Genomic DNA, 40,586 nt, shown 5'->3' on the forward strand with positions numbered 1-40,586 from the left:
GGCATCAATTACGCGGGTGGCTTCAAAGAGGTGGCCGCCGAAGTGGCCGACCTGGAACGCGCCGGGCTGGACATTGTCTTTGTGCCCGAGGCGTATTCGTTCGACGCGGTGAGCGCCCTCGGCTACCTGGCGGCCAGTACGGAACGGGTTCAGCTGGCTTCGGGCATCCTGCAGCTCTACACCAGGACACCCACGCTGACCGCAATGACGGCCGCGGGTCTCGACTACGTCTCCGACGGCCGCTTCACCCTCGGCCTGGGCGCCTCCGGCCCGCAGGTCATCGAGGGATTCCACGGTGTGCCCTACGACGCACCGATCGGCCGCACCCGCGAGGTCATCGAGATCTGCCGTCAGGTGTGGCGTCGCGAGACCCTGCAACACCGGGGCAAGTACTACACGATTCCGCTGCCCGCCGAACAGGGCACTGGTCTCGGCAAACCGCTGAAGCTCATCAACCAGCCTGTCCGGGAACGTATTCCGATCCTGGTTGCGGCGCTAGGCCCCAAGAATGTCGAGCTGGCCGCCGAGATCGCCGAGGGCTGGCAGCCGATCTTCTATCTGCCCGAGAAGGCGCGCGACGTGTGGGGCGAGGCTTTGGACTCCGGGCAGGCCAAGCGTGATCCCGCATTGGGTTCGCTCGAGGTGTACGCCGGCCCGGTACTGGCCATCGGCGAAAACGTCGAGCCACTACGCGAATTCGTCAAACCGCACCTGGCGCTCTACATCGGCGGCATGGGCGCCAAAGGCAAGAACTTCTATCACACCCTGACCACCAGATACGGCTACGGCCCGCAAGCCGACCGGATCCAGGAGCTGTACCTGTCCGGCGACAAGGACGGCGCCGCCAAGGCGGTGCCCGACGAACTGGTGCGCGACGTGAACCTGATCGGCACTCCGGGTTTCGTGAAGGAGCGGGTGGCGGCGTTCCGCGAGGCAGGGGTGACGACCTTGAATGTGGCACCGATCGCCGGAACACCGGCCGAGCGGGTCAAGCTCATCGAGACGCTTCGAGGCCTGGTGGACTAGATCGCCGGTAATTCAGTGTCGACGAACCGTTTCCGGTACGGGGAAAGCCGGGCGGCGATCTCCTCGCGGTCGAGTCCCAGGTCCTCGGCGTTGTAGAGGACGCCGCCGTAGCGGCCGCGGGGGTGCTCGGCGCGAAACGCCGCCATGGCCGCTCGCACGGAGTCATCGAAAGGTTGCCCGGCCAGGTCGTAGATGCGTGCGATGGTTCCCTCCTCGTCGGCCATGAAGTCTGCGAACCGCACGTCGATCGACTGATCGGCCGGCACCAGGTCGCGGTCGCGCAGACAGCCGTTCAGCAGGTCTTCGGCCCTGGCCAGCCAGTACCGCGAGGTCTTCACCGGATCAGGGTGCGCCGTGGCCATCCGCGACGAGTAGCTGATCATGGTGGCCATCGACAATGTCACCTCGACCGGATCACGATGTGTGACAACGAAGGTCGCATCGGGGAAGGTGGCCAGCAGGGTCGGGAACTGCTCGAGGTGCTGCGGCGACTTCAGCACCCACCGGGTGCCGCCCCGCAGCCACTGCATGGCCTGCAGCATGCGCTTGAGGTAGGCATAGGACGGGCCCTGGTCGTGTGCCTTGTAGTGGGCGGCGAAACTCGGTATGTGGTAGACGCTTTCGAGCAGCATGCCCGAGATGTCGTTGGCGAACAGCTGGATCTCTTCGTGCGCGTGCTCGACGGTCATGTCGTGCATGCGCTTGAATTCCGGCATCAACGTGTTCTGCAGTTCCAGCGCGGTGGCGCACCGGTCGCGGCGGGGCTGCTCGTCATCGGCCTCGTCCGGTGACGGGAACGGTTCCAGGCTTTCCCAGTACGGCAGGTGGCGCAGCGCGGGGTCGGCGGCCAGCATGTTGAGCAGGTGGGTGGTACCCGTGCGCGGCAGTCCGCAGATGATGATCGGGCGTTCGACGGGAATGTCCTCGATCTCGGGGTGCGCGGCGATCAGCTCCTCCAACCGCAACCGGTTGACCAGGTTCTGCACCACCTGCTCGTAGGCCATCGCGACGCCGGCGTCGGAAAGCCCCGCCTCGTCACGCAACGACGTGCAGAGCACCTCGAGCCGTTCCCGGACGGCGGGGTCGCCCCAATTGTTCAGGCCGGTCCGCTGCTCGGCGGCGGCGAGCATGTCCTCGGGTTGCAGCCGCAGGGTGCTGCCGTAGCCGGCCAATCCCTCCCGGATCGGTTGCGCCTCAGCCGTATAGCTGGGATCGGCCAGGTCGGTCAGCCTGATGTCGGGCGGACGGTCGGTCACTACGAGAGTCCCGCCACGTCGGCGACATCGATGACCCGGCACTCCGGCCGCGCCGGCGTCTCGTCGGGCAGGAACCAGCGCAACCAGATCAGGCCGCGGGCGCGCCCTGCGGTGGACACCCAGTTGGGGTGTCCGGGATCCTTGTCGCTGACCACGATTCGCCACCCGCCGTCCGGCTCGTAGTCGACGTGCTCGCCGTTGATGGTGACGCGTTCGTAGGTGTAGTCGTAGGTGTGCAGGAACGGGTTCCACAGGCACAGATTCCAGAACACGCACTGCGGGGACGTGCCGTCGATCACCAGAGCCTGGTCGGGTTGCAGGTCGTAGGCGCCCATCGCGTAGGCGGCGTCGGCGGCCGACCAGCCGTAGGCGTGCTGCGGTACCGGGAAGGGCTCGGCGATCTCGTTGGGCGGCTGAACCCTGGTGGGCAGGAACGACATCTGCTCGCGCAGCCAGGTGCGCGCCGCGCGGAATCGCCGGGCCAGGTCCTCGGGGCTGTCGGACTTTCGCGCGGGCGGGTCGATCGCCTCGACCTTCCACTGGGTGCGGCGCCCGGTGGCCGGTTCGGTGAGGTAGTCGCGGGTCAGCGCATGGACGGCGTCGGCGTCGAGCTTGAGCCACGTCCCGGGTTGCGGGTCTGGGCTGAGGGTGAATTCGAAGTTGCCGTCGGCGTCGAACTCCAGGTTGCGGTCGTTGACGGTCCCGACGATCCGGTTGCTGTAGCGGCCGTCGTCGGGCCCGCCGTAGACGGTCATCGACAAATAGACGGCATCGCCACGATTTCCGGTGACCCGGTAGGTGCGGGTGGGGTCGATGGGGGCGACTTGGTAGAAGGCGTCGGAGTTGTCGCCGCCCCATTTCAGGTAGGGGCCGATGACGTCGGTCAGGATCGGATTGTCCTTATCGCCCCAGACGTAGGTGTCGACGGCGACCCGCAGCACGCTGAATGCCAGGCGGTAGCCGTCGAGGATGTCGGGCTCGTCCAGCGGCGGATCGGCGGCGAGCATCTTCTGCTCGATAGCCCGCACCTCGTCGAGCAGGCCGTTAAAGGCTTCGGATACGTCGGCTGTCATCTGTTACTCACTTTCGTTTCCCTGCTCCTCGAATGACCAACGAGCACAAGCGTTCTGCGAGGGTGTTCACGTCGCCGTGTTGCTGCACCTGCGCGGCGTAGAAGGCGGTGCCGACGAGCACCTGGTAGAGCATGTCGACGTCGACATCCGGGCGCACCAGACCCTGCTCGACCCCGGTGCGCACCAGCGACCCGAATTCGGTGAGGATGCGTTCGTCGAGCAGTTGCTGGGTGCGGATGTGCAGTTCCCGGTCGCGGTTGCGGTCGGCGAGGATGCCGAGCGCGGCGGCCTCGACCACCGGCTCCCGCCAGAACTGCAGCACGCCGCGGACGAACACCAGCAGGTCGGTTCCGAAGTCGCCGGAAGTGTCGACGAGGGCGGCGTCGGGCGGCTGGCCGAACGCGGCCTCGAACACCACGTGCGTCTTGGACGGCCAGCGCCGGTACACCGTCGGCCGGCTCACTCCTGCCTCGCGGGCGATCGCGTCGATGGTCACCTGGTCATAGCCGTCGCGGGTCAGCAGCCGACGGGTTGCCCGCATGATGTCGCGCTGCGTGCGCGGGTCGCGGGGACGACCGCGGACCGGATCAGGCGCAGACATGGCAATATCGTTACATGACGTAACGTAATGCTGTCAATGGCCGAGCAAACACAAAAGCACCTGTCGAGCGTGCGGGTGCTTTTGTGTTCCCCCGCAAGTGGGAGGTGCCCCCAGCTCGCGCTGGTTACCGGATGGGCAGGCCCGTCAGTGCGCGCGAAATGACCAGCCGCTGAATCTCACTCGTCCCCTCGAAGATGGTGAAGATCTTCGCGTCGCGGTGCATCCGCTCCACCGGGTAGTCCCGGGTGTAGCCGTTGCCGCCCAGGATCTGGATGGCTTCGTCGGTGACATAGACCGCGGTCTCGCTGGCCACCAACTTGGCCATCGAGCCCTCGGCGGAGTCGAAGCTCTGGTTGTTGCGCGCCATCCAGCCGGCCCGCCACACCAACAGACGCGCCGAGTCGATACGGCTCTTCATGTCGGCCAGCTTGAACGCCACCGCCTGGAACTCGCCGATCTTGCGACCGAATTGCTCACGCTGGCAGGCGTAGTCGAGTGCGTACTCGTACGCGGCCCGTGCCACGCCGACGGCCATCGCCCCGACGGTGGGTCGGGTGCGCTCGAAGGTTTTCATCGCGGCTTGCCCACCGGCGGAGGCGCCGGACTTGACCCGAGCGATCCGCTTTTCGAATTTCTCGCGGCCGCCGAGTATCGCGTCCTCGGGCAGGCGGACGTTGTCGAGCACCACCTCGGCGGTGTGCGACGCGCGGATCCCGTGCTTCTTGAATTTCTGGCCCTGGGCCAGCCCTTTGGTTTCCGGTCCGATGACGAACGACGCTTGGCCGCGGGTGCCGAGCTCGGGATAGACCGACGCCACCACGATGTGGATGTTGGCGATACCACCGTTGGTCGCCCATGTCTTGGTGCCGTTGAGCACCCACTCCCGGGTGGCCTCGTCGTAGCGTGCCCGGGTGCGGATGGCGCCGACGTCAGAACCCGCGTCGGGCTCCGAAGAGCAGAACGCACCGAGCTTGGGGTCCCCGGCGGTGCCGAACATCTCGGGAAGCCAGCGCCCGATCTGCTCGGGAGTTCCGTTGCCCGCCAACGCCGCCGCGGCCAGCCCGGTGCCCATGATGGACAGCGCGATACCGGCGTCGCCCCAGAACATCTCCTCGAACGCGGTGAGCATGCCCAGCCCGGTCGGCTCACCCGCCTGCTGCGCGAAGAAATCGGGGGAGTAGAGCCCCACCTTCGCGGCCTCTTGGATCACCGGCCACGGAGTCTCCTCCCGCTCGTCCCATTCGGACGCGGCGGGGCGGATCACTTCGGATGCGAACTGGTGCACCCAATCGCGCACCTCGATCACGTCGTCGCTGAGTTGCAATGAGAAAGTCACGGTTCTTGCTCCTGAAATAGGTTGGTGTTCAGAAATTTTGGGGGCTGATGGCGTATTGCGCCAGGACACTGACCGTCTGGTTGACCCAGGCCTCGAAGTAACGCTCGTCGTCGATGTTGCCGGGTGAGCGGCCGGTGAGTGCTTGCAGTGTTGCGGCATAGGACAGCGACCCGATGGCAACTGCCGCGGCCGCCTCGGGATCGGGGATGTTGGTGCGGCCCGAGCGATTGGACGCGGCCAGTTCGTCGGCGAACCGCTGATAGGCGTTGTCGGTGATGACCTGCCAGGTCTTCTCGTCGAGATCGCCGAGCACGTCGGGTTCGCGCAGCATGACCTTGAGTAGATCCTCGCTCTGTTTCAGGTTGTTCCAGATCAGCCGGCCCGCGGTGCGCACCGCCTGTTCGACGTTGCGCGGTCCCTCGGCGTCGTACTGCTCTCGCGCGGACACGATGCTGTCGATCCGGTATTCGACTGCGGCCTCTAACAATTCGCGTTTCGACGCGAAATGCTTGTACAGCGCGCCCGATCCCGGTGCCAGACCGGACTCGCGCTGGATGTCTGCCACTGACGTCGCCGGGTACCCCTTCGCCGCGAAGAGCTTGAGCGCTGCACCGAGCAGCCGGTCACGTCCCGAGGTGGGCATAGGTGAGAGAGTACTCACTCACCCCGGTGTCTACCAAATCGTGCTGGTCGGCGGGGTGCGCAGGAAACCGGCTATGGGAGGATTCCCGTCGGGAACAGGCGTGCGGATGGGTGTGGGTCCGCACTACACGGCGGGGAACGAGCGATGAACGTGACGATGCTGCTGGCGGCGGTCGCCCTCGTCGAACTCGCCGGACTGATCGCGCTCGCAGTCCTGCTCATCGTGTCGCGGGGGCAACTACGGCGGGCGAGGACCGCACTCGAACGGATCCGCACGCCCAAGGCCGTGCACCGCCGTCGGCGCCAGGGGGTCGCGCCCGTCGCGATCAGGACGGCTCGAAACACTCTGAAGACGGCCGACTCGTTGACGAAGGGCATCGGAATCACGGTCCGAAATTCGATCGAAGATCTCGCGAGTTGGGCCCGCGTCGAGCGTCCCGATCTCGCCAGGATCACCGCCGACGGTCACGTCGTGATCGCGTTCTCCGACATCGAGGCCTCCACCGCTCACAACGAGGCCCTGGGCGACCAGGCCTGGGTGAAAGTGCTGGACCGGCACAACAAGCTGGTCGACAAGCTTGTCGCCGACCACGGCGGCCACGTCGTCAAGAATCAGGGCGACGGGTTCATGATGGCCTTCGCAGATGCCGGGCAAGCAGTGCGGTGTGGTGTGGCTGTGCAGCGTGGCGTGGGTGAGAACGCTGAAGTCTGGGATGGCATCCGCGTCCGAATCGGCATCCACATGGGGACCTCGGTCAGACGCGGTGACGACCTGTTCGGGCGCAACGTCGCCATGGCGGCGCGGGTCGCCGGGCAGGCCGATGGTGGTGAGATCCTGGTCAGCGAATCGGTACGGGACGCGATCAGCGACCTCGCCGACATCGAGCTGTGCATGCCGCGTGAAGTCGAACTCAAAGGCCTGCAGGGCAGCCACCACCTCTATCCGGTCAAGGTGCCCGGCTGACCCTGACATTGCCGGGGCCAATTACGGTCTCGGCGGATTAGGCTTCAGAGCATGGCAGCCTTGAAGTTCTTCCTGGAATGGCCCGTCTTCCGTCAGCTGCGTTCGGGGGATGTGTTCGGCCGCGGGCCGGCGGTGACCTCAAAGAAAACCCGCGCCATCACCCCGCGCACGTCGACCGCCGACCGCGTCGTGCAAAGCGTGTGCCCGTACTGCGCGGTCGGCTGCGGGCAGCGGGTTTACGTCAAGGACGAGAGGGTCGTCCAGATCGAGGGTGACCCGGACTCGCCGATCTCGCGAGGTCGGCTGTGCCCCAAGGGTTCTGCCAGTGAGCAGCTGGTGAACCTGGCGCATCGGCAACTGCACGTGCTTTACCGCGCCCCGCGCGCGACCGAATGGCAGCGCCTCGATCTCGACACCGCCATCGACATGGTGACCGACCGCTTCCTGGAAGCACGCCGCAACAGCTGGCAGGACATCGACAAGAAGGGCAACCTGCTGCGCCGCACCATGGGTATCGCGGCGCTGGGCGGTGCGACGCTGGACAACGAAGAGAACTATCTGATCAAAAAGCTCTTCACCGCCGCCGGTGCGATCCAGATCGAGAACCAAGCTCGTATTTGACACAGCTCCACGGTTCCCGGTCTGGGAGCCTCCTTCGGGCGCGGCGGCGCCACCCAATCACTGCAAGACATGGCCAACGCCGATTGCATCATCATCCAGGGTTCGAACATGGCCGAGTGCCATCCGGTCGGGTTCCAGTGGGTGGAGGAGGCCAAGGCCCGCGGGGCGCGGCTGATCCACGTCGACCCGCGCTTCACCCGCACCTCGGCGGTGGCGGACAAGCACATCCCGATCAGGGCCGGCTCGGATGTGGTCTTGCTCGGCGCGCTGATCAACCACGTGCTGACCAACGATCTCTGGTTCAAGGAGTACGTCGTCGCCTACACCAATGCGGCCACTCTGATCAACGAGAACTTCAGGGACACTGAGGATCTCGGCGGCTTGTTCTCCGGCTTCGATCCCGACACCGGCCAGTACGACCTGTCGACGTGGGCGTACGCCAAACCCGACGACGACGACATCGAAGCCGGCAGCCCCGAACACGGCGCCGAGGCCTCGGCGCGCGCGGCAGGTGACGAGCTCGGCGCCAGCGGTCCGCCGCTACCGCACGGCCGGGTGATACGCGACGAAACCCTGCAGCACCCGCGGACCGTGTTCCAGATCCTCAAGCGGCATTACGCGCGCTACACCCCCGAGATGGTGAAGGACGTCTGCGGCATCAGCATCGAGGACTTCCACTATCTCGCGCGGTCGCTGGTCGAGAACTCCGGGCGCGATCGCACCACCTGCTTCGCGTATGCCGTCGGGTGGACTCAGCACACCCTCGGGGCCCAATTCATCCGCACCTCAGCAATTTTGCAACTGCTGATGGGCAACATCGGTCGCCCGGGCAGCGGCATCATGGCGCTGCGCGGCCACGCCAGCATCCAGGGCTCGACCGACATTCCGACGCTGTTCAACCTGCTCCCCGGCTATCTGCCGATGCCCAAGGCAGGCACGCACGACACCCTCGCCGACTACCTGAACGCGGTGGGGTCCAAGAAGCAGAAAGGCTACTGGGCCAACGCCGATACCTACCTGGTGAGCCTGCTCAAGGCATGGTGGGGCGACGCCGCCCGGGAGGACAACGACTGGGCCTACGACTACCTGCCGCGGCTGACCGGCCCGCACGGCACCTACCAGACCGTCACGGGAATGCTGGCCGACGAGGTGGACGGCTACTTCCTGTTGGGCCAGAACCCCGCCGTCGGATCGGCGCACGGGCGGATGCAGCGCCTCGGCATGGCGCACCTGAAGTGGCTCGTGGTCCGCGACCTCAACATGATCGAGTCGGCCACCTGGTGGAAGGACGGCCCCGAGATCGCGTCCGGCGAACTGCGCACGGAGGACATCGAGACCGAGGTGTTCTTCTTCCCCGCGGCCACGCACGTGGAGAAGGCGGGCTCGTTCACCCAGACGCAGCGGCTGCTGCAGTGGCGTCACCAGGCCGTCGAGCCGCCCGGCGACTCGCAGAGCGAATGCGCCTTCTTCTACGAGCTCGGCAAGCGGATCAGGGAGCGGTTGGCCGGTTCGACCGACGAGCGTGACCGGCCGCTGCTAGACCTGACCTGGGATTATCCGATGGACGAGCACGGCGACCTCGATGGCGAAGCCGTGCTGGCCGAGATCAACGGGTATCACCTCACCGGCCCCGACGCCGGCAAGACGCTGTCGTCGTTCACCGAAATGCGCGCCGACGGATCGACCGCAGGGGGCTGCTGGATCTACACCGGGGTGTACGCCGACGGCATCAACCAGGCGGCGCGTCGCGTGCCGCACGGCGGCCCGACACCAAGCCAGTCGCAGTGGGGCTGGGCATGGCCGGCCGACCGTCGGATTCTGTACAACCGCGCGTCGGCCGACCCGGACGGCAACCCGTGGAGCGAGCGCAAGAGACTCATCTGGTGGGACCCGGAGAAGGAGCGGTGGGTCGGAGACGACGTGCCGGACTTCCCCGCCGACCGGGCGCCGGACAGCCATCCCGACCCCGACGTCGGCGGCCCGGACGCGCTGTGCGGAGACGACGCGTTCATCATGGAGCCCGACGGCAAAGGCTGGCTTTTCGCTCCCGTCGGCGTGGTCGACGGACCGCTGCCCACGCATTACGAGCCGCAGGAGTCGCCGGTAGCCAACCCGCTGTACCCCCAGCAGCAAAACCCGGCGCGAATCATCTTCGCGCGCAAGGACAATCTGAGCGCGCCGAGCGCCGGCGACAGCGGATCCGACGTGTACCCCTATGTGTTCACGACCTACCGGCTCACCGAGCATCACACCGCCGGAGGCATGAGCCGTTGGCTGCCGTACCTGTCCGAACTGCAACCGGAGATGTTCTGTGAGGTCTCCCCGGAGCTGGCCGCCGAACGCGGCCTGCAGCCCTACGGGTGGGCAACCATCGTCTCGCCGCGGGCGGCCATCGAGGCTCGGGTGCTGGTGACCGAGCGGATGACCCCGCTCGTCATCCGCGGCCGCACGGTGCACCAAATCGGGCTGCCCTACCACTGGGGCGTCGGTAACGACGCCGTGGTCAGCGGGGACGCGGCGAACGATCTGATCGGCATCACCCTCGATCCCAACGTGCAGATCCAGGAGTCGAAGGACGGCTCCTGCGACATCCAGCCCGGCCGCCGGCCGCGTGGCGAGGAACTGCTGCGCCTGATCGCCGAGTATCAGTCACGCTCGGGCGCGACGACCGAGACCGATAACGCACGAGTCACCGATCCTGAGCACGAGATCATCTATCCGCCGCGCGGGCAGCACACAAGGGGAGCCGATGGGCCAGCTAACGGGACCGACTGACCCCGCCACCGATGCCGGCTGGGACGGCTCCAAGCCGCGCAAGGGGTTCTTCACCGACACCTCGATCTGCATCGGTTGCAAGGCCTGCGAGGTGGCCTGCAAAGAGTGGAATCGCAACCCGCGCGACGGCGACCTCACCCTGCTGGGCTCGTCCTACGACAACACCGGCGCGTTGGGCGCCAGCACCTGGCGGCATGTCGCGTTCATCGAGCAGGGCCGGGACCGCATCGAGGAGGCGCGCGAATCCGGCCGTGCCCTAATCGATTTGGGCATGCCGGCCGTCGCGGGCTCGGCGGCTCGTGCGGACAGTGCGCCGCCGGACACGCCGGAGTTCCGCTGGCTGATGTCGTCGGACGTCTGCAAGCACTGCACCCACGCCGGCTGCCTGGACGTCTGCCCGACGGGTGCGCTGTTCCGCACCGAGTTCGGCACGGTGGTGGTGCAAGACGACGTCTGCAACGGCTGCGGAACGTGCGTGGCGGGATGCCCTTTCGGTGTGGTCGAGCGGCGCAGCGACGGCACGTACACGACGCCGGCGCATCGGCCCGACCGCCCGGCGGAGAAACCGGTCAGCGGCGTCGCCCAGAAATGCACCCTCTGCTACGACCGGCTGGTCGACGACCAGATACCGGCCTGCGCCAAGACCTGCCCGACCACGTCGATCAAGTTCGGCAACCACGACGAGCTGGTGGTACGCGCCCGGGAACGGGTCGCGCAGCTGCATGCCGAGGGCCGCTCCGAGGCCCGGCTCTACGGCGCCAACCAGCACGACGGCGTCGGCGGCACCGGGTCGATCTTCTTACTGCTCGACGAACCGGAGGTCTATGGCCTGCCGCCGGATCCGCGAGTGTGCACGGCGGACCTGCCGAGCATGTTCAAACGCGCCGGCCTGGCCGCGGCCGGCATGCTGGGTGCGGCCGCGCTGGCGTTCTGGAGGAGTCGATGACGACATCCGAGTTCGACAGCCTGCGGCCGCCGGAACCAGAGGGCAAGCGTCGCAAAAGAGGAGAGGGCGGCCGGCGCCGCGACGAGTCATTGATGGTGCCCGAGGCGGAGTTCACCTCGTACTACGGACGCCCGGTGGTCAAGCCGGCGCCATGGGAACACGACGTCGCGGCCTATCTGTTCCTGGGCGGCGTCGCCGGCGGATCCGGCCTGCTTGCGGCCGGCGCCCAACTCACCGGCCGCACCAAGCTGCGCCGCAACGCACGGTTGTCTGCTCTGGTGGCGGTCGGGCTCGGTGCGGTGGCGCTGGTCAAAGACCTGGGTCGGCCGGAGCGGTTCGTCAACATGATGCGGACCATCAAGTTGACCTCCCCGATGAGCCTGGGCTCCTGGATCCTCAGCGCCTTCAGCGGCGGTATCGGGATTGCGGCGGTGTCGGAGGTGGACCGGATGACGGGCGAGCGGCTCCCGCTGGGGCCTTTACGTCCGGTGTTGCGTGCGGTGGAAGGCCCCGCCGGCTTGGAGGCGGCGGTGTTCGCGGCGCCGCTGGCGGTCTACACGGCGGTCCTGCTCTCCGACACCGCGACCCCGACCTGGAATGCGGCGCATGAAGACCTGCCGTTCGTCTTCGTCAGCTCGGCCAGCCTCGCCGCGTCGGGTCTGGCGATGATCACCACCCCGGTCGCCGAGACCGGCCCGGCCCGGCGGCTTGCCGTGCTCGGTGTGGTCGGGGACGTGGTGGCGATGAAGCTGATGGAACGCCGGATGGATCCGCTGCTCGTCGAACCGCTGCATCACGGTCGCCCCGGCGAGATGTTGAAGTGGAGCGAACGGCTGGCGGTGGCGGGTGCTTTGGGGACGCTGCTCGGTGGCCGGCATCGCGGGGTGGCGGTGGTGTCCGGTCTGGCGCTCATGACGGCGTCGGCGCTGACCCGGTTCGGCATTTTCGACGCGGGCAAGGAATCCACCCGCGATCCCCGCTACACGATCGAGCCACAGAAGCGCCGGCTGGCCGCGCGGCGGGCCGCGGGCATCACCGGCGACTCGATCACGACGGCGGGCTAGTCCGTCTGCGTGCGTTTCAGCGGATCTCGATGCCCGCCCCGGCCACGGTGTGGCCGATAACGGGATAGCCGGGTAGCTCGCCGAGCACCAGCAGCCCGCCGGAGGTCTGCGCGTCGGCGAGCAGCAGCAGGTCGTCCTCGCTGACGTCCGCCCGGAGGTGCGGCCGCACCCAGTCCAGGTTGCGTCGGGTCCCGCCGGAGACGAAGCCGTCTTTCAGCGCCTCGCGAGCGGCCTCGATCACCGGGACCGCTGAGCGTTCGATGACGGCACCGACGTTGGAGGCCCGGCACATCTTGTGCAGGTGGCCGAGCAGCCCGAAGCCCGTCACGTCGGTGGCCGCGCGCACGCCGGCCGCTAATGCTGCCGTCGCGGCGTCGCGGTTGAGCTGGGTCATGGTCTCGATCGCTTCCTCGAAGACCTCGCCGGTCTGCTTGTGCCGGTTGTTGAGCAGGCCGACGCCGAGCGGCTTGGTGAGGGTGAGCGGCAGGCCCGGCTCGGCGGCGTCATTGCGCAGCAGCCGGTCGGGGTCCGCCACACCGGTGACGGCCATGCCGTACTTCGGTTCCGGGTCGTCGATCGAATGGCCGCCGATGACCGGGCAGCCCGCCTCGCTGGCCACCGCAAGTCCGCCGCGCAGCACCTCCGTCATCAGCTCCAGGGGCAGCAGGTCGCGCGGCCAGCCGACGAGGTTGATCGCAACCACCGGACGTCCGCCCATCGCGTACACGTCCGAAAGCGCGTTGGCCGCGGCGATGCGGCCCCAGTCGTAGGCGTCGTCGACGACCGGGGTGAAGAAATCGGCCGTGGACAGCACCGCGAGATCGCCGACCAGCACCGCGGCGGCGTCGTCGCCGTCGTCGAGCCCGACCAGCACGTTCTCGCCCGACTGTCCGACCAGACCACGCACCGCCTCTTCGAGCTCGCCGGGCGGAATCTTGCAGGCACAGCCGCCGCCGTGCGCGTAGCTCGTAAGGCGAGTTTGGGGCATGGCCCGAGGTTACCCAGGGCCCAGCGTGCGGCTGGCCGCACACTCGGTGCCGAGCGTGCGGCCAGCTTCACATTCGGCGCTCAAGTACGCGCAAGCTAGGTTTACCGACGGAGGCGTTTGGGTTCCTGGTGGTCCCCCCGGTCTTCAAAACCGGTGAGATCGAGTAGCTCGGTCTGGCGGGTTCGATTCCCGTCCGTCTCCGCAAGCATTCATCGAGGAGGCACGTGACACAGGTCGACCCGCGCCGCCTGATTCCGCGCACCGATCAGCTGCTGGCGCTGCCGGCCGTGCAGCAGGCGCGGACCCGGCTGGGCGAGCAGGTCGTGCGCGCGGTGGTGCGCGACGTCCAGGAGCAGGCCCGCCGTGGTGACCTTGCTCCCGACCAGGTGCAGGACCGCGTGGTGGCCGCCCTGGCTGCGGGAACGGCCACGTCGCTGCGGCCCGTGCTCAACGCCACCGGCGTCGTCGTGCACACCAACCTGGGTCGGGCCCCGCTCGGCCCCGGCGCGGTCGAAGCGCTGGTCGAGGCGAGCGGCTACGTCGACGTCGAGCTCGACCTCGCCACCGGCACCCGGTCCAAGCGGGGAGTAGCCGTGCGTCTAGCGCTGCTCGCGGCCTGCCCGGCGGCCGAAGAAGCGCTGGTGGTCAACAACGGTGCCGCCGCCCTCGTGCTGGCGACCACCGCGCTGGCCGCCGGTAGAGAGGTCGTGGTCAGCCGTGGCGAGCTGATCGAGATCGGCGCCGGGTTCCGGCTGCCCGACCTGATCGCTTCGACCGGTGCCCGGCTACGCGAGGTGGGCACGACCAACCGCACTCATCTGAAGGACTACGCCGAGGCGATCGGGCCGCAGACCGGGTGCGTGCTGAAGGTGCACCAGAGCAACTTCCGGATAGACGGATTCACCACCGCCGTCGCCCTGTCCGACCTGCGGGCGTTGACCGCACAGCGGCAAGTGCCGTTGGTCGCCGACCTCGGCAGCGGGCTGCTGGTACCCGACCCGCTGCTGCCCGACGAACCCGACGCCGCCACCGCGCTGGCCGAGGGTGCCGACGTGGTGACCGCGAGCGGGGACAAACTGCTCGGCGGACCGCAGGCGGGCGTGGTGCTCGGCCGCGCGGAGGTGGTGACCCGGATGGCACGCCATCCGCTGGCTCGAGCGGTCCGGGCGGACAAGCTCACCCTCGCCGCACTCGAGGCGACCGTGCGCGCCGGCGTCTCGCCGGTCACGCAGGCTTTGCACGCCGACCCCGAACGCCTGCGTGCCCGCGCCGAAAGTCTTGCCGCGGCGGTCGGCGCGTCCGTCGTCGCGCACGACGGCCGGGTCGGCGGTGGCGGGGCCCCCGGCGTCCCGCTGCCCGGCTGGGCGGTTCGTCTTCCGGAGTCCGCTGCCGCCTTGCTGCGTGCCGGAGACCCGGCGGTGCTGCCGCGGGTGCACGACGGCGCCTGCCTCCTGGACCTGCGGTGCATACCGGAGTCCGACGACGATGAGCTGTTGGCCGCTGTCCAAACGGCGTTGGGTGTCGACCGCTGAGCCGGCACGTTATAGCCACCGCCGGCCACGTCGACCACGGCAAGAGCACCCTCATCCGTGCTCTCACCGGGATCGAGCCCGACCGGTGGGAGGAGGAACGTCGTCGAGGGCTGACCATCGACCTCGGCTTCGCCTGGACCACCCTGCCGTCGGGCCGCGAGATCGCCTTCGTCGACGTGCCCGGCCACCAGCGTTTCCTGGGCAACACCCTGGCCGGCCTCGGCCCGGCGTCGGTGGTCTGTTTCGTCGTCGCCGCCGACGAAGGTTGGCAGGCGCAGTCCAGCGACCATCGAGACGCGGTCGCGGCGTTGGGCATTCGACACGGCCTCATCGTGATTACCCGCGCCGACCGGGCCCCGGAGCGTGGCGCCGAGGTCCTGACGCAGGCGCGCACGGAGTTGGCCGAGACTGGTCTGCGCGATGCGCCGGGCGTCGTCGTGTCCGCGGTCGACGGCACCGGCCTGACCGAGTTGCGCGCCACCCTCGACCGCGTCCTGGCGCTGGTGCCCGCACCGGATACCACCTCGCGGCTGCGGCTGTGGGTCGATCGCTCCTTCACCATCACCGGCGCGGGCACCGTGGTGACCGGGACGCTCACCGCCGGGACGGTGGCTCGCGGTGACCAGCTGCAGCTGCTCGGCGGGGACCGCAAGCGGTCGGTGGTGATCCGCGGTCTGCAGAGCTGCGGCGAGCCCCACACCACCCTGGGACCAGTGGCCCGGGTGGCGCTCAACCTGCGCGGCGTCTCGCGCGATGCCATCCACCGCGGCGATGCACTGATCACCCCCGACGCGTGGCCGAGCACCCGCACGCTCGACGTGCGCCGCACTACCGGCGATCCATTCACCGAGGTCGCGGCGCAACTCGCCGTGCATGTGGGTAGCGCTTCCATGCCCGCCCGGCTGCGACCTTTCGACGAGAACCATGGCCGGCTCACGCTCGAGCGGCGGCTGCCGCTGGTGCTCGGCGACCGGCTGGTGTGGCGAGTGCCCGGCAGCGCGCTGGGTGGTGCTCAGGTCCTCGACGCCGAACCGCCGGCGTTGCGCCGACGCGGCGACAGCGCGCGCCGGGCCGCCGCGCTGGCCGCCATGGACGCCCGCGGCGACGTCGCGGCCGAGGTGGCCCGTCGGGGTGCGGTGCAGGAAAGCCACCTGCGCCGGTTGGGATTGCTGCCGGATACCGCGCCCCCCGAGGTGCGCGTGCTTGACGGTTGGTGGGTGCACCGCCCGGCCTTTGACGGCTGGCGGCAGCGGCTGCGAACAGCCGTAGACGAGCTACACGCTCGAGATCCGTTGGCCGATGGGCTATCCCGCGGAGCGGCGCGTGACCTGCTCGCGCTGCCCGACGAGTCGCTGCTGGCCGCTGTCGCCCGCGACGCGGGCCTGGAGCAGGAGGGCGGTCACATCCGGGTGGCCGGCGCTCGTGACGACCTGGGCGGCGCCGAGGCGGCGGTCGGTGAACTAGAGGACAGGCTGCGCGCAGAGCCGTTCCGGGCGCCGGAGGCCGACGAGCTGTCGGCACTGCGGCTCGGTGTGCGTGAACTTGCCGCAGCCGAGCGGGCCGGCCGGGTGCTGCGGCTGGGCGACGGCTCGCAGACTGGAGTCGTGCTGCTGCCGACGGCACCTGCGCTGGCGATGCGGGAGCTTGCCCGCCTCGAGCAGCCGTTCACCACCAGCCAGGCGCGCCAAGCGCTCGCTACCACTCGGCGCGTCGCGATCCCGTTGCTGGAGCATCTGGATGCGCGCGGCTGGACCCGTCGATTGGACGCCGGCCACCGTGAGGTCGTGCGCTAGGTCAGATCGTGAGTAGGTCGCCGGGTAACTCGTCGTCGAGTACGGCCTGAGCGAGCAACTCACCCAGCAGTGGTCCGAATTTCATCAGGTTGCTGCCGACGAACGCGACGACGCGACCGCGGCATCCCACCGTCCAGCCGTCTCCGCCGGAGTCGAGCCAGGGGGCGCGAACGGTCACGCAGTCGACGCGGTCCACAGGGGACAGCGACGGAAACAGCGCGCGCACGACGTCGGGGTCGGGCACCTCCTGCCCGAAGGCCCAGCGGCCCGTACTGCCAAGCGGTAACCCGTAACCCTCGGGCGCGGACAGGCACGCTGCACCGGTGGCGTCAGCACCCTCGTAGGTGAAGCGGGTGTGTGGGGCGAAATCGACGGCGAGCGGGCCGAACAGTGCCGGCGTCTGTACGCCTGCGCAGATGAGCACGCGGTCGGCCGGCACGGTGGTGCCGTCCGCGAGCCATGTCGAGCCGTCGTCGCCGACCGACACAACCTCGCCGCGCCGAACGGCCACTCGCTGCGACAAGCTGACCAGGGCGCGGCGGATGCGCAGGCTGCCGCCGAGCGGATCGAGCAGTCCGGTGTCCCAGGGGATGGACGCGAAGGGAATCCGTGCCGCGATCTGCGGCCGGTCAAGCCACGAGAACGCGGCGCCGGCAGCTGCCATCGCCGCTGCGGTGTCCTCGCGCGGACCCGCGGCGATGAAACCTTCCGAGCCGAGCAGCCGTCCCGTGCCGAATTCCGCTTCCCAGCGCCGCCAACCTCCTCGGGCACGTATCGCAAGCCTGCATAACGCCGGCCGCCGGTGTGCGACGCGGAAGATGCGAGCCAAACCCGACGACTGCTCGGCGAACGGTTCGCCGCGCTCGAACACGATCACCGGCTTTCCCCGCCGCGACAGCTCATAGGCCGCCGCGAGCCCGCATATCCCCGCGCCGACAATGACGATCACGGGCTGAGCACCTGGCAGGCCGGTCGTCTGGCTAGGTGCCGAACCACCCGACCAGTGTAAGTTTCGGCAGCGGATGGCCGACCGGGGCGCAACTTGCACTGCGCGCGGTGCGGACCCTAGCGTCGTTCGCAGATGTCAGCGAGATTCTTCTGGTTTCTGCCTACTACCGGTGACAGCCGCTCTATCGTCGGCGGGTCGCACGCCTCGTCGAACCGCGCGATACCGGCCGGATACCGCCCTCCTAGCCGCCGCTACCTGGCCGAGGTGGCTCGGGCCGCCGACCGGTTGGGCTTTGAGGGCGTGCTGACCCCGACGGGTACCTGGTGCGAAGACGCATGGCTCACCTCTGCCGCATTGTTGGCCGAGACCGAGAAGTTGAAGTTTCTGGTCGCATTCCGGCCCGGGCTCGTCCCTCCCACCCTGGCCGCGCAGCAGACCGCGACGCTGCAGCGGTTCTCCGAAGGCAGGGTGCTGCTCAACGTCGTCAGTGGGGGCGACGACGCTGAGCAACGTCGTTTCGGCGACTGGCTCAGCCACGACGAGCGCTATGCGCGCACCGCCGAATTCCTGCAGATCGTGCGATCGGTGTGGACGCAGGACTCCGTGGACTTCACCGGCAAGTACTACACGGTTGCCGACGCCCGGGTATCCGCGCCGCCGGATCCGTTGCCGGAGATCTACTTTGGCGGTTCCTCGGTGGCGGCTCTGCCGATCGCGGCCGAATTCGCCGACGTCTACCTCACCTGGGGTGAGCCCCCGCAGGCCGCAGCCGACAAGATCGACAAGGTGCGCACCGAGGCGGCCGTCCGGGGCAGACCGGTCCGATTCGGCATCCGGCTGCACACCATCAGCCGCGACACCTCGGCCGCGGCCTGGGCCGTGGCCAACGAGATGCTTGCCGGACTCACCGCGGCGGAAATCACGAAAGCTACTGCACTGCATGCTAGTTCGGAGTCCGAGGGGCAACGCAGGATGACCGCGCTGCACGGTGGCCGCGTCGACAAGCTGGAGATCTACCCGAATCTGTGGGCCGGTGTGGGCTTGGTGCGTGGTGGTGCCGGCACCGCCCTGGTAGGCAGTCACCGGGAAGTCGCGAACCTGATCTCCGAATACCATGCGCTGGGCTTCGACGAGTTCATCCTTTCGGGCTACCCGCACCTGGAAGAGGCGTACTGGTTCGCCGAAGGCGTGTTGCCACTACTGGCCGAGAAACAGGCTTTGCGATCTCCGTGATTCCAACAACGTCCGGCGCCTGGGGAGCTGCCTGGCGCTCGAGGTGATTCCAGGTCTCGGCCTGAACTGATTTGCGCTGCTAGACGTAGTAATCGCGCGGTCAGCGGTGGGGCGGGTGGCCGACACCCAATCCGGTTGGATCCGCGCACCGCGCGGCTGTCGGCTCCGGTCAACAGTGCTGTCATGGAATCGACCGGCGATCCCGCGTGTTCCAGACAGTTGGCGGCGGCGTTTGCGTTGGCGCCACGGTCCTACCGCACGGGGAGGCACACCTTCATGGCCGGTTCGTCGAGTCCTATCCACCTCGCCGTTGCACTGGATGGTGCCGGATGGCATCCGGCCGCGTGGCGGGCCGACGACGCACGATCTGGCCAACTGTTCGACGCCGGCTACTGGGCCGAGCTGGTCGCCGTGGCCGAACGCGGAGCGTTGGACTTCGTGACGATTGAGGATTCGCTGACGTTGCAGTCTGACAACCCTTTTGAGCCCGACGATCGAGTCGATCGGGTGCGGGGGCGGTTGGATGCGGTGCTCATCGCGAGCAGGGTCGCGCCGCGCACCCAGCGGATCGGGCTGGTGCCGACGGCGACGGTCACCCACACCGAGCCATTCCACATTTCGAAGTCGATCGCCACGCTTGATTACGTCAGCACCGGCCGAGCCGGGGTTCGGGTTCAGATCTCGGCACGCGCGGACGCGGCAGCCCACTTCGGGCGTCGTGAACTGCAACAGCAGATCGGCGAGTACTTTGCCGAGGCCGCGGATTACGTTGAGGTGCTCCGTCGCCTGTGGGACAGCTGGGAGGACGACGCCGAGATTCGCGATGTCGCCACCGGACGGTTTGTCGACCGAAACAAGCTGCATTACATCGACTTCCAGGGACGGTGGTTCTCTGTCAAGGGTCCTTCGATCACGCCGCGCCCGCCCCAGGGTCAGCCGATCGTCGCGGCCCTGGGGCATGGCGGCGCGTCCTACCAGCTGATCGCCGGCAGCGCCGACGTCGGGTTCGTCACCCCACGCGACTCCGCGCAGGCATCCGGCATCGTCGACGAGATCCGTGCGCTGCAACGGGCTGCCGGCCGAGGCGGGGATCCGCTACACCTTTTCGCCGACCTGGTGGTGTTCCTCGACCGCGAATCGCGGACAGCGCAGGCGCGGCGGCGCCGCTTCGACGATCTCGCCGGTATCGAATATCACAGCGACGCAAAAGTTTTCGTCGGGACGCCCGCGCAGCTGGCCGATGTGCTGCAGGAGTGGCACGGCACGGGACTGTCCGGATTCCGACTGCGGCCGGCCGAGCTTCCGCATGACCTCATTGCCATCACCGAGGGTTTAGTCCCCGAGTTGCGTCGCCGCGGACTGTTCCGCACCACCTATGAGGCCGACACGCTGCGAGGACTGCTGGGGCTGGCCCGCCCTGCCAACCGCTACCAGATCGCCTGACCGATTGAGGAACCTCGAATGAACAAGCCAATAAAGCAGATTCATCTGGCTGCGCATTTCCCGGGTGTCAATAACACCACGGTCTGGACCGACCCGGTGGCCGGCAGTCACATCGAGTTCAGCTCGTTTGCGCAATTTGCGCAAACGGCCGAGCGGGGCAAGTTCGACTTTCTGTTCCTCGCCGAAGGGTTGCGGCTGCGGGAGCAGAACGGCCAGATCTACGACCTCGACGTGGTCGGCCGTCCCGACACGTTCACCATCCTTGCCGCGCTCGCGGCGGTCACCGAGCGGCTGGGTCTGACCGGCACGATCAACTCCACCTTCAATGAGCCCTACGAGGTGGCCCGGCAGTTCGCCTCTTTGGACCATCTGTCCGGTGGCCGCGCCGCGTGGAACGTCGTGACCTCATGGGATGCGTTCACCGGCGAGAACTTCCGCCGCGGCGGATTCCTGGCGGAGAGCCGGCGCTATGAGCGGGCGAAGACATTCCTGCAGACGACGAACGAGTTGCTCGACTCCTGGCGGGGCGACGAGATCGTGGCGGACAAGGCCGGCGGCGTCTTTCTGTCCGACCCGAATGCGGGCGCATTCGCGCACCGAGATGCGCACTTCGACATTCACGGCCGGTTCAACGTTCCGCGAAGTCCCCAGGGTCGACCGGTGATTTTTCAGGCCGGCGACTCCGATGAGGGTCGTGACTTCGCCGCCGCGGCTGCCGACGCGATCTTCTCCAGACACAGCACACTGGATGCCGGACAAGCCTTTTACTCCGACGTCAAGGGCCGGCTGGCGCGTTACGGTCGTCACCGCGACGAGTTGCTCATCCTGCCGGCGGCGACTTTCGTGCTCGGCGACACCGACGCCGAAGCCGCCGAAATCGCGCATCAGGTCCGACTGGCCCAGGTGTCCCCGCAGACCGCGATCAAGTTTCTCGAACAACTCTGGAACCGGGATCTGTCCGACCACGACCCGGACGGCCCACTGCCGGTCGTCGACCCCGTCGTGGGGGAAAACACCATTTCGCGCGGCCGGGCCAGCGTCCGCATGCACCGCGACCCGATCGCGATCGCCAGCGATTGGCGGGCGAAAGCCGAGGCGCAGAACCTGACCACCCGCGAACTGATTGTCGAGGTCACCGGACGCCAATCCTTCATCGGATCACCGCAGACGGTCGCCTCGAGCATCAACGAATTGGTGCAGGCCGATGCCAGCGACGGATTCATCCTCGTCCCGCACATCACGCCTGGCGGGCTGGACCCGTTCGTCGACCATGTCGTGCCGTTGCTGCAGGACTGGGGAGTGTTCCGCGCCGACTACACCGGCACAACGCTGCGCGACCACCTGGGCCTCACCCCGCTGGCGGCACCGCGTCGACCCGCCGACCAGGACGCCCCCACCGGGGTCGCTTCGTAACGACTATGGCGACTCCGCTAGGGGTGCTGGACCTGGTACCGATCTCGTCAGGTTCGACCGCGACCCAGGCCTTGCGCAACAGCATCGATCTCGCACGGCATGCCGAGAGATTGGGCTACACGCGATACTGGTTCGCCGAACACCATCTCAATCCGGGGGTCGCGGGCACCTCACCGGCTGTGCTCCTTGCCCTGACCGCAGCCGAGACCTCGACGATCCGGCTGGGTTCGGGCGCAGTGCAAATGGGGCATCGGACCGCGTTGGCCACGGTGGAGGAGTTCGGCTTGCTGGACTCCCTGCACCCGGGGCGGTTCGATCTGGGGTTGGGGCGTTCGGGTGGTAAGCCGCCTGCACCGGCCCGCTCGGCGCCGGAGCCACCGGTCGCGCGGACGTTGACTGATGACCGCACGCCGAATGGACTGTTGATCCCGGGAAGGTTCGACCCGACGCCGCTGCTGAAATCGCCGCGGACGGCGCTGCACAAGGCGCTGCTGCAGCTGCCGGGCGCGCAGTCACAGGACTACACCGAACAGGTCGACGACATTCTCGCGCTGATCGCGGACACCTACACCGCTGACGGCCAAGAGGCTCACGTGGTGCCCGGGGGAGGCGCCGACCTTCAGATCTGGATTCTGGGTAGCAGCGGCGGCGAGAGCGCCGCGGTTGCGGGCCGCAGGGGCCTTCGCTTCGCGGCCAGCTACCACATCGCTCCGGCCACCGTCCTCGAGGCCGCGGACGGTTACCGGGCAGCGTTTCGACCATCGGCCGAGCTGGACCGGCCCCATGTCGCGGTCTCGGCCGATGTCGTCGTCGCCGAGGACCAGGCCACCGCGCGCGAACTGGCCGCGGGCTACGGGCTCTGGGTGCGCAGCATCCGTATCGCTGACGGCGCGATCCCGTTCCCTACTCCCGACGAGGCGCGCGCCCACACCTGGACCGACGCCGACCGCGAACTCGTCGCGGACCGCGTCGAAACCCAATTCGTCGGATCTGCGGGACAAGTCGCCGACCAACTCGAGCGCTTGCGCGACGCCACCGAGGCCGACGAGCTGATCATCACGACGATCACCCACGACCACCGAGACCGGGTGCGCTCTTATGAGCTGCTGGCCGACGAGTGGGGTCGCCGCTGAGCGGACGCAAAAGCAGCCAAAACTAGGTGGTTCTGGCTGCTTTTGCGTCTGCTCATCCGGACCAGCACTGCGTCCGGCGGGTCGACTTCTGGCAGGGTTGACCAGGCGGCAAGATCGAGTGTGATTTATGCCGGCCCCGTGGCTTGAAATGGTGCGCTTCGCCGTATGCCACCAATTCATAGGCAAGGGCGGAGCGCCGCCGAAGGAGGAGCGCTGACATGCAGGGGTTCGGTTTCGACACGCTGGCGCTGCTGACCGCCATTGGTTTCGCCGGCCCGCTGCTGGCGGCATTGCCGCGCTTGCGAATTCCGGTGATCCTGGGTGAGCTGATCGCGGGACTCGTCATCGGCAAGACCGGCTTTGACATCGTCAATGTCGCCAACCCAACGTTTGAGTTGCTCGCGAATACCGGCTTCGCCCTAGTGATGTTCGTGGTGGGCACCCACGTTCGGTTCCCCCGTGGTGAGATGCGCTCCGCGTTGCCGCCGGCGCTGTTACGAGTTGTGCTGTGCGGCGTCGTCGCGGTGGCTTTCGGTATCGGGTTGGCGGCGGTGTTCGGTACCGGCCGCGCCGCCCTGTACGCGGTTCTGATGACCTCATCGTCGGCAGCGCTGGCATTGCCAATCATCGAATCGCTGCGGTTACAAGGGCCCCAAGTGCTATCCGTGACAACGCAGATCGCTATTGCGGATACCGCGTGCATCGTATTGCTGCCGTTAGTGATCGACATCCGCCGGGCGCCGACGGCAGCACTGGGTGCGCTGGCGATCGCGGGCTGCTCCATGGTGCTCTTTGTGTTGCTGCGTACGGTCGACCGCAAGGGCTGGCGTCACCGAGCGCACCGCTATTCCGAGAAACACAGGCTGGCACTGGAATTGCGGGTCAGCCTGTTCGTGCTTTTCTCGCTCGCTGCGCTGGCCGTCAACACGCACGTGTCGGTCATGCTGGCGGGTTTCGCGCTGGGTTTGGTGATCGCCGCGGCCGGCGAACCGCGACGACTGGCCCGTCAGCTATTCGGAATCACCGAGGGTTTCTTCAGCCCGTTGTTCTTCATCTGGCTCGGCGCTTCGCTCCATGTGCGGGAGCTGGGTTCGCATCCGAAATTCATTCTGCTGGGTCTGGGTCTGGGTCTGGGTGCGGTGCTCGCGCATTGCGTGGGACGGCTGCTCGGTCAGCCGCTGACGCTTGGCGTGCTGTCGGCTGCGCAACTCGGGGTACCTGTGGCCGCCGCCACAATCGGCACTGAGCAACACCTCCTCGCCCCAGGTGAAGCGTCGGCGTTGATGTTCGGCGCCTTGCTGACGATCGCTGCCACGTCGGTCGCGGGGGCATTGGCGGCGCGCGCTCAGAAAGCCGAAGCGGCTAAGCCCACCCAGAGCGGGCAGTCAGGGTAGCGCCCGGCGATTGGCAGGCGAGCCGGGATAACCCGGCGGACGAACATCGGCACCCTTTGGCCCCGGAGTTGGGGACTTCTGACTCTGACTGCTGGGTGGCGCGGGGCGGACAGTGTCCGCATGGAGCATTTGACAGCGCTCGACGCTGGATTCCTCGAGGTGGAAGACTCTGATCCGCATGTGAGTCTGGCGGTCGGCGGTGTGTCGATCATGGAGGGGCCGCCGCCCAGCTACGATGAGTTCGTGTCGGCATTCGCCGAACGGGCGCCGACAATTCCGCGGTGCAGACAAGTCCTTCGGACTCATCCACTCGATCTCGGTTCACCCGGATGGGTCGATGATCCGCACTTCGATATCTCACGGCATTTGCACCGCCTTGCGCTGCCACACCCGGGCGGCGACGCCGAGCTGTTCCAGACGATCGCGACCGTGATGGAGCGGCGTCTTGACCGCGAGCGTCCGCTTTGGGAGTGCTGGATCATCGAGGGCCTCAGTGACAACCGGTGGGCCGTGCTCACCAAGATCCACCACTGCATCGCCGACGGCATCGCGACAACTCAGATGTTGGCGAAGTTCAGCGACGACGGCGGCGGCGACACCTTCGCGAGGGACATCAACGGCTCGAAGGAGTCGGCTTGGCCTGCAATGCGTCTGCCGAAATTGAGCCTGAACCCGTTGAGCTGGGTGAGCGGGATTGGGCGCAGCGCACTTGCCGCCGCGGCCACGGCCCAACATTTGGCGGTGGGTGCCGCCGAGCTGACGGCCGGCCTGCTCACCCCGGCGCCCGAATCGTCGTTGAACGGGCCGGTCACGACGATGCGCCGCTACAGTGTGGCCCGAGTCCGGCTGGCCGATCTGCAAAAGGCTTCTCAAGTATTTAATGTGACGCTGAACGACGTGGCGCTGGCGGCGATCACCCACAGCTACCGCAGGATTCTGCTGGGCCGCGGTGAACAGCCGGGCCGCAACTCGCTACGCACGCTCGTTCCGGTATCGGTCCGTACCGCGAACCATTTCAACATGACCGACAACCAGGTCTCGGCGATGCTGCCACTGCTGCCGGTTGATGAACCGGACCCGGTGCGGCAGCTCCAGCTGGTGCACAGTCGGCTCAACCGGGCCAAAGCCAGCGGTCAGAGCCAAGGAGCCAGCGCTCTGCTCTCCGCGGCCAAGAACATCCCGTTTGCGTTCTCGGCGTGGACGATTCGCTTGATCACCCGATTGCCGCAACGAGCGGTTGTTGCCTTGGCGACCAATGTTCCCGGCCCACGCAGTGAGCAGCGACTGATGGGACGGCGAGTTTTGGAAATCCTACCCGTCCCGCCGATCGCCCTTCAGTTGCGCACCGGCATCGCGATGCTCAGCTACGCCGACGGTTTCATATTCGGCATTACCGCCGACTTCGACACCGCACCCGATATCGAGGCACTCGCCGCGGGCATCGAAGACGGGGTCGCGCAACTCGTGACGGCCGGTCGCGCCCAGGCAAGCAAGGCGGGATCCGGCACCCGCGCCGGCTGATCACCGCCTGATAACCGGTTGGTGATCCAGCGCACCGAAAAGATTTGCATTCACTATGCACCCGGCTCGTCAAGTTGACCGCGTCGGGTCGCGCCAAATACCTTCGGACGTGGGAGCCGGGTGATCTCGACCGGACAACGGGGTTTGCACAGAGTGTAATCGCCTGTGCTCCAATTGGTTACAACGAAGTTACCTACCGCACACGATTGGGGCGGCTACCGCAACGTCCCCCGCTAAGACCTGACGAGGGAGCGATCGATGCAGCATGCCGAGCCACCGGGCGACCAATGCGCCGAAGAGGGCCCGGTCTCACGAATTGGCCGGTTACGCTCCGTGATCCGGCACGATCTGCCCTCGTCATTGGTGGTGTTCTTGGTCGCATTGCCGCTGTCGCTGGGAATCGCGATCGCCTCTGACGCGCCGGTGCTGGCCGGCCTCATCGCCGCGATCGTCGGGGGCGTCGTTGGTGGGGCCATCGGCGGATCGCCTTTGCAGGTCAGTGGCCCCGCGGCTGGACTGACCGTTATCGTTGCCGATCTCATTGCCCAGTTCGGTTGGGAAATCACGTCTTTTATCACCATGGTCGCGGGCGTCATGCAGATTCTGTTGGGGCTCAGTCGCGTTGCGCGAGCCGCCCTGGCGATCTCACCCGTCGTCGTGCACGCCATGCTCGCCGGCATCGGAATCACGATCGCGCTGCAACAGACCCACGTACTGCTCGGCGGCGAATCGCGAAGCACGGCTTGGGAAAACGTCACCGCCCTGCCCGCACAGATTGTCGGCGCGCACCGGCCCGGCCTCCTGCTGGGCCTGCTGGTGATCGCCATTCTGATCTTGTGGCGCTGGGTTCCACGCCGTCTGGCCGGTATTCCCGGTGCATTGGTCGCCATCGTGGTGGTGACGGCCATCTCGGTGGTGTTCCCATTCCAGGTGTCCCGCATCAGGCTGGATGGTTCGATCCTGGAGGCAGTGCGACTGCCGGCGGTGCCGCACGGAAACTGGGGAGCCATCGCCATCGGGGTCATCACCGTCACCCTCATCTGCAGCGTCCAGAGCCTGCTGACCGCGGTTTCCATCGACCGAATGCACAACGGACCGCGCACCGACTTCAACCGCGAGTTGATCGGACAGGGCGCCTCAAACCTGGTCTCGGGTGCGATCGGCGGACTTGCGATCGCCGGCGTGATTGTGCGCAGCGCGGCCAACGTCAGCGCGGGCGCGAAAACCCGGGCGTCGACAGTCATGCACGGCTTCTGGGTTCTGTTATTTGCCTTGCCCTTTGCGGGGTTGGTCGAGCGAATCCCCACCGCGGCACTCGCCGGCCTGCTCATCGTCATTGGAATGGAGCTGCTCAAGCCCGCCCATATCGAAACCGCTTTGCGCAATGGTGATCTCATCATCTACCTGGTGACCGTGGTCGCTGTCGTCTTCCTCAATCTCCTGCATGGCGTCATGATCGGACTTGCCCTGGCGATCGCGATGACCGGATGGCGGGTGGTGCGGGCAAAGATCGAAGCCGAGCAGGTCGGCCAGGAATGGCATGTGGTCGTCGAGGGGGCGTGTACCTTTCTGGCGCTGCCCCGGCTGACCCGAGTGCTGGCGTCGATACCCCAGCGCGCTACGGTCACCGTCGACCTCTCGGTCAACTACCTCGATCACGCCGCACACCAGGCGATTAGCGACTGGCAGCGACAGCATGTCGCCACGGGTGGAACGGTCCGGATTCTGGGCGGGGTAGAGATCGGCCGGCTCGCGCGGCGCGCCGTAAGCGACCTGATCGAACCCATCGAACCCGAAGTCCCCCAATCCAAGCAGGCGAAAGTCATTCGTCCCCAAGCCGGGTTATCTCTGGCCGAGCCGATTCCCGAGACAGGGTAGTGCGCTATATCCCTGCGGCGTCGGCGATTTCGACAGCCTTGCGCACGATCGCGTCGATCCGGGCGATGTCGGGCGTTCCCGCGGCGGCCTTGTTCTGTGGCTCGTCCATTGCGCGGCGCATGACGCCTTCGGCGATGATCGCGAGCTTCCACAACCCGAGTACATGCCAGTATTGCAAGGCGGCCGAATCACGGCCGGTCTCTTGCAGATAGAGACGAGTCATTTCCGCACGATCAGGGAAACCGTCCAGCGCGGTGGGCGCGAAGTCGCCGCCGTGCGTTTCACCGGGCGCGATCCAATAGGTGAGTAGACTCCCCATGTCCGCGAGCGGATCGCCGAGAGTGGACAGTTCCCAGTCCAGCGTTGCCGCCACCCGGCCGCCCTGGGGGCCGGGATCGCGCGAAGTAATCAGGTTGCGCAGATGAAAATCCCCATGCACCAGACTGATTTCGCGCTGCTCTGGCGCGGCGGCGGTGAGCCGGCGGGTGAGATTGTCCAGCTCGGGCACCTCTCGCGTCTTGGACAGTTCCCACTGGCCCGCCCACCGCTTGAGCTGGCGCTGCGCATACGGCTTGTGGCTGGCCAGATCGGCGAGTCCCACCTGCGCCAGGTCGACGGCGTGAATCTTGGCCAGGGTGCGCGGCAGGTCCAACGCGATCCGACGACGCTGCTGCGGTGTCAGCGCCTCGGCGACCTCCATGGTGTCGACGACCAGTCCGTCGACGAACTCCATCAACACCAACGGCGCCTCGAACAACTCCGAATCCGTTGTGGTACCCAGTATTTGCGGTACGGGTACGTCGGTGTCCGCCAGCGCGGCGATGATTCGGGCCTCGCGCAACACATCATGGGCCGAGGCCAGCAGATGACCCAGCGGCGGACGGCGCAGCACCCAGGCGCGGCCGGCCTCGTCGGCGACGCGGTACGTCAGGTTCGACTGCCCGAGGCCGATCCGCTGGAACCGCAATGGTGCCTCGAACGCTATGCCCAGTTGGTTAAGCCACCGCGCCACCGCGTCAGGGTCGAGGCCGACAACCTCGCGCGCCTCGGTCATGGGCGGCTCGTTTCCGGCAAGGCCCCGCCTTCACGGTAGGACATCTCAAACAAGGACATATTGAGATGTCCTACACCACCGCCTCAACGACCTCGGCACTCGGAGTGCCGACCCGCTGCAGAGCCTTGTAGAACGCCTGCGGCTCAGCCCAGTCCTCGGGCGCGAACGCGCCGGCGCGCGTGCCGCTCTCGTCGAGTGCCAGCACCATGAACGCGGCGCACGAGGTCCCGGTGATGGCGGCCATGTCGCGCATGAGGTACGACCCCTCGCCTGCGGTCGGTGTGCGCCGGACGGCGACCGCCGGCTTTCCGTCGCGAGTGCCGGCCAGTCGTACCAAAAGGCCGCCGCGGTAGGGATAGGTGCGCCGTAATGCCGCTGTCACGAGGAACTTGATCAACGTGCCCGCGCCGCTCTCCTTGCGGCGGACTTGGCCGATCATGCCGCGCAGCGCATGGCGCCAGCCGGTCACCGAGCCGAACTTGTTCTTGAGGACGCCCAGGATGAAGTCGACCGCCTCGTCGAGCGTCATCTTGCCGTCGTGTACGGCAAGACCGAGGCCGCGGGCCAGGCCGTTGAAGGGCGCGGGGTCGAGCCCGCCGATGCAGCGGATGCGCTCGGCCTCCGGATAGCGGCGCGGCAGCGTGGCGGGCTCGGGGTGCGCGGTCTCGTACATGAGGGTGTCCCCGAGGCCCCCGCCCATCGGCGCGGACCCGGTTTCGACAAAGCTCTCGTGGGTAACCGGCCCGCCGTTTCTGCCAGGTCAGGCAGTCGCCGGCGGCGATGTGCATCAGGTGCTGAAGCATTGCACGCCTCACCTCCGGCCGTTCGTCACCGACCACCCAGCACACGTCGATGTTCGCCACGGTGTCGAGCTCGCTCGCGGCGTCGGCCACCATCACGTTCGTCATGCCCGGCGACGCGCCGCATCCCACGTAGATCGGAATGCCTGCCGCCGCCGCCTTCTCGTGCAGGGAGAGGGCATGCTCGGTGCTCTCGACGTGGTCGTCGAAGTCGAGGTAAGGCACCTTGGCTTGCAGGCATGCCTCGATCACCGGAGCCGACGTGCGGATGTAGGGACCGGCGCCCAGCACGACGAGCGCGGCGCCTTCGACCACCTTGCGTAGGCCGTCGCCGAAACGACCTAATTTCAAACTCAATTCGAGATCGATTCAAGACCGGGAGATCGAGCTGACTTACCCGGACTGGGCGACCTGGGGATCTTCGCCCTACACAAGATCGCCACTTCCGAAGAGCGCCCCGTTGGCGTATGAAGGCGTATTAATAAGTGCACCCGAGTAGGAGATTCCGGTGAAAACAACAGCCGCGGTCCTGTTGGAGGCCGGCAAGCCATTCGAGCTCATGGAACTCGACCTCGACGGTCCCGGTGAGGGCGAAGTCCTGATCAACTACACCGCAGCCGGACTGTGCCATTCCGACCTGCACCTCACCGATGGTGACCTGCCGCCCCGCTTCCCGATCGTCGGCGGCCATGAGGGTGCCGGCATCATCGAGGACGTCGGCCCGGGCGTGACGAAGGTGAAGCCGGGAGACCACGTCGTGTGCAGCTTCATCCCAAGCTGCGGCTACTGTCGCTACTGCTCTACCGGGCGACAGAGTCTCTGCGACATGGGCGCCACCATCCTGGAAGGCTGCATGCCCAACGGATCGTTCCGATTCCACAGCGGTGGAGAGGATTTCGGCGCGATGTGTATGCTCGGCACCTTTGCCAAGAAGGCCACGATCTCCCAGTACTCGGTCGTCAAGATCGACGACTGGCTGCCGCTGGAGACCGCGGTCCTGGTGGGTTGCGGTGTGCCGACGGGATGGGGCAGTGCCACCTACGCCGGCAACGTCCGCGCCGGGGACATCACCGTCATCTACGGCATCGGTGGAATCGGCATCAACTCTGTGCAGGGGGCGGCACACGCCGGCGCCAAGTACGTCGTCGTCGTCGATCCCGTAGCGCTCAAGCGCGACACCGCACTGAAATTCGGTGCCACACACGCCTTCGAAACCGCGGCCGCGGCCGCGGAGAAGGTGCACGAGTTGTCGTGGGGCCAGGGTGCGGACCAAGCGATCGTCACCGTCGGCACCGTCGACGAAGAGGTGATCTCAGCGGCGTTCGACATCGTCGGCAAGGGCGGCACGGTCGTCGTCGTGGGTCTGGCCGACCCGGCGAAGGCCACCGTCCACGTATCCGGAGCCATGCTCGTCCTCGGCGAAAAGACAATCCGCGGGACGCTATTCGGCTCGGCCAACCCGCAGTACGACATCGTCCGGCTGCTGCGACTCTACGACGCGGGCCAGCTCAAGCTCGACGAACTTGTGACGGCGAAGTACCGCCTCGAGGACGTGAACCAGGGCTACCAGGATCTGCGGGACGGCAAGAACATCCGCGGCGTCATCATCCACTGATACGGGCTACTTGCCCTTGTCGCCCTTGGGTGCCGGTGCGTACGTCTGCAGATAGGCGGTGATCAGGCGCCGGGTTTCGGCAATGGTCGCGTCGTCGCCTCGCGGGGAGCGCTGGAAAGCAACATCGAAGAGACGGTCGCCCGCCTCGAAAGCAAGTTCCACGACAGCTTGCGGTGTCTTGGCGCGGAGGAGTTTCCGATCGATCAGGAACCGCCACAGCTGCTCGGCCCACGACAGGTCGAACTCGTGTGCCAGTTCGCTAAGTGCCGAGCTTCGGCCTGCGAACCACAACTGGACGAAGCCCGGGTGCTCACGAAAGTAGTTGAGCTGCAGGTCGATCGTGACGTCGACACTGTCGGCCAGGGTGCGCACTTTGGAGTTGTTCAGCGCCGCGGCGAGTTGCTCGTCGAGCATGCCGACATGGCGGCGCACCAACTGCGCGTCGACCTGGGTGCGATCGGCGAAGTAGTGATAGAGCGACGCCGTCGGAATGCCGGCTTTCTCACCGATCGCCTTCAGTGTGGCGCCCGCGTAACCCTGCTGGGCGAGCAGCGACTCCGCAGCGTCGAGGATGGCCTGCACTCGCTCAACCCCGCGGCGCTGCAAGACGGTTGGCTGCGAGGTCCCCCGTCGCGCCGGCCGAGTTTCGAACACGACTCGAGATCGTATCAGCCGTTGACAGCGGTAGGCGCTCGGGGAAACCGCTAACGGTCTGGCGCTCGTCGGCGTGCCAGTTGTCGTTCACCGTCGACGGCGTCGCGGACAAGAACAAGCAGGACTACACGGCGGGTTGTCTTTACGGCCTGAATCACCAGTCGGCCGACTGGAACCAGCGGCGGAAGTGATCCCAGGCCTGCCCGACGGTCGGGTCAGTCGCTGGCAGCCGCCAGCGCGTCGTTGAGCGTCTTGCTCGGCCGCATCACCGCGGCGGTCTTGTCGGGGTCCGGGTAGTAGTAGCCGCCGATGTCAACCTCGTCGCCCTGGGCCTCGTTGAGTTCGGCCACGATGGTGTCCTCGTTCTTGGCCAGCGCGTCGGCAAGCGGGGCGAAGTGGTCGGCCAGTTTCTTGTCCTCGGTCTGCTCGGCGAGTGCTTGCGCCCAATACAGCGCGAGGTAGAACTGGCTGCCCCGGTTGTCGAGTTCGCCGGTCTTGCGCGACGGGCCCTTGTTGTTTTCCAGCAGCTTGCCGATCGCGGCATCCAGCGTCTTGGCCAGGATTTTGGCCCGCGCGTTGTCGGTCTTGATGCCCAGGTCTTCCAGACTGGCGCCCAGCGCGAGGAACTCACCGAGCGAGTCCCAGCGGAGATGGTTCTCCTCTACCAGCTGGTGGACGTGCTTGGGCGCCGAACCGCCCGCCCCGGTTTCGTACAGGCCGCCGCCGGCCATCAGCGGCACGATCGACAACATCTTGGCGCTGGTGCCCAGCTCCAGAATCGGGAACAGGTCGGTGAGGTAGTCGCGCAGAATGTTGCCGGTGGCGGCGATGGTGTCCAGGCCGCGGATCAGGCGTTCCAGCGTGTAACGCATGGCGCGCACCTGCGACATGATCTGGATGTCCAGGCCGTTGGTGTAGTGGTCCTTCAGATATGTGTTGACCTTCTTGATCAGCTCGTTCTCGTGCGGCCGGTACGGGTCCAGCCAGAACAGCACCGGCATGCCGGAGTTGCGGGCGCGCGTGACGGCCAGCTTGACCCAGTCGCGGATCGGGGCGTCCTTGACGATGGGCATGCGCCAGATGTCGCCTGCTTCCACGTTCTGCGTCAGCAGCACTTCGCCGGTGCCGATGTCCACGATGTTGGCGACGCCGTCCTCGGGGATCTCGAACGTCTTGTCATGCGAGCCGTACTCCTCGGCCTGCTGGGCCATCAGCCCGACGTTGGGCACGGTACCCATCGTTGTCGGGTCGAAGGCGCCGTTGGTCTTACAGAAGTTGATGAGCTCCTGGTAGATGCGCGAGAAGGTGGACTCCGGCATGACGGCCTTGGTGTCCTTGGGCCGCCCGTCGGCGCCGTACATCTTGCCGCCGGCACGGATCATCGCCGGCATCGAAGCGTCCACGATCACGTCACTGGGCGAATGGAAATTCGAGATGCCCTTGGCCGAATCGACCATCGCCAGCTCGGGCCGATGCTCGTGGCAGGCGTGCATGTCCCGGAGGATCTCGTCGTGCTGCGATGCGGGCAGGGTCTCGATCTTGTTGTAGAGATCGACCAGGCCGTTGTTCACGTTGACGCCGAGTTCGTCGAGCACCTCCTGATGCTTGGCGAAGGCGTCCCGGTAGAAGACCTTGACCGCGTGGCCGAAGACGATGGGGTGGCTGACCTTCATCATCGTCGCCTTGACGTGCAGCGAGAACATCACGCCGGTCTTGCGGGCATCCTCCATCTGCTCTTCGTAGAAGTCGCACAGCGCCTTCTTGCTCATGAACATGCTGTCGATGATGTCGCCCTCGTCCAGCGACACCTTGGGCTTGAGCACGATCGTCTCGCCACTCTTGGTGACCAGTTCCATCCTCACGTCGCGCGCGCGGTCCAGGGTCATCGACTTCTCGCCGTGGTAGAAGTCGCCGTGCTTCATGGTCGCCGCGTGGGTGCGGGAGGCCATCGACCACTCGCCCATGCTGTGCGGGTGCCGGCGCGCGTACTCCTTGACCGCCTTGGGCGCTCGACGGTCCGAGTTCCCTTCCCGCAACACCGGGTTGACGGCGCTGCCAAGGCACTTGGCGTAGCGCTCCTTGATCGCCTTTTCCTCGTCGGTCTTCGGGTTCTCCGGGTAGTCGGGAATCTTGTAGCTCTTGCCCTGGAGTTCCTTGACGGCCGCGACGAGCTGCGGCACCGAGGCGCTGATGTTGGGCAGCTTGATGATGTTGGTGTCGGGCAGCTGCGTCAGCCTGCCCAATTCGGCAAGGTTGTCCGGCACCCGCTGCTCGTCGGTGAGGTCGTCGGGAAACTCGGCCAGGATGCGTGCGGCCACCGAGATGTCACTGGTTTCGATCGTGATGCCGGCCGGCTCGGCGAAGGTACGCAATATCGGCAGGAACGAGTAGGTCGCCAGTAACGGCGCCTCGTCGGTCAGCGTGTAGATGATGGTCGGCTGCTCGTCGCTCATGGCGGTTCTCCCGGCGTCACTGTCGTGGGTTTGAGGGGCTCCATCTTGTACCGGCTCCCAGTATTGCGACTCCACGTTACTTGCGACAGGCGCGGGTCTGTTTTGTATGTACGGCCAAACCCGAACGGCGTCGCGACCTCAGTGGCCGGCGTCGAATGCGATGGGCACGGTGATCGGTCCGCCCAACGCGTTCACGGGTTTCCAGGGAGCCGGCCCGGTGCGGCGGGGGTTGGGCATACGCCGTGTCATCACCGTCAGCGCCTCGGCCAACTCGAGGCGGGCGAGGTTGGCGCCGAGGCAGTAATGCATGCCGCCGCCGAACGTCTGGATCGCCGGGGCGCCCTCGCGAGTGATGTCGAGGCGGTCGGGGTCGTCGTAGACGGCGGGGTCTCGGTTGGCCGCGCCGGTGTTGACGACGACGATAGTGTCGGCCGGGATCTTGACGCCGCCGAGTTCGACCTCCTCCCTGGCGACGCGCAAGGTGACGAATGTGACCGGTGAATGGCGGATGAGTTCGTGGACGGCATTGACCGCGAGCTCGGGATGCCGGCCCAGGAGTGCCCACTGGTCTGGGTGGTCGCACAGCATGTGCACAGCGGCACCCAACTGGAGGCGAGTGGTGTCGGTGCCTGCCATCAGCAGCGCGGCGACGAGCATGCGGAGTTCGTCGGTGCTGAGGCGATCGCCTGGAAAATTCGGATCTTCGGCGCGGATCAGCTCGGAGATCAGGTCGTGGGTCAAGGCGTTGCGCCGGCGCTCGATCATGTCGTCGATGTAGGCGTCGAGCGCCGCCCAAGAGGCCAGGATCGTCGGCGTTTGGTCCGCGGCGTTCCAGCCGAAGGCCTCCAAGATGTCATCGGTCCAGTCGGAGAACAGTTCCCAGTCTTCGGGTGGTGCACCCAGTAGCGCACAGATGACCGGGATCGGATATTGGCGGGCGATGTCGGCGACCACGTCGCAGCGTCCCGCGGCGCTGTGGCGGTCGACGAGTCCGTTGACGATGTCGACGATCGTCGTGCGCAACCGTTCGGTCGCCTTGGGGGTGAAGGCCTTGCTGACCAGTCGCCGCAACCGGTGGTGTTCTTCGCCGTCGAGGCTGAGGATGTTGACGGCGACACGGTCCCATAACGGACCGCTCGTGATGCCTTGGGCCGCAAGGAACATGCCCTGCGGCACCCGGAATCGGGGGTCACGGAGTGCCGTGTGCACGAGATCGTAGGTCAGCAGCTCCGGCCCGTAGGGGCCCATCGCGATTGGCGCCTTCTCACGGGCCGCGCGGATGATCGCATGTGCTTCGTCGGGGTGCTGGGCCGCGGCATAATTGATCGTCGGTAGCCCGGCGTCGAAAACATTCGGGCTGCTCGATCGGTCGACGGTGGCGGTCATGGTGGTCCTCCCTGGTCAGTCGCTGTGTTTCGACTATCTGTTTTCCGGAGCGCCAGACCATCGGGGAGAACTCTGAACCCCGCCGAGCGTGCGGCAGCGCGACCGTCGTCGCCGAGCGTCACGGCAGCGTGACATCCGTGGAGTCCACCCCCACCGGCGTACGGGATTTCCACGATGTTTCCGGCTCGCCGCGCCGAGAAGCTGGCTAGCATGACCGAAACCGATCGAAGGATTGAGTTGGACGTGGGCGAGCTGCCAACCGGCACGGTGACGCTGCTGCTCGCCGACGTTGAGGCCTCGACGCGGCTGTGGGAGACGGAACCCGAGGGTATGACGGCCGCCGTCGCACGTTTGGATCGCACGCTTACCGACCTGCTCGCCGCCCACGGCGGGGTGCGGCCGGTCGAGCAGGGTGAGGGTGACAGCTTTGTGGCCGCGTTTGCCCGCGCGAGCCAGGCAGTGGCCTGCGCACTGGAGTTACAGCGAGCACCGCTGGCTCCGATCCGGTTGCGTATTGGTGTGCACACCGGCGAGGTGCAGCTGCGAGACGAGGGTAACTACGTCGGTCCGACGATCAACCGGACCGCGCGGCTGCGCGATCTTGGCCACGGCGGACAGACGGTGGTCTCGGGCACCACCGAGGATTTGGTTGTCGACGCACTTCCGGCCGACGCGTGGCTGACCGACCTCGGCAGGCACGAACTGCGCGGGGTCGCTCGTCCGGAACGGGTGGCGCAACTGTGCCATCCCGACATCCGCAATGACTTCCCGCCGCTTCGGACAGCGAAATCCGTTGCTGAGGAACGTCTCCCGGTGCAACTCACCAGTTTCATCGGTCGCGGTGCGGAGATCGACGCCTTGCGGCAGACCCTCGCCACCGACCGGCTGGTCACCTTGACCGGCGCCGGCGGCGTCGGCAAAACGCGGCTTGCCATCCAGGTCGCGGGCCAGGTGGCCGCCGATTTCGGTGAAGGAGTTTGGTACGTCGACCTGGCACCGATCGCGGACCTCGACCTGGTTCCGGTCGCGATGGCGGGTGCCCTCGGTGTGCCGGATCAGCCGGGCCACTCCACAACCGAGACGCTCATCCGGTTCGTGGCGGGCCGACGGATGCTGGTCCTGGTCGACAACTGTGAGCACCTGCTGGACGCGGTTGCTGCGCTGACCACCGCGTTGTTGAGCGCCTGTCCTGGGCTGACGCTGTTGGCCACGAGTCGCGAACCGATCGGCGTCGACGGCGAGGTGATTTGGCGGGTGCCGTCCCTGTCTGTGGACGACGAGGCCGTCGAGCTATTCGCCGACCGGGCCCGCCGGGCGCGATCCGATTTCACGATGACCGAGGACGACCTGCACGCGGTGCGGGAGATCTGCCGTCGGCTCGACGGGATGCCGCTGGCCATCGAACTGGCGGCGGCCCGGGTGCGCGCGCTGTCGCTCGAGGAGATCGCGGGTAGCCTGCATGACCGTTTCCGGTTGTTGACCGGTGGGCGGCGTACCGCGGTGCGTCGCCAGCAGACACTGCACGCGTCGGTCGATTGGTCGCACACCCTGTTGACCGAGCCCGAGCAGGCGCTGTTCCGCCGGCTTGCGGCTTTTATGGGAGGTTTTGACCTTGAAGCCGCGCGGGCCGTTGCCGGCGGCAGCGAGGTCGAGCGCTACCAAATTCTCGATCAACTCACCCTGCTGGTGGACAAATCGCTGGTGGTGGCCGACAACACCGGCGGCCGGATGCGGTATCGACTGCTGGAAACGATGCGACAGTACGCGCTGGCGAAGCTTGGCGAGTCCGGAGAAGCCGATGCCGTGCGCGCGCGTCACCGCGACCACTACACCGCGATGGCCGGTCTGCTTGACGCCCCGGCGGACACCGGTCACCAGCAGCGTGTCGAGCAAATCGAATCCGAGATCGACAACCTGCGTGCGGCGTTTGCCTGGAGCCGTGAAAACCTCGACGTAGAGCTGGCATTGCAGATCGCATCGTCGCTGCAGCCGTTGTGGCTCACCAGAGGCCGCCTGCGCGAAGGGCTGAACTGGCTCGATGAGGCGCTGGCCGACCGTGACACCGTCGACCGCGAGGTAGCGCCGGCGATGCTGGCGCGGGCGCTGGCCGATGCGGCCCTGATCGACGGCTGGATCGGGGTCCCGGAGCGCAGGGAGCAGGCGATCGAGGCGCTGGCGATCGCGCGCAGCCTCGACGACCCCTACCTGTTAGTCCGCGCTCTCACGGCCTGCTGTGGTACCGGCGAGTTCAGCTCTGAAGAGACGGCGACCTACTTCAGCGAGGCCATCGAGTTGGCGCGTGCCCTGGGCGACAAGTGGCGGCTGAGCCAGCTGCTGGGCTTCCAGGTGTACGGGGCAATCATGTCGGCCGGCGACGCGAAAGCCGCGCTTGCGGCCGGCGAGGAAGGGCGCGAACTCGCCGACGCGATCGGTGACCGCTTCACCGCCGGCGTGTGTCGTGTGTGGGGTAGCGCTGGGGCACGGGGTCTGCTGGGTGACCTGGCGGGCTGCGAAGCGACGTTGTGGGAGGTGATTGCTGACGCAGAGGCGACCGGCGATGCGTTGCGCAGGTTCAATGGCCTCCTCGTGCAGGCTATTTTCCTCGGGTGTCAGGGGAAGACGTCCGACGCTCTCTCCGCGGCTCATCGAGGTAGCGAGTCCGCCGCCGAACTGGGCTCGGTCATTGAGGGACTTGGGTTTATGGGTTTGGGTTGTGCGCATTTCGCTGCCGGCGATGTGGTGGCCGCGCGCCATGCTCTCGCGCAGGGGTGGAGCTGCATACCGGATGTCGCATTTACGGCGTCAAACATGCGGTGGAGAGCCGAAATCGAGCTCGCTACAGGCGACCTCGTGGCGGCCCGGTCGTGGGCAGACCAGGCCGTATCGCTGAACGCCGGATTTCACCGGATGTGGGCACTGGCCGCTCGTGCCCGCGTGGCGCTCGCCGAAGGCGACGCGGAAGCCGCCGAGCGCGACGCGCACGAAGCGCTGGCCTGCGCGGCCGATATCGAGGTACAGCTGAACCTGCCCGACATTCTCGACCTTATTGCGCGGTTGGCCGCTCAAGCCGAGAGCCACCCAGAGGCGGCCCGCCTCTTCGGCGCCGCGGAGGCCATCCGGCAACGCAACGGCGAGGTTCGCTTCCTGATCTACCAAGCCGACTACGAAGCGTCGGTCGGGGAGCTTCGGAATGCCATGGGCCAGAACGACTTCGACGCCGCCTGGGCCGAGGGGGCGGCGTTGTCCACCGAGGAGGCGATCGCCTACGCCCGACGCGGCCGTGGCGAACGCAAACGCCCGTCCAGCGGTTGGGCCTCGCTCACCCCGGCCGAACTGGACGTCGTCCGGCTCGTCAGCGAGGGCTTGGGCAACAAGGACGTCGCCACCAGGCTTTTCGTCTCGCGACGCACCGTCGAAACCCACCTCACTCACGTTTACACCAAGCTTGGTCTCGCCTCCCGCGTCCAACTCGCCCAAGAGGCGGCACGTCGCGCCTGATTTGTCCCGCGAGAAGCCGCCCTGGCAGCTGCTCGCGCTTAGGAAGCCTGATGGTGGCTCAATGAGGCGATGGTGCCGGGTCGGAGAGCATCCATGCGATCAACGAGATCCCGCCGCCCACCACGACAGCCGTCACCGCCGTACCGAGCGCGGTACCGATGGCCAGCGATACCCACCGGGTCGCATCCCGACGCAATAGGGCGGCCAGCGCAGCGGCCAGCAGCAGTAGCGCGGTGGGAAAGCAGACCAACGCAAGCAGCATTGCGCCGCTGATCTGCATGCTCGACAGCATCAGCACGAGGTAGCCGACCAGCGTCAGCAGCGGCCCGAGCGGAAGAGCTCCGATGACGAACCGGCGATCCACCCGCATGCTCGCGGCTAGGTTTCGCCCGGTATTGCAGTGCCCACGCTGCTGGTTCCGGGATCGGGTCCGGCTATGTCGATAACCACGGCGGTGATGTTGTCCGGCCCGCCCGCGTCGTTTGCGGCGTCGATCAGCGCCGCGCAGGCATCGCCAGGATCGGGATGCGAACCCAGTATCTGCGCCAGGGCCGTCTCGTCGACCACTCCGTGCAGGCCGTCGCTGGACAGCAGGATCCGGTCACCGGGCTGTAGCTCAACGGCTGCGGTATCGGGCAGCGCCCGTGGGTACATCGCCACGTGGCGGGTGATGACGTTGCGGCGCGGGTGCTCCTTGGCGTCCTCGATGTCGACCTGGTGTGCGTCGATCAGTTCCTGGACCAGGCTGTGATCACGAGTCAGCTGCTGTAGCTGCTGGCGGCGGCAGACGTAGGCGCGGCTGTCTCCCAGATGGGCGACCAAGGCGCGTGACCCCGTCACGAGCACGGCCACCACCGTGCTGTTGGCCCCGGCGGCGCGGGGGTCGATATCGGCGTACGCGCGGAAGTCATCGCAGAAGCCGGTGAGTGCGCGGCCCAGCGTCTCGGGTGCGGCCGGATCGGCCTCGTCATCCGAGTCGGCCGGCTTGAGCTGCAGGGACACATACGTCGGCAGTAACTCGACCACCAGGCCGGCGGCGAGGGCTCCGTCGGCGCTGCCGGCCACGCCGTCGGCGACGATGAACAGAGACCGCTCGGCTTCCTCGTCCAAGTGAGCGCCCCAGCGGTCCTGGTTGTTCGTCCGCAGGCGGCCGACATCGCTGAGCCCCGCAAACTGCAAACCGGCCGTCACTATGCCGATACTATGGGCCGGCCCGTGTCGCCGCCGGTGATCCGCTCCGATTCGGGCAGGTCGAGGTAGCGCTCGAGGTTGCGGTGCATATTAATGACCCGACGCTCCTCATTCGACAGCGCCAGATGGGTGAAGCCGGGTTGGTGCATGCCGCGCTGCAGGCCCGCAAGCACCCGGACATCCTGGGTGAGGACCAGGCCGGGTTCGGCCTCACCGGCAGTCGTCCGTACGTCCGTCGGCTTGTTGTGCGGTGCGCCCGGGGGCATCCGCGTCATCAGGAACATGACCATCTCGCCCTTATCCGGGTCGGGCCCGGGCCGTGAACACATGATCGTCAAGTGATCGGCGTTGGTC

General features: G+C 67.0%; 32 protein-coding genes and 1 tRNA gene. 18 read left to right on the forward strand and 15 right to left on the reverse strand.

Going from position 1 to position 40,586, the window contains the following annotated elements; genetic code table 11:
* Nucleotides 1–3 precede the first annotated feature (3 nt).
* The gene (locus tag VML93_RS24870) at nt 4–1,026 is read left to right on the forward strand and encodes an LLM class F420-dependent oxidoreductase (RefSeq protein WP_325614964.1); all 1,023 of its coding nucleotides are present in this window, start codon (nt 4–6) and stop codon (nt 1,024–1,026) included.
* Here the strand turns inward: VML93_RS24870 and VML93_RS24875 are convergent.
* The 5 genes from VML93_RS24875 to VML93_RS24895 all read right to left on the reverse strand — a co-directional run bounded on the left by VML93_RS24875 (nt 1,023) and on the right by VML93_RS24895 (nt 5,935).
* A complete protein-coding gene (locus tag VML93_RS24875) occupies nt 1,023–2,282 on the reverse strand; it encodes a sulfotransferase (protein ID WP_325614936.1) in 1,260 nt (419 codons plus the stop codon). The two genes, VML93_RS24870 and VML93_RS24875, sit on opposite strands and share 4 nt — an antisense overlap.
* Entirely contained in the window at nt 2,282–3,355 is a 1,074-nt protein-coding gene (locus VML93_RS24880; RefSeq protein WP_325614937.1) for a DUF1214 domain-containing protein, read from the reverse strand. The genes VML93_RS24875 and VML93_RS24880 overlap by 1 nt, the downstream gene beginning before the upstream one ends.
* Nucleotides 3,356–3,362: 7 nt before the next feature.
* Nucleotides 3,363–3,956, reverse strand: coding sequence for a TetR/AcrR family transcriptional regulator (locus VML93_RS24885; protein WP_325614938.1), 594 nt, complete (start codon nt 3,954–3,956; stop codon nt 3,363–3,365).
* A gap of 124 nt (nt 3,957–4,080) precedes the next feature.
* A complete protein-coding gene (locus tag VML93_RS24890; RefSeq protein ID WP_325614939.1) occupies nt 4,081–5,292 on the reverse strand; it encodes an acyl-CoA dehydrogenase family protein in 1,212 nt (403 codons plus the stop codon).
* 28 nt (nt 5,293–5,320) lie between these two features.
* Nucleotides 5,321–5,935, reverse strand: a complete 615-nt coding sequence (locus VML93_RS24895; protein ID WP_325614940.1) for a TetR/AcrR family transcriptional regulator — start codon at nt 5,933–5,935, stop codon at nt 5,321–5,323.
* 144 nt (nt 5,936–6,079) lie between these two features.
* Between VML93_RS24895 and VML93_RS24900 the strand changes: the two genes are divergently transcribed.
* From VML93_RS24900 to nrfD, 4 genes are read left to right on the forward strand one after another with little or no spacing between them, the layout of a single operon-like run.
* Nucleotides 6,080–6,898, forward strand: coding sequence for an adenylate/guanylate cyclase domain-containing protein (locus VML93_RS24900; RefSeq protein WP_325614941.1), 819 nt, complete (start codon nt 6,080–6,082; stop codon nt 6,896–6,898).
* Nucleotides 6,899–6,949: 51 nt separating this feature from the next.
* Nucleotides 6,950–10,294, forward strand: a complete 3,345-nt coding sequence (gene fdh, locus VML93_RS24905) for a formate dehydrogenase (protein ID WP_325614942.1) — start codon at nt 6,950–6,952, stop codon at nt 10,292–10,294.
* Nucleotides 10,269–11,240, forward strand: a complete 972-nt coding sequence (locus tag VML93_RS24910) for a 4Fe-4S dicluster domain-containing protein (RefSeq protein WP_325614943.1) — start codon at nt 10,269–10,271, stop codon at nt 11,238–11,240. Before fdh ends, VML93_RS24910 begins: the two co-directional genes overlap by 26 nt.
* Nucleotides 11,237–12,304 carry an NrfD/PsrC family molybdoenzyme membrane anchor subunit gene (gene nrfD / locus VML93_RS24915; RefSeq protein WP_325614944.1) on the forward strand — a complete coding sequence of 356 codons (1,068 nt, stop codon included), beginning with the start codon at nt 11,237–11,239 and terminating at the stop codon, nt 12,302–12,304. Before VML93_RS24910 ends, nrfD begins: the two co-directional genes overlap by 4 nt.
* Before the next feature lie 16 nt (nt 12,305–12,320).
* On the opposite strand, the gene selD is transcribed toward nrfD, so the two are convergent.
* Nucleotides 12,321–13,292, reverse strand: a complete 972-nt coding sequence (selD, locus tag VML93_RS24920) for a selenide, water dikinase SelD (protein ID WP_325614945.1) — start codon at nt 13,290–13,292, stop codon at nt 12,321–12,323.
* A gap of 109 nt (nt 13,293–13,401) precedes the next feature.
* Here selD and VML93_RS24925 point away from each other — a divergent pair.
* From VML93_RS24925 to selB, 3 genes are all read left to right on the forward strand, one after another.
* A tRNA-Sec gene (locus VML93_RS24925) sits at nt 13,402–13,494 on the forward strand.
* A 22-nt stretch (nt 13,495–13,516) separates the two neighbouring features.
* The gene (gene selA, locus VML93_RS24930; protein WP_325614946.1) at nt 13,517–14,824 is read left to right on the forward strand and encodes an L-seryl-tRNA(Sec) selenium transferase; all 1,308 of its coding nucleotides are present in this window, start codon (nt 13,517–13,519) and stop codon (nt 14,822–14,824) included.
* Nucleotides 14,821–16,617, forward strand: coding sequence for a selenocysteine-specific translation elongation factor (selB, locus tag VML93_RS24935; RefSeq protein WP_325614965.1), 1,797 nt, complete (start codon nt 14,821–14,823; stop codon nt 16,615–16,617). Before selA ends, selB begins: the two co-directional genes overlap by 4 nt.
* A 1-nt stretch (nt 16,618) precedes the next feature.
* Here the strand turns inward: selB and VML93_RS24940 are convergent, their stop codons facing one another.
* A complete protein-coding gene (locus VML93_RS24940) occupies nt 16,619–17,566 on the reverse strand; it encodes an FAD-binding oxidoreductase (protein ID WP_325614947.1) in 948 nt (315 codons plus the stop codon).
* A gap of 132 nt (nt 17,567–17,698) precedes the next feature.
* On the opposite strand from VML93_RS24940, the gene VML93_RS24945 reads away from it, so the two are divergent.
* From VML93_RS24945 to VML93_RS24975, 7 genes are all read left to right on the forward strand, one after another.
* Complete coding sequence (locus VML93_RS24945) at nt 17,699–18,799, forward strand: LLM class flavin-dependent oxidoreductase (protein WP_325614948.1); 1,101 nt, start codon at nt 17,699–17,701, stop codon at nt 18,797–18,799.
* Between the two features lie 276 nt (nt 18,800–19,075).
* Nucleotides 19,076–20,242, forward strand: coding sequence for an LLM class flavin-dependent oxidoreductase (locus tag VML93_RS24950; protein WP_325614966.1), 1,167 nt, complete (start codon nt 19,076–19,078; stop codon nt 20,240–20,242).
* An 18-nt stretch (nt 20,243–20,260) separates the two neighbouring features.
* Nucleotides 20,261–21,655 carry an NtaA/DmoA family FMN-dependent monooxygenase gene (locus tag VML93_RS24955; RefSeq protein ID WP_325614949.1) on the forward strand — a complete coding sequence of 465 codons (1,395 nt, stop codon included), beginning with the start codon at nt 20,261–20,263 and terminating at the stop codon, nt 21,653–21,655.
* Nucleotides 21,656–21,660: 5 nt separating this feature from the next.
* Entirely contained in the window at nt 21,661–22,788 is a 1,128-nt protein-coding gene (locus VML93_RS24960) for an LLM class flavin-dependent oxidoreductase (RefSeq protein ID WP_325614950.1), read from the forward strand.
* Nucleotides 22,789–23,006: 218 nt separating this feature from the next.
* Entirely contained in the window at nt 23,007–24,182 is a 1,176-nt protein-coding gene (locus VML93_RS24965) for a cation:proton antiporter (protein ID WP_325614951.1), read from the forward strand.
* A 120-nt stretch (nt 24,183–24,302) separates the two neighbouring features.
* Complete coding sequence (locus VML93_RS24970) at nt 24,303–25,703, forward strand: wax ester/triacylglycerol synthase family O-acyltransferase (RefSeq protein ID WP_325614952.1); 1,401 nt, start codon at nt 24,303–24,305, stop codon at nt 25,701–25,703.
* Nucleotides 25,704–25,961: 258 nt separating this feature from the next.
* Nucleotides 25,962–27,581 carry a SulP family inorganic anion transporter gene (locus VML93_RS24975; RefSeq protein ID WP_325614953.1) on the forward strand — a complete coding sequence of 540 codons (1,620 nt, stop codon included), beginning with the start codon at nt 25,962–25,964 and terminating at the stop codon, nt 27,579–27,581.
* Between the two features lie 4 nt (nt 27,582–27,585).
* On the opposite strand, the gene VML93_RS24980 is transcribed toward VML93_RS24975, so the two are convergent.
* Together VML93_RS24980 and VML93_RS24985 are read right to left on the reverse strand one after the other, a co-directional pair.
* Nucleotides 27,586–28,635 (reverse strand): phosphotransferase family protein, encoded by a 1,050-nt coding sequence (locus tag VML93_RS24980; RefSeq protein WP_325614954.1) that lies wholly within the window; start codon nt 28,633–28,635, stop codon nt 27,586–27,588.
* 70 nt (nt 28,636–28,705) lie between these two features.
* On the reverse strand, nt 28,706–29,308 hold the full coding sequence (locus VML93_RS24985; RefSeq protein ID WP_325614955.1) for a hypothetical protein: 603 nt from the start codon (nt 29,306–29,308) through the stop codon (nt 28,706–28,708).
* Between the two features lie 307 nt (nt 29,309–29,615).
* Between VML93_RS24985 and VML93_RS24990 the strand changes: the two genes are divergently transcribed.
* Both VML93_RS24990 and VML93_RS24995 read left to right on the forward strand, forming a co-directional pair.
* On the forward strand, nt 29,616–29,759 hold the full coding sequence (locus tag VML93_RS24990; RefSeq protein ID WP_325614956.1) for a hypothetical protein: 144 nt from the start codon (nt 29,616–29,618) through the stop codon (nt 29,757–29,759).
* Between the two features lie 184 nt (nt 29,760–29,943).
* Nucleotides 29,944–31,050 (forward strand): NDMA-dependent alcohol dehydrogenase, encoded by a 1,107-nt coding sequence (locus tag VML93_RS24995; RefSeq protein ID WP_325614957.1) that lies wholly within the window; start codon nt 29,944–29,946, stop codon nt 31,048–31,050.
* A 6-nt stretch (nt 31,051–31,056) separates the two neighbouring features.
* Here the strand turns inward: VML93_RS24995 and VML93_RS25000 are convergent, their stop codons facing one another.
* The 3 genes from VML93_RS25000 to VML93_RS25010 all read right to left on the reverse strand — a co-directional run bounded on the left by VML93_RS25000 (nt 31,057) and on the right by VML93_RS25010 (nt 35,543).
* Nucleotides 31,057–31,704 carry a TetR/AcrR family transcriptional regulator gene (locus VML93_RS25000; protein WP_325614958.1) on the reverse strand — a complete coding sequence of 216 codons (648 nt, stop codon included), beginning with the start codon at nt 31,702–31,704 and terminating at the stop codon, nt 31,057–31,059.
* Nucleotides 31,705–31,919: 215 nt separating this feature from the next.
* Entirely contained in the window at nt 31,920–34,157 is a 2,238-nt protein-coding gene (locus VML93_RS25005; protein ID WP_325614959.1) for an NADP-dependent isocitrate dehydrogenase, read from the reverse strand.
* A gap of 138 nt (nt 34,158–34,295) precedes the next feature.
* On the reverse strand, nt 34,296–35,543 hold the full coding sequence (locus VML93_RS25010) for a cytochrome P450 (protein ID WP_325614960.1): 1,248 nt from the start codon (nt 35,541–35,543) through the stop codon (nt 34,296–34,298).
* A 210-nt stretch (nt 35,544–35,753) separates the two neighbouring features.
* On the opposite strand from VML93_RS25010, the gene VML93_RS25015 reads away from it, so the two are divergent.
* Entirely contained in the window at nt 35,754–39,041 is a 3,288-nt protein-coding gene (locus VML93_RS25015) for a helix-turn-helix transcriptional regulator (protein ID WP_414686438.1), read from the forward strand.
* Nucleotides 39,042–39,099: 58 nt separating this feature from the next.
* Here VML93_RS25015 and VML93_RS25020 read toward each other — a convergent pair whose 3' ends face one another.
* The 3 genes from VML93_RS25020 to VML93_RS25030 all read right to left on the reverse strand — a co-directional run.
* The gene (locus tag VML93_RS25020; RefSeq protein ID WP_325614961.1) at nt 39,100–39,411 is read right to left on the reverse strand and encodes a hypothetical protein; all 312 of its coding nucleotides are present in this window, start codon (nt 39,409–39,411) and stop codon (nt 39,100–39,102) included.
* Between the two features lie 8 nt (nt 39,412–39,419).
* Nucleotides 39,420–40,232: a PP2C family protein-serine/threonine phosphatase gene (locus VML93_RS25025; RefSeq protein ID WP_325614962.1), complete on the reverse strand. Its 813-nt coding sequence runs from the start codon at nt 40,230–40,232 to the stop codon at nt 39,420–39,422.
* A partial coding sequence (locus tag VML93_RS25030) for an SRPBCC family protein (protein WP_325614963.1) occupies nt 40,232–40,586 on the reverse strand: 355 nt, incomplete at its 5' end. The genes VML93_RS25030 and VML93_RS25025, both read right to left, overlap by 1 nt.

The sequence above is a fragment of the Mycobacterium sp. genome (assembly GCF_035499775.1).
Lineage (GTDB): Bacteria > Actinomycetota > Actinomycetes > Mycobacteriales > Mycobacteriaceae > Mycobacterium.

Bases quoted from the DNA above. Each gene is read 5' to 3' on its own strand.
- VML93_RS24990 (WP_325614956.1), top strand. From the start codon at position 29,616: ATGCTCGGTGCTCTCGACGTGGTCGTCGAAGTCGAGGTAAGGCACCTT.
- VML93_RS24910 (WP_325614943.1), top strand. From the start codon at position 10,269: ATGGGCCAGCTAACGGGACCGACTGACCCCGCCACCGATGCCGGCTGG.
- VML93_RS24955 (WP_325614949.1), top strand. From the start codon at position 20,261: ATGAACAAGCCAATAAAGCAGATTCATCTGGCTGCGCATTTCCCGGGT.
- nrfD (WP_325614944.1), top strand. From the start codon at position 11,237: ATGACGACATCCGAGTTCGACAGCCTGCGGCCGCCGGAACCAGAGGGC.
- VML93_RS24965 (WP_325614951.1), top strand. From the start codon at position 23,007: ATGCAGGGGTTCGGTTTCGACACGCTGGCGCTGCTGACCGCCATTGGT.
- VML93_RS24950 (WP_325614966.1), top strand. From the start codon at position 19,076: ATGGCCGGTTCGTCGAGTCCTATCCACCTCGCCGTTGCACTGGATGGT.
- VML93_RS25005 (WP_325614959.1), bottom strand. From the start codon at position 34,157: ATGAGCGACGAGCAGCCGACCATCATCTACACGCTGACCGACGAGGCG.
- VML93_RS24900 (WP_325614941.1), top strand. From the start codon at position 6,080: ATGAACGTGACGATGCTGCTGGCGGCGGTCGCCCTCGTCGAACTCGCC.
- VML93_RS24945 (WP_325614948.1), top strand. From the start codon at position 17,699: ATGTCAGCGAGATTCTTCTGGTTTCTGCCTACTACCGGTGACAGCCGC.
- VML93_RS24895 (WP_325614940.1), bottom strand. From the start codon at position 5,935: ATGCCCACCTCGGGACGTGACCGGCTGCTCGGTGCAGCGCTCAAGCTC.
- VML93_RS25010 (WP_325614960.1), bottom strand. From the start codon at position 35,543: ATGACCGCCACCGTCGACCGATCGAGCAGCCCGAATGTTTTCGACGCC.
- VML93_RS25020 (WP_325614961.1), bottom strand. From the start codon at position 39,411: ATGCGGGTGGATCGCCGGTTCGTCATCGGAGCTCTTCCGCTCGGGCCG.
- VML93_RS24880 (WP_325614937.1), bottom strand. From the start codon at position 3,355: ATGACAGCCGACGTATCCGAAGCCTTTAACGGCCTGCTCGACGAGGTG.
- VML93_RS25015 (WP_414686438.1), top strand. From the start codon at position 35,754: ATGACCGAAACCGATCGAAGGATTGAGTTGGACGTGGGCGAGCTGCCA.
- VML93_RS24970 (WP_325614952.1), top strand. From the start codon at position 24,303: ATGGAGCATTTGACAGCGCTCGACGCTGGATTCCTCGAGGTGGAAGAC.
- selD (WP_325614945.1), bottom strand. From the start codon at position 13,292: ATGCCCCAAACTCGCCTTACGAGCTACGCGCACGGCGGCGGCTGTGCC.
- VML93_RS24980 (WP_325614954.1), bottom strand. From the start codon at position 28,635: ATGACCGAGGCGCGCGAGGTTGTCGGCCTCGACCCTGACGCGGTGGCG.
- VML93_RS24885 (WP_325614938.1), bottom strand. From the start codon at position 3,956: ATGTCTGCGCCTGATCCGGTCCGCGGTCGTCCCCGCGACCCGCGCACG.
- VML93_RS24975 (WP_325614953.1), top strand. From the start codon at position 25,962: ATGCAGCATGCCGAGCCACCGGGCGACCAATGCGCCGAAGAGGGCCCG.
- VML93_RS24985 (WP_325614955.1), bottom strand. From the start codon at position 29,308: ATGTACGAGACCGCGCACCCCGAGCCCGCCACGCTGCCGCGCCGCTAT.
- VML93_RS24960 (WP_325614950.1), top strand. From the start codon at position 21,661: ATGGCGACTCCGCTAGGGGTGCTGGACCTGGTACCGATCTCGTCAGGT.